The following is a 47160-nucleotide window of genomic DNA, read 5'->3' as shown; positions in this document are numbered from 1 at the left end:
GTTTATCGAAGGAGCAAATTAAACATTTTTCTATGATTGCATTTGCGAAATCACAGCGACTTGAAAGCTTAATTGATGAGTTATTTGAAATTACGCGAATGAACTATGGCGTGCTAAATTTAGATAAAAAAACAATTAATATAAGTGAATTGCTTATACAATTAGATGAGGAACTATATCCATTATTGGAGAAACATCATTTAGAAGCTAGGTTGAATGTTAATCCTCATTTATATATTTACGGTGACGGGAATTTGTTAGCTCGAGTATTTGAAAATCTTGTAACAAATGCGGTTAGATACGGAGATAATGGCCAATTTGTTGATATGAATGGATATATTGAAAATGGAGAGATTATCGTACAAATTATTAATTATGGAGATAGCATTCCAGAAGAAGATTTACCCTATCTTTTTGACATGCTTTATACAGGTGATAAAGCAAGAACAGGGCAACAAGGTGGTACAGGCCTTGGGTTATTTATTGCAAAAAATATTGTTGAACAGCATAATGGAACGATTTCAGCAGAAAGTAATGTAATTAGAACAATATTTGAAGTAAGATTGCCAAAAGAAGAGAGTTCAAGAATTTAATGAAAATTTAATGTTTACCCCACTTTTTATTTAACTAGTTTTTTCTATCCTATACGTATGTTAGGTCAAGGAGGAACTGGTAATGAAAAAGTGGGGCTTTTTATATTGTACATAGTATGTACGAGGCTTTATATGTCATTTTCAAAAACGTTCAAAAATTATTCAAGAAAAGGACGTACAGTTTCTAAAAGTAAAACACATGAAAAAGTGAGGATATTATGATATGAAGAAAGCAAAAAAACTAGTCATCGTTGGTGTGGTCACAATTGGTTTAGGAGTAGGGTCGTATATGACATTTGCAGGAGAATCTGAACCAGTTGAAACTTATAAAACATATGAAGTGACAGAAAAACAAATAGAGAATGAGCAAAAATTAGGCGGAGAGGTTATCCCAAATGGTATAGAAACAATTTCATTCGATCCAACAAAAGGTACGTATGAAATAGCTGTTAAAAAAGGTGATGAAATAAAAAAAGGGCAACTTCTTTTTAAATATAATGACCCAATTACTAAACAAGGTGTAACAGAAGCGGAAATGCAAAAGAAAATTGCGCAAAAAGAAGTAACATTGCATCAGAAACAAATGGATGCAGCGAAGCAGAAATTAAAAAAAGATAAAAACGCTGGTCTTCCTGAGGAAACGTTAAAAGCATCAGAAATCGAAGTACAACAATTAGAATCACAAATTGAAATGAAAAGGTTTGAAGTAGAAAAAGCTGATGAAATGATTAAAGCAGCAAAAGAGAAAGTAAACACACTTTCAGTAACGAGCCCGGTTGATGGTGTAATTGATGACATCGTCAAAAATAATGATGCTGGAATGAGTGGGATTACGCTTCGTCACGCTGGTCCATTTAAAGTAAAAGGTCAACTGTCTGAATATGAGCTTGCGAGTGTGAAAGTTGGACAAGAAGTAATAGTTTCATCAAAAACTGTATCTGGTAAGACGTGGTCAGGAAAAGTTACAGAAATCGGATCTACACCAGTAAAGAATATGGATGAAAACAAAAGAGTTTCTAGCTATCCATTCACTGTTACATTAAACGAGAGTGAAGGATTACAAAACGGTTTCCACGTAAACGTGACAAATAAAACAGGCGAAGCAACAGGTACAATCGTTCCGAAAAGCAGTATGGTGAAAAAAGGTGACAAAGATGTTGTATTCGTTGTCAAAGATGGAAAAGCGAAAGAACAAGTAGTTACGGTTGAATTTGAAACGGATCATGAAGCAAAAGTTTCTGGAGTGAAAAAAGGTGTACAAATTATCTCTGAACCTACGAAAAATGTAAAAGATGGTATGGAGGTTAACACAAAATGATTCATTTAAAAGGCATCACGAAATCTTTTCAAAACGGTACAGAGTCCGTCCAAATATTACATGGAATCGATGTAATACTGAATCAGGGGGAATTCACTTCCATTATGGGACCATCAGGTTCTGGTAAGTCAACCTTAATGAACATTATCGGTTGTTTAGATAAACCAACTGCAGGTACGTATGAGCTAGCTGGTCAAAACATTTCAACTATGTCTGAAACAGAACTTGCACACGTACGTAATAAAGAAATCGGCTTTGTATTCCAAAATTTCATGTTACTACCAAGGCTTACAGCCCTTCAAAATGTAGAATTACCTCTTATTTATGCAGGAGTTGATAAAAAAGAAAGACGCGAGCTTTCGTTAGCTGCTTTAACGAAAGTTGGGTTAGCTGAACGTGCTACGCATCTTCCAAGTGAGTTATCAGGTGGTCAAAAACAGCGTGTTGCTGTAGCGCGTGCAATTGTAAATAATCCGAAATTTATTTTAGCCGATGAACCAACTGGTGCACTTGATACGAAAACGAGTGAACAAATTATGGAGCTCTTTTACGAATTAAATAAACAAGGTTCAACGATTATTATGATTACTCACGATCGTGAAATCGGAGAAGCAGCAGCACGTCAAATTGTAATTCGTGACGGCAATATCGTACAAGATTGGAGAGAATAAATTTGAATACGAATGAAAATATACGCATGGCCATATCTTCTATTTTTGCGCATAAAATGCGATCTATATTAACAATGCTAGGCATTATTATTGGAATAAGTGCAATTATAACAATTATTTCAATGGGAGATGGACAGACTGCAAAGATGCAAAAGGAACTTGCAGAGAATCAGCATATGGATGAACTTAAAATAGAATATTTCAACCCTGATTCTCCGACAGAAAAAGCAAAAATTACACCACATATGGTAAAGCAATTGCAAGTGATACGAGGTGTAAAAGATGTGTATCCCAATGTGCATATGGACGTAAAAGTATATACAGGATCAAAAAATGTTTCCTTTAGTTTAAATGGGGGAACAGGAAACTTTATGCAGGACTCTAAAATGAAAATGGTGCATGGGCGAGAGTTAACACCGGATGAACTGAAAAAGCCAATTCCTGTTGTAATTGTAGCTGAAGATTTATTTAAAACACTATTTGAAACTTGGAAAGATGATTTGTATATAGATATAAAAGGAAAACCATATAAGGTTGTCGGGGTGTACAAATATGAAGACGGTTTTCAACGTCAATTTAAATTGTATGAAGGGTATACATCTATCGATAATGCAGCTTTAATTGCAGGGATTGAGGAATACGATACAGTGAAAATTAAGTTATCTTCCCCAAGTGAGCGAGAGGCTGTAGAAAAACAAGCTATATCTGTATTGAATGAATTGAAATCCCCAGAATTTGAGCATTCTTTTACAGTGGAGGATACGAAAGCATATGGTCAAAAAATAGAAGAGTCAACACGAACGATGAAAATAGTATTTGCTAGTATTGCTGGGATTTCCTTACTTGTAGGTGGTATTGGTGTGATGAATATTATGTTAGTATCCGTGACAGAGCGTACACGTGAAATAGGTATTCGAAAAGCACTCGGTGCAACGAGAGGAAAAATATTAACACAATTTCTCATCGAAGCATGTATTTTAACGTCATTAGGCGGGGCGATTGGTTTTGGATTAGGTATGTTTTTTGCTTGGATCGCATCATCAATAGGTGAATGGCCACTAGTTATTTCTGTAAGTCTTGGATTACTCTCAGTTGGAATATCGATGTCAATTGGTATTGTCTTTGGTATACTGCCAGCTAATAAAGCAGCTAAATTAGATCCGATTGAGTGTTTGCGATATGAATAAGTGAAAAGGGTAGTTTGTTAGTAAAGTGTTTTCAAAGAAGAGTAAATACTCCTGCGAGTATTCACTCTTTTTCCAACAAGTCATTGATGTAATGTCTTCTATTTCTGGAGGTTCAGATAAATGAATTTATTTGATATAGTTCAACGTAACATACGGCGTAATTTTAAAGAGTATATACTTTATTTTGTATCGTTAGCTTCCAGTATGCTTATCTATTTTATATTTGCATCACTTCGATATAGTACTCAAATAAAAAAAGAAATGGTTAATAATGTGATGATTAATAGTGTTCTTCAATCTTCAAAAGTGATTCTCATTATTTTTATAGCCATATTTATTATTTATTCTACTAATTTTTTTATAAGGAAACGTAAAAAAGAGGTAGGATTATATTCTTTACTAGGAATAACTAAAAAACAAATTGGTACGATGTTATTTTGTGAGACTATGATAATGGGAGGCGTTGCGTTAGTAGTTGGCATACTGATTGGTAGTGTGAGCTTTAAATTATTTTTAGAGTTGCTAATGAGTTTAATGAAATTACATGTACCTATTCATTTTGAGTTATCTATAAAAGCAATAATAGACACGTTCATCGTCTTTTTATCTATTTTATTATATACAGCATGGAAAAATTCTCGCATCATTTATAAATTTCCATTGATTGAAATGTTTCAAGCTAATCATCAAGGAGAACGTATGCCAAAAGGTTCTGTACTTAGGGCGTATATAGGTCTTATTTTAATGGGAGTAGGATATATATTAGCAGGCTTCTTCCGTGAAGTAGTAAATATAGTGCGGAATCCTATAGATCCAATGAACCCACTTATAAATCCTATAATGATTCCAGTTTTTATTTTGTTTGTAGTTGTTTTTGGGACATATTTTCTATTCACTTCTTATACAGTTATTGTTTTAAAGAAAATTAAAAGTAAAAGAGAAATATTTTATAGCGGAATAAATATAATAAACATTTCGCAATTACTGTACCGAGTAAAAGGAAACGCTAAGTTACTTGCAACAATTGCTATATTAAGCGCCACAGCTTTAACTGCAATTAGTACAGTCGCAGCAGGGTATTATGTAGGGCAATCTGAAACAAAGGGAGATTTTATGCAACTGTATGGAGTTGCGTTATTTATTGGAAGTTTTTTAGGGGTAATATTTGTTTTGGCGACAGGTTCAATTATATATTATAAACAATTATCTGAAGCGTATGCTAATCAGAGATATTATGAAACTCTTCGGAAAATAGGTGTTACGAAAAAAGAGGTAAGAAAGTCAATTTCGAAACAAGTTAGCTTTAGTTTTATTTCACCTCTAATAGTCGGACTTGTTCATAGCTTATTTGCGATACCGATAATAAACAACATGCCTATAAATAATATCATTATTCCTATATTAATTAGTAGTGGTGCATATTGTATAATTTACTTTGGGTATTATGTGTTAACTGTTTATTCCTATTTTAAAGTTGTGTATAAATGAAATGTGTAAAAGATAAAAACGGTTCACTAATAGTGAACCGTTTTTTTGTGAATTTATTATTAATCTATAGGGAAATCAAGCAGTGATAGATAGATTTTTTTAATCGAAGAGTTGGGATTTGCGTTTTCCTTTTATATACATGCTCCTGCTATTTCAAATTGCATAAAATGTTATGTGAAATAATGGAGGGGATACGATGTATAATTCGAATGATTATGATTGGTATAGGCAAAATGATAAGTTGATTCGTGATATTGAGAAAGCAATTAATGGAGAGTTTAGTGCTATAAATTGCTATGCGAAATTAGCCAACATGGCTCCAAATGCGGCGGAACGAAATCAAATTCTTGAAATTCGTAACGATGAAATAAAGCATTTCCATCATTTTGTACAAATCTATACAAATTTAACTGGTCAGCAGCCGAAACCACAAATTACAGAAGAATGTCCAAATACGTACTTACAAGGATTAGAATTCGCAATACAAGATGAACAGAAGACAGTAGATTTTTATTTGGAAATTTCAGATGAAACATCAGATGCACATCTAAAAGAGTTATTGCGCAGAATAGCTGCCGATGAACAAAATCATGCAGTGTGGTTTTTATATTATTTTGTGAAGACGAAGTGAGCATTAAGAATAAATGGCTGATGTGATGAATATATTAGAATTTATTTTAAAGCGCAGTGCAACAATTGAATGGAAAGCTTAAATATAAGCAGAAAAAAACCGTTTCATAAGTAGTGGGACGGTTTTTTCGCGGTGAAATACAAGTTGCATAGGTATCGACAAAATATAGTAGTTGAATTTGGTATATAATGTATGAAATGAAAACGAAAATAAATAAGCTAGGAGCAAATAAATGAAAAGAGGAATTACAGTAGATATTCCAAATGAATATGATAATTTACTTTGGAAAGTGTTAAAGCCAATTGATATTTCTTCATATGATTGGTGGGTAGGGAGTGAGGAGTCATACTTAATAGCACGTGGTGGATTGGATGAGGCATTATTTCCAGAAGAACCAAGTATAGTGGAAGGATCAGATTTGAAAATATTATTTAAAGACAATATATATTATGTTATTTTTGCAGATTTAAAAGCGTATTCAAAAGGAGAGGAAGTAGTAGATATTGAAACATATGAAGAATTTAAAGAGAGTAAGTGTGAATTAGTTTTACTAGTTGCGGATTGTACATACGTCACAATTTACGCTAAAGATCAAAAAGCGATTGAATTGATGTATGAAAACGCACGAAATCAAGGTTTTTATGTTGAATACGTGACAGACGAAAATGACGGTAGAACGCGTTTGTCAGTATAGTAGTAATTTGAAAGGAGAACGGCAATATGGAGCGAAACACAGTTAAAGAATATACAATTCGAACTGCTATTGAAGAGGAAAGCGATAGCATTATTGCTCTGTTAAAAGAAGTAGCAGAGTGGCTACAACATAAAGAAGTGGATCAGTGGCAGTATCTGTTAGGTGGAGAGGCTACGGCTGAAATACTAGAAGGGATAAGAGAGAAATATACATATGTGGTTATGAAAGAAGATGAAATAATCGGTACAGTTACAGTATCTCCTAAACAAAATGAATGGGACGAGCGTATTTTTGGTAAAGAGAATGTTTCCGATTCTTTATATATTCATAGATTTGCAGTGAAACGAAAATATAAGGGAAATGGAATCGGAGAGTGGATTTTACAATGGATAGACGAGAATGTGCACTGTGACAAAGAGTTTTTGAAGCTAGATTGTGTGGGACATAATCGTACGTTGAATGATTTTTATAAGAGAAATGGTTTTGAATATGTTGGGAGTACAGAAGGACTTAGTAAGTTTCAAAAGAGGAGGGGATAAGTGGATGAATCAAATTCCTACTGATTTAGTTAAAAGGTTGATAGGAGAACAGTTTCCTAAATTGGCACATTTAGAAGTGAGACCTGTAAAGTTTAGTGGGCATGATAATAGAACGTTTCACTTAGGGGATGAGATGAGTGTAAGGTTGCCAAGTGATGCGGCATATGCACCACAAGTAGAGAAAGAAAATAAGTGGTTACCGATATTAAGTAAGGAGCTTTCTTTACCGATTTCTACACCAGTTGCGAAAGGTAATCCGTCTGAATCGTATCCATGGCCTTGGTCTATTAATAAATGGATAGAGGGCGAAACAGTTACGAAACAAAATGTTCGTGACTTAAATGAATTTGCGGCGGACTTAGGTGCATTTTTAGTAGAATTGCAATCCATTGATGCGAGTAATGGACCGATAGCTGGAGCACATAATTTTTACCGAGGCGGGCTTATATCTGTATATGATGAAGAAGCGAGAGGTGCTATCGAGAATAATAAGGACGTTTTTGATGAAACTGTATTAAAGCACCTTTGGGATGTAGCACTTCAGTCAACGTGGAAGCGTAAACCAGTTTGGGTTCATGGAGATGTTGCACCAGGAAATTTACTCGTTAAGGACGGAAAGCTTTGCGCCGTAATTGATTTTGGGATTTTAGGAGTAGGAGATCCTTCTTGTGATGCAGCGATGGCATGGACATTTTTTGATAAGGGTAGTAGAACCGTATTTAAAGAAGTATTGCAAATAGATGAAGAAACGTGGAATAGAGCAAGAGGATGGGCACTTTGGAAAGCGTTAATTACATATGATGCGAATAAGATTAGCAATAAAATAGTGGCAGAAGAATCGTATCGTGTTATTCAAGTGATTGTGGACGATTATGAGAGGTAGTAGAAAAAGCCTATTTTTTTAATAGGCTTTTTCATATGAATAAATATTAGAAACTGAAAGAAGGAATGTAACGTTATTATACAGAATATTTAGATAATGGGAGGTGTCGAATTTTGAGTGAAATTGAATTAAAAAGGAATGTAATTAAGACAGGGAGTGAGAAGAGGATCATTCTTCGGTTTATACTCGCTAGTCTAGTTGGGGTGTTTATGTTTTTCGTACCAGTTACGATAAATGGTGCTTCGTCCATTATGATTGATCATATCGTATCCTGGATCAGGACTTCGGTTCCGAGCGTCGTACCTTATTACGCACTACTCGTTATGATAATGGGTGCAATTTATCCGTTTTATACAAAAAAATGGAATGCATCTATCGTAGACATTTGTTTTTCTATTTTAAAAGTAGTTGGTGTTGTCTTTGGTGTATTATATTGCTTGAAAGTAGGACCAGCTTGGTTCTTTGCACCAGATGTAGGGCCGTTTTTGTATGAAAAACTAGTAATATCGGTAAGTTTACTCGTGCCAATTGGTTCGGCTTTTTTAGCGTTGTTAGTCGGGTACGGATTACTAGAATTTATCGGTACGTTTTGTCGTCCAATTATGAGACCGTTATGGAAAACACCTGGACGATCAGCAATTGATGCGGTTGCGTCCTTTGTGGGGAGTTATTCGTTGGCTTTATTAATTACGAATCGCGTGTATAAAGAAGGGAAGTATACGACAAAAGAAGCAGCTATTATCGCTACAGGTTTTTCTACAGTATCCGCAACATTTATGATCATCATCGCAAAAACATTAGACATTATGCATTTATGGAATGTTTATTTTTGGAGTACTCTTGTTGTAACATTCATCGTAACTGCTATCACCGTAAGAATCCCGCCTCTTAGTAGAAAACCAGATACATATGTAACAGAAGAAGGGTTCCCAGAGCCCGTTTATAAAGAGAAAATGCTAGAACGCGCTTGGGAAGATGCGCTAGAAGTATCGAAATCTGCACCGAGTATTATGAAAAATATCGCAGTAAATTTAAAAGATGGATTTATTATGACGATGGGGATTTTACCATCTATTATGTCAGTCGGATTAATTGGTATCGTCTTAGCGAAATTCACGCCAATATTTGATTGGATCAGCTATATTTTCTATCCGTTTACATGGCTATTACAATTACCAGAAGCAGAACTAGCTGCTAAAGCGGCATCCGTTGGTATTGCGGAAATGTTTTTACCTTCTCTTTTAGTTGTAAGTGCACCACTTGTGACAAAGTTTGTCATTGCGGTTGTTTCGGTATCATCTATATTGTTCTTCTCAGCTTCCATTCCTTGTATTTTATCGACAGACATTCCGTTAAAAGTATCGGAACTTATTATTCTCTACGTACAAAGAACGATATTAACATTACTTATTATTACGCCGATTGCTTATTTGTTACTTTAAAGTTTTAAAAAGATAAATCTCTAACAAAAGAAGTCTTCTGTAAAAGGAAGGCTTCTTTTGTTTAAAATCGGGGTATTCCCACATCACTATCATGCTAAGAAAATCAAATATCCTAAAACGTGAAAATATACTATTTTCTGTTTTTGTGATGTTTTTATTTATTTTTTGAATATGACGTCATGCTTCTTAAGAAGATTCCTAGTCCTGCAAAAAAGAAACCTAAGCATAATAAGCTGCCTGGTGTTCCCCAAGTAATTTGATCTAGCATTTTTATCCCCTCCCGTTTATCATTATATAGCATTTATTGGGAATTGTCGAAATTTTCCTTTTTAAAGGTTAGTGATGAGCTTTCCCGCCTTATACGAGAAGAATATATTTGAAAAGGAATTGTTTTAAATACATTCTATTATTCTTATAAAACGTTTTATTTTCATATGATATAGTAACAACAAAGGGGGCTTTCAAATGGAAATAATTCACGAAAGAGCAAAGTTACGGATAATAGATAGTGATGATGTCGAAACTTTGTTTTCGATTGTAGAAGGAAATCGGGATATTTGGGCGTATTTAATTTCTAAAATGGATAGTGTTCAAGATATGCAGCAATACGTGCAAAAAGCGATACAGGGTTATGGGAAGGGTACTCAAATACCTTTCGGTGTAGTGGATCAACAGACGAATACGATTGTAGGAAGTACACGTTTATATAATATTTCAGTAGAAGATAAAACAGTAGAGTTAGGGCAGACTTGGTATCATCCAAGTGTGCAACGTACGAGTATAAATACAGAGTGTAAGTATATGCTTCTTCACTATGCTTTTGAAAAATTGCATATGCTGAGAGTACAAATTAAGACGGATGCAAGAAATGAAAAAGCACAACGAGCAATTGAACGTTTAGGAGCAGTTAAAGAAGGTGTGCTTAGAAATGAAAGAAAATTACCAAGTGGTCATGTGAGAGATGCAGTTGTGTATAGTATTATTGCAAGCGAATGGCCAATAGTGAAAGCTCGTTTATTGGAAAAATTAGAATTGTATAAAGAAAAGTTATAATTCGTGTTTTGAAAGGTATATTGTTCGTAATACATGAAAAATATACCTTTTTTCTTACAAAATGCTACTTTATTTTAATTACTTTTGTTTCATCGTTCCCTTCTGAGAAAAAATTCGTTACAATGTAGTTGTATGGTAATAAACTTATGAATTTAAAACATGTAATGAAAACCGCAAATAAAAATGAATTGATAATCCTCAATTTTAAATGAAAACCCTTTTATATATAAATAACAAGTAAAGTTCCTTCTTTTAAATAAACTCAAACAAAACGATTTGATATAAATGTTTTTTATAGAAGTATGGATGATGTACGGAGGCAATTACAAATGAAAGAAAATAAGAAAAGTAAGAAAAGACGAATCTTTCAAGTATTTTTACTAATGATTTGTTCTGCTATTTTATATGTAAGTTATGCAGCTTACGATATTTGGAGCTATCGTTTTAAAACAGATGATAGTATGAAAACGGATGCTGGTATCGTACTAGGAGCGGCTTCTTGGAATGGAAAACCATCCCCTGTATTTAAAGAAAGAATTAATCATGCGATTTCTTTATATAAGAACGGAAACATTAAAAAGATTATTTTTACGGGTGGTACAAAGTTCGAGGCAGAACTTGAGGAAGCGCGTACTGCAAGAGTATATGCAATGAAACAAGGTGTAAAAGAGGAAGATATTTTAATTGAAACAAAATCCCTTTTCACAGAAGAAAACTTAAAGAATGCGAAGGAAGTGGGAATAGAGAACGGAATACGCACATACACGATTGTAAGTGATCCACTTCATATGAAACGCGCAATGAGAATCGCAAAACATATTAATATTGAAGCGTATGCTTCACCAACGCCGACATCAGCATATAAAACGTTAGACACAGAAATACCATTCTTCTTTAAAGAATTATTCTCGTACATTGGATATGTAACCTCTTTGCCGTTAAAGGCATTGAAGGGAGACTAATATAAGAAAAGAGCCTATTTTAAATGGGAACTTTTCTTATTGGTCAAAAACATTGTATTTTTATCGGAATAGTGAAACAATAGAGAGGTAGCTTCATATAATCATAATGAAAAAGTGAGCGGTTGATGAATCGAACATAAAGGAGATTATAGTATGGCACTCTCATTTGTTGAAACAGAAGAACAATCTTTCATTATTGAACAAATAAATAAATTGATTCCGAAGTTCATGGAAAGAGAGCATCAACTAAGTGAATTAGGATCATTTCCGTATGAAAATATAAGTGATTTGAAAGATATCGGATATACGAAATTAACGTTACCGAAGGAATTTGGTGGTAGTGCGATTTCTTTATATGACTTTGTTTTATTTCAAGAGAAAATCGCGGAAGGCTGCGGAGCTACTGCGTTATCGATTGGCTGGCATATTGGCATTGTGAAAGAGCTAGCGGAAAATCACTCTTGGAATGATGAGATGTTCAAATGGTTTTGCGAAGAAGTACGTAACGGTGCACTCTTTAATCGGGCAGCAACAGAACCAAAAACAGGGAGTCCGACGCGTGGTGGTAAGCCAGAAACAATAGCGGTTCAACAAGGCGAGAAGTGGATTATAAATGGAAGAAAAACTTTTACAACGATGGCGCCAATACTTGATTATTTTATTATTTCAGCGAGTATTGAAGGTCGAGAAGAAGTTGGAGAGTTTGTCATTCCGAGAAATATGCTCGGTGTATCCATTGAAGAAACGTGGGATAGCGTTGCGATGCGAGGGACTGCTAGTCATGACCTTGTCTTACAAAATGTAGAGATAGAAAATCGCTTTTTTACAGATGTAAAGGGCGGGAAAGTGAAACAAAAGGGTATTGGCTGGTTGCTACATATACCAGCATGTTATTTAGGAATTGCACAATCAGCAAGAAATTATGCAGTTCAGTTTGCGGGATCATACAAGCCAAATAGTTTAAATCATTCTATTAGTTTATTGCCGAATGTTAGAAGATTAGTTGGAGAATTAGAACTTGAGCTTATGCAAGCTCGCGTCTTTTTATATCAAATTGCGAAAAAGTACGATGAGGCAGAGGATAAACTATCATTGCAAGCCGAACTAGCAGCAGTGAAATATGCTGTAACAAATGCGGCAATATCTATTGTAGATAAAGCAATGCGCATCGTAGGAGCAAAAAGTTTATCAGAAAAAAATCCGCTTCATCGTTACTATTTAAACGTCAGAGCAGGATTGCACAATCCGCCGATGGATGATGCAACACTATCTATGCTGGCGGATGCGGCGTTTCGGTCGTAGTAATTTTAAACTTGTATTTTATTGTTTATGAGTAATATAGTTGTTTTGAAAGCACGTGTTTGATTAGTAATCGAACACGTGCTTTTTATGTGTACGACATACCAAATTGAGATGTAGATTTTTAGTATAAATGGTTATCATGATTTTGTAAGTGTTCCTTGATGGAAAAACATTTGCCATTTTCCATCTATCAGTTTCCAAATGGAACTTCGCAAAGTATTCTGCATTCTAGTTTCATCTCTTACAAGATATGTCGCCAACACAGTATCCTTCGATAAAGGGTATATTTCAAAATTAGAAAGAGTCATTTCTCTCACACTAAGTCCGTCTCCACCAACAGAATCCTTCTTATACCAAACGTTTCCCGAACTTCCAAACTCAAAAAAGTCGTCTGCAAGTAATTTGTCCAGTTCTGCTGGATTTGTACGAGTTTTAGGTTCTAATAGTTTTTCCTCCAGTTCACATAAATGCTTTTTTAATTCAGAGTGCTTTTTCACGTGATCATCCCCATATATTAATTATCGTACAACAACTAAATTGCTCTTTTTAACTAACAGGAAGAATTTTGACTAGTTAGATAATTGGTTGCGTATTATTATAATGCCAGTTTGAAAGCTTTGTAAACATTTGTTATATTTAATCCCAAATTAAAGGTCTTTCCAAGTTTATCATTCGTAAATATTGTAAAAATTGACCAGCATGGACCGCATCATGATAGGCAATTCGTAATAGCATGTCGCCTAAATATCTTTGATAGCCAACATCGCTTCGATCAATAAGGGTTGAATCAAGCTCAGCTATGCTTATGGATTGAACATACTCTATGAAGTCAGTAAAGTACGATTGTGCCAATTCAATTTCTTTTTTTATACAAGTAATTGGCTCGTCATCATACGGGAAATGTATATCATTTATTGAGCCGTTGTTTTTTAAAATCATATGATAGTAAAAAGTTGAGCTCCATACATGACGAATCATTTCACCAAAGGACATAGCCTCATGATCAGGTTTCCAATTAAGAAAATTGTCAGGAAGAGAATTCCATAATTTTTCTGAGCGCCTTCTCGTTTCTTTCAAATTTAATATACTAAGATCAATTGCGTTCATAATACATTCTCCTTTACTATTAAACTTAAAATAATTGTATCAGTTTAATAGTTAGGGTATCATCGAAATATGAATGTATATCCGAATATCTCATATATAGCTAAACTAATTGCTGAACCTACAAGAGCAATTATCTTAGATTGTCTAATGAATAACCAGGCACTACCTGCTAGCGAATTGGCTTATATGGCGAAAGTTTCAAATCCAACGATTAGTTCTCATCTTTCTAAATTAGTAGAGGGGAATCTACTTACAGTTGAACAACATGGTAGACATCGTTACTATCGACTTGCTAATCAAGAGGTAGCAGAAGTTCTTGAAAAGTTAGGAACAATCGCACCAACAGTCCAAGTTCGTTCTTTAAAACAATCGAATCAACTAAAACAAGTTCGTTACGCTCGAACTTGCTATGATCATCTTGCAGGCAAACTCGGTGTAGAGATAACCGAAAAATTACTACATAAGGAATTTCTAATTTTAGAGGAAGGAGAATATATTGTAACGGAACAAGGTAAGCGGTGGTTTCTGAATTTTGGAATAAATATTGAAACGGCACATATAAAGAGGAGGGTATTTGCAAAACCTTGTCTTGATTGGAGTGAACGACGCTACCATATTTCTGGTTGGTTAGGATCTGCAATAGCAAAACTATTTTTTGAACAGGAATGGATTACAAAAACGGATAAGAGTCGGGCTGTCCATCTTACACAAAAAGGTATGAAGTTATTGAAAGATCAATTAGGCATTGACATGGAAAATAAAAAAGTCCATCAAAATGCAGTGCCTCCTATCGAGTAAACAGTATTAAATAACCTGAGTTCTATATTTATATAGACTCAGGTTATTTAATTTGTTTTAAAATTTTTGAGGGTATTTGCGCACGGCAACTTTAACCTCATTTGCTTTACGGAAAGAGGTTAAATGAAAACATAGTAGTTTGAGGCAGTTCTATTAAATTATTAATCATATTCATTGAAAATTAAGCGTAAGAATATAGTAAATGAAGGGAGATATAAAATGAATAAAGTGAAACTGAAAGTATTAAATGTAAGATATGTAGTGATATGTATTTTATTCACTATTATATGTATCCTCACTTCATTCTTCATTTCTAGTAATTCCAGCGTATTTAAATCATTTTATATGAATCAGTTATTAGGAACGAATTCTACTAAAGGTCTTATGTATATGATAGGAAGTGAAAATCGTTATTTTGCAGAAGAATTTCATAAAGAAAAAGGACGAGCGTCTTTGGAGTCTTTTTTACTGTCACTTTCTACAAATATTAATGTAAATGATCTGCGAAGTTTATTAACTCGAGAACTTCCTAATATGAATCAATTTTATTCAGAAATATTAATTGCTGGGGAAGGAACAGATTATACGAACATTCCTGAAGAATCCAGTATTCCTTTAGATAACATTAAAGATAAAGGTACTGCTATTAAACACCCAAAGAGTGGGAAAGAAAACAATTCTACTGGTGAAAATTCAAATACACAAAATAACGGTGAAAATAAAGTTTTTATTTATCATACACATAGTTGGGAAGCGTTTATTCCTCTCATTCCAGGTGCTACGATACCCGATGATGCTTCCAGTACAAATAATGAAGTGAATATTACGTTTGTTGGAAACTATTTAAAACAAAAGTTAGAAGAAAAAGGAATAGGTGTTTCACATGATACGACAAATATGAGGGATTTTCTGCGAAATAAAAATTTAAATTGGGCCCAATCTTACAAAGGATCCCGTCAAATATTACAAGATAAATTAGCACAAGATAAAAATATTATGTTTCCAATGGACCTTCATAGAGACGATGCACGAAAAAATATTACAACAAAAAATATTAACGGAAAGAATTATGCTCGGCTTTATTTTATTTTAGGACGAGAAAATCCTAACTATGAAAAAAATAAAAAAATAGTAACGGCAATAAATTCCTATTTAGATGAGAAGTATTACGGTTTAAGCCGAGGGATTTTTATTAAAGATCGTAAAAGCGGGAACGGAGTATATAATCAAGACCTTTCTCCCAATGCATTACTTATTGAAATGGGAGGGGTAGATAATACACCAGAAGAATTGTATGCGTCAGTTGACGCATTAGTAGAAGCATTTAGCCACTATTATAATGAAGTAACTAAGAAAAATAACTAAATGTATAGGGGAAACCTAGTATTTTTGTAAAATAAAAAGGAGTGACACCTAGTCAGAAGTTCTAGGGGTTACTCCTTTTTTAGTAGAATATAATATTAACAATGAAGGCAATCAATAAAAAAAATCTTTCTTTTCATTCTTCTTTTTACAGTTTTATAGGAGAATGCTATGTTTCTTATTTCAGCTACTGTATAATAAGAAAAAAGCACGAAAAGAGGTCATCTCATGCTAGAGGTTATTGCAACATGTTTAGAAGATGTGAAACGAATTGAACGAGCTGGCGGGAAGCGAATTGAATTAATTACATCTTATACAGAAGGCGGTTTAACGCCGAGTTATGCATTTATTAAAAAAGCGGTAGAAGCAGTACATATACCGATTCACGTTATGATTCGTCCGCATGCGAAGTCTTTTACATATACGGAAGAAGAAATTGAAATGATGAAGGAAGATATTATCATTGCGCAGAAGTTAGGTGCAGCTGGTGTTGTATTAGGTGTATTAAACGAACGAAATGAAGTGGATGAAGAGAAATTAGCGAATTTACTATCTGTTGTAGATGGAATAAATGTAACGTATCACCGAGCGATAGATGATATAGAGAATCCAGTAGAAGCGATGAAAACTTTAAAGAAGTTTCATAAAGTGACTCACGTTTTAACTTCAGGTGGACAAGGAAATATAGTAGAGAATATTCCGGTGCTTGCAGAAATGCAAAAGGTAAGCGGTGGTCAAATTCAGCTTGTAGTTGGAGCTGGTGTGACAAAAGAAAATATAAAGCAATTGCTAGATGAAACTGGAATTTCGCAAGCTCATGTCGGTACAGCGGTTAGAGAAGGGAAATCATGCTTTTCTGAAATTGATCCTAATTTAGTACAAGAATTAGTTCAAATCATACAATAAACAGTTAAGAAAGAGGAGAAACGATGAAGGAAAATACGAAGAAAGAATTATTCTCATGGGCTAAAACGATAGGATTTACTCTTGTATTAATTGCTATTATTCGCGGTGTTTTATTTACACCTTCATTAGTACAAGGTGAATCGATGATGCCTACTTTAGAAAATAACGAACGAGTTCTTGTGAATAAGATTGGTTATAGTATAAGTGGATTAGATCGCTTTGATATTATCGTCTTCCACGGAAAAGAAGGATACGATTTAGTAAAACGAGTGATTGGTTTACCAGGCGATACAGTGGAGTATAAAAACGATGTTTTATATGTAAACGGAACAGCGATGGAAGAACCATATTTAAAAGAGTTTAAAGAAAAAGCAGCAGGCCGTGTATTAACTCCAGACTTTACGTTAGAACAAATCACTGGAAAAACGAAAGTGCCAGAAGGCCAAGTGTTTGTTTTAGGAGATAATCGTGAAGTTTCGAAAGACGGTCGAATGTTCGGATTTATTTCAGAAGATGAAATTGTCGGAAAAGGCCAAGCTGTTTTCTGGCCGTTGAAGCAAGTAAGAGCATTATAAAGCAAGTATGGGAGAAATATTCTTCTGGTGGATTTAAATCACATTTTTTGTAAAACTGAATGTTCATTTAAGAAAGACAGAGGTCATTTTGATTATTATTTTTCAAAATGGCCTCTGTTTATTTGAAGATAGTATTGCAAGGAGGGAATTTAAATGATAACGAAAGAAGCAGAAGTTATTTTAAACAGGAAAGGAGCCAGGAAAGTAAACGAAATCCCTAAAGAGGTCTTACAATTACTACAGCAAGGGAAAGTAGAAAGTGTTAATCTAACAGAATGGTTAGCTATAAATCATATTGAACTACTTAAAAACGTCTTACCTTCAATAGGACTCAAGAATAGTTTGGAATGTATAGTAGCTGAATTAGAAAAACAGAACGTTGAAACAGGAATGAAAGTCATACGAATAACAGGAGCTTTATTGGATGAAATTATACTCAAAGAGAATGAAGGGAACAAGGAAGATGTACTGTTAAAATTATCTGATCATATTTCAGATAGTGTACGATGTTGGGCAGCATTTATGAATAAAAAATCAAATAACACATTAAAAGATACATTAACGTACATTCGACCTTTTGCGGCGGATCATCATTTTGGTGTTCGAGAAATCGCTTGGATGTCTATTAGAGAAGATCTTTCACAAAATATAGAAGAAAGTGTGGAATTGTTAGTAGAATGGGCAAAAAGTGAAGATGAGAATATTCGTAGATTCTCTGTAGAATCTATTCGTCCTCGAGGTGTATGGAGTAAACATATTGAAATATTAAAACAAGAACCTGAAAAAGCACTTCCCATTCTTAATTTACTTAAATCAGATCCATCAAAATATGTACAAGATTCGGTTGGAAACTGGTTAAATGATGCAAGTAAAACGAAACCGGATTGGGTAATGAACCTATGTGAAGAATGGGCAAAGGATACTGACATAAAATCAACGAGTAGAATTATTAAAAAAGCTAAAAGAACGATTTTGAAAAATAAGTAATATGTAACTAATAGACTTGTTAGTTGTACGAAGGAACAATCAATCATGTTAAAAAAATATTTCGAATAACTATGAGAAGAGCGTGTATTGATTAATACATGCTCTTTATATTTTCTTTTCTATCAGTGTTATGAATGAAAGGTGATCAAATTTTATTTCAAATCTACACTTCTGTACTTTTTTATTGTAATTTTTATTCTAATAGTTTTGTGGCAATATGTACTTTGGAAAGTGAACCGTCTCTATTTCTAAAAAAAATTTTATATTCACCGTCAGGAAGCCAATCAGTCCAGTGAATATCGAATTCACTTATCGCTTGTTCCCCAGGTTTTAAAGTTCCGTCAATCATCCAAGCACCTTTAGCGTTATACAAAGTATAACTAAAAGGAGAATCACCTGTATTTTGTACAAGAACGCTTAAATTATCTCCATTTAAATAGTTGGAAGTATAAGTGGTTAATCCGAAAAATGCAACGTCTTCGTTAGTTATGGTACGTTGTTCAATTTGAGAGTTTAGTTTCGTATCCTCGTTTGTCGCAAATGTCACATTATAATCTATACAAAAAGATAACATAATAGCAGGAATTACTAGCAACTTTTTCAAAAGAAACACTCCTTATATGTTGTTTTACATATATCATGATAATTGGAATATGTTGGATATGTAATAGTTTAATGTAAAAATTTACAAATGAATTGAATTATTGACGTTTTTTAAATTACTGAAAAATATATCGAGTCATACGCTTGAAAAAAATATTGATAGAATTGAAAGAATATTTTATAATTTTAAATTATATATTCGTTTCAAAAAACGGAATTTAAGTTCCAAAATTCGGAACAAAAGGGAGCTAAAATGAGTATAAATAAAACAGCAGTTAAGACAATGGATATTTTAGAGTTGTTTTATGAGCATGAAGAGCTAAGTTTAACAGAGATGGTTCAGCTTACGAGTATGCCGAAAACATCTGTTTATCGTTTAATTGGCTCGTTAGAAGAAATGGAGTTTTTACAAAAAAACGAGAAGGGGAAATATCGTCTCGGAGTCGTTTTTTTACGGTTCGGTCAACTTGTTTCACAAAGATTATCAGTAAGAAATATTGCGATTCCCTATATGAAAGAGCTTAGAAATAGTTTAGGGCAGGCAGTTAATTTAATTATTCAAGATGGTAATGATGCGATTTATGTGGAAAAGATGGAAGGTGCTCAGCCTGTACGCGTGTATACAGCCGTTGGAAGAAGAGCGCCACTTTATGCGGGTGCATGTCCGAGAATTTTACTATCGTATTTCTCTGAGGAAGAGCAACGGAAGTACATAGAGGAAACAGATTTAAAACAGTTTGCGGATGGAACAATTGTGGATAAGGAACAATTGCTAGAAGTGTTACAAATGGCGAAAAAGGAAGGGCACACAATTAGCTACTCTGAGTTAGAAAATCATACAGCGGCTATAGCAGCTCCTATTTTTGCAAGTGATGGAACGGTTGTAGCAGGTATTAGTATTTCGGGATTAGCAATTGAGTATAACGAAAGTAACATTGCATATTTTATTGCGAAGGTGAAAGAAACAGCACATCGAATTTCGAAAGAACTCGGCTTTTTGGCATAGAAAGAGGGAGTAGGATGAAATTTTCTGCGTTAGGGGATCAAGCAATTATTGTTACATTTGGTGAAGAAATTGGGATGGATGTATACGGAAAAGTACAACGACTATTTCAAGCACTACAGCAACATCCATTTGCAGGAATGATTGAATGCGTTCCGTCGTTTACTTCATTAGCTGTTTACTACAATTTATATGAAGTATGGAAGGGAAATGATAGAAAGATAAGACCGTATGATTACGTATGCCAATACATAACAAGAATGTTCGATACGTATAAGGAAGAGCTGAAACGAGATGTGAAACATATTTCTATACCAGTTTGCTACGGAGGAGAATATGGACCTGATTTAGAAGAGCTCGCACATTATCACGGTTTGCAAGTAGAAGATGTCATTCGAATACATAGTGAAACAACATATTTTGTGTATATGTTAGGTTTTACACCAGGGTTCCCGTATTTAGGAGGACTATCAAAAGAACTAGAAACACCTAGAAAAGAAATACCGCGGTTACAAATTGCTCCTGGTTCAGTAGGAATTGGCGGAAATCAAACAGGTATTTATCCGCTTGAAACACCAGGAGGATGGAATATTATCGGCCGAACACCAATCTCCTTATTTAATCCAGAAGAAGAAACACCAACATATATTCAAAGCGGTATGTATTTACGATTTATCCCAATAACGAAGGAAGAGTACGTATCACTTGAGGGGGCTAAAGAATGGATGTAGAAGTTTTACATGCAGGAATGTTTACAACAGTCCAAGATTTAGGGCGAGCTCATTATCAACAATACGGTGTACCAGTTGGCGGGGCCATGGATCAAAGTGCACTTCGGATGATCAATATGTTAGTCGGTAATGAAGAGAATGAAGCGGGACTCGAAATGACAATTATGGGGCCTAAATTGTTAATAAAGAAAACGACGTTACTTGCGATTGGTGGAGCAAATATGGAGCCGTTACTGAATGGGAAGCGTATTCCATTATGGCGTCCCATTTTAGCGGAAGAAGGTAGTATGCTTTGTTTTGGGAAAGTGAAAAGCGGTTGCAGAGCGTATGTGACTTTTGCAGGTGGTATACAGATTGATCGCATAATGGGAAGCAAAAGTACTTACATACGTGCTGCAATTGGTGGTATTGAAGGAAGAATGCTGAAAAAAGGAGATTATTTTCAAATTGGAACGCACACAGAAATGGCGAGTCGTTGCATTCAAAACTTACAAAACGATGAGCGAAACAAAACGAAATGGGCAATTAGCAAAAGCGTACTGCCAAAGTATAAGAAGTATCCTAAGCTGCGTGTCATAACTAACTTTGAATATGATCAATTTACAGAAGAAAGTATACAGGCATTTTTTACGAAAGAGTATAAAGTATCTAATTACGCTGACCGTATGGGTTATAGAGTTGAAGGAGAAGTTTTAAATAGAGTGGAAGAAAAAGAGATTTTATCGAGCCCCGTTACATTCGGAACGATTCAAGTGCCAAACGGTGGACAGCCGATTATATTAATGGCAGATAGGCAAACGACAGGTGGCTATCCGAGAATGGGAAATATCATTTCAGTAGATTTACCTCTTCTTGCTCAGCTAAAACCGGGGGACTATGTTTCATTTGAGAAAATTACGCTTGAAGAAGCGGAACAATTGTACATAGAACAAGAAGTAAATATGAGTCTATTAAAGAAATTCATCGCTTTACGAAGCTGACATTGGGAGGGAAAACATCGTGACGACAATCGATTTAAACTGTGATTTAGGAGAAAGTTTTGGAGCTTATAAAATGGGGAATGATGATGAAATTCTTCCGTTCGTTTCCTCTATAAACGTTGCTTGTGGTTTTCATGCGGGTGATCCGACTGTAATGAGGAAAACGGTCGAAAAGGCACTGCAGCATAACGTAGCAATAGGGGCACATCCTGGTTTTCCTGATTTAATTGGATTTGGAAGAAGAAATATGAACGTTTCACCAAATGAAGTATACGACTATGTATTGTATCAAATTGGTGCATTAGACGCTTTTGTGAAAGCAGCAGGCGGGAAAATGCATCATGTAAAACCGCACGGTGCCCTATATAATATGGCGGCGACAAATCCGGAAATTGCAGATGCAATCACGAAGGCAATTTATCATAGTAATCCCAATCTATTACTTTACGGATTAGCAAATAGCGAGGCGTTTATACAGGCTGCGGAAAAATATAATGTAACTCTCGTACAAGAAGCTTTTGCAGATCGTACGTATAAGCAAGATGGAACGTTAACGAGCCGGACAGAAGAAAATGCGCTCATAAAAAATGAAGACGAAGCGATAAAGCAAGTGCTTCAAATGGTGAAAGAGGGGTATGTAAACGCGGTGAGCGGAGAGAAAGTAGCGGTTCACGCACAAACAATTTGTTTACATGGTGATGGAGAGAAAGCAGTGCAATTTGCGGAGAGAATATACAGAACATTCGAACTTAATGGCATTTCTATTTGTGCACCGAAGTAAAAATATGAGGGGAAGTGTTGGAATTGGTGAAATTAATCGGGATATTACTTGTTGCGGTAGGCTTTTTATTTAGATTAAATACACTTTTAGTAGTTATGGTTGCAGGTATTGTTACTGGTATGGTTTCAGGATTAAGCTTTTATGATGTCATTAGCATGTTCGGTAAATTTTTCATAGAAAATAGATATATGTCTATGCCAATTATATTAACTTTACCGGTAATCGGAATTTTAGAGCGTTACGGTTTAAAAGAAAGAGCAGAAGCACTTATAACGAAATCAAAAGGTGCAACAACTGGAAGAGTATTAATGTCATATTTTACGATAAGAGAATCATCAGCAGCACTGGGACTGAACATTGGTGGTCATGCACAAACAGTAAGACCGCTCGTTGCACCGATGGCCGAAGGGGCTGCGCAAGGGAAATATGGTAAGCTTCCTGAAAAGTTAAGAGAAAAAATTAAAGCAAATGCAGCAGCGGCGGAAAATACAGCATGGTTTTTCGGAGAAGATATATTTATCGCGACTGGTGCGATTTTATTAATGAAAGGATTCTTCGATTCGGTAGGTATGCATGTCGGTGTGTGGGATATGGCGCTTTGGGGTATTCCAACTGCAATATCAGCGCTTATCGTAAGCTGGATCAGATTTAGAAGATTTGATAAATATATAGCAAAAACGATGACATCAAAAGAAAAAGAAGAGAAGGAGGCAATATAACATGAACATCATTACAATGGATACAATTTATTACGTATTAGGTATAATCGTTGCCTTTATCGCTGTTCGTATTGCCTTTGATCGTCAACATCCAAACCGATGGGGTTCTAGCTTGTTTTGGGCGCTATTTGCCATTACGTTTTTATTCGGAAATGTAATTCCTTCGTTTTACGTTGGTTGTATTGTGCTCGCTATGGTCGTGTTAGCTTCATTAAACAAAGTAACAAAATCAGAGGAGAAAGAAGTACCAGTACAAGAACGTGTGAAACATGCGGAGAAATTAAAAAATAAAATTTTTATGCCTGCACTATTAATTCCTATTTTCACAATTATCGGTACGTTAACGTTAGGGAAAATTAAATGGGAAAATGTTTCTCTTGTTGATCCAGATAAAGTAACACTAGTTGCATTAGCGTTAGGAGCATTACTTGCATTCGTTGCGGCGATGCGTATTACGAAATCGAAAATAACAACGCCTGTTCAAGAAGGAAGCAGACTATTGCAAGCTGTCGGTTGGGCTGTCATTTTACCACAAATGTTAGCAGCACTTGGCGGTATTTTCGCTAAGTCTGGCGTTGGACAAGTCGTTTCTGATCTAGTTGGACAAGTATTACCGACAGAGTATCCGTTCGTTGCTGTTATGGCGTATTGTTTAGGAATGATGCTTTTCACAGTCGTAATGGGAAATGCTTTCGCAGCGTTTGCCGTTATTACTGGCGGAATTGGTTTACCTTTAATTGTACAAATGCACGGAGGAAATCCGGCAATTATGGCAGCACTTGGAATGTTTGCTGGATATTGCGGAACATTGCTTACTCCAATGGCAGCAAACTTTAATATCGTTCCGGCAATGCTTTTAGAGCTAAAAGATAAAAATGCAGTTATTAAAGCACAAGTACCAATTGCTCTTTCCATCTTTATCATAAATATGTTTATCATGTATGGTCTTGTATATCGTTTCTAATTAGGAGGGAAAACTATGAAAACAGTATTACTAACAGGGTTCGACCCGTTCGGCGGAGAAAGCATCAATCCAGCTTGGGAAGTCGCAAAAAGTTTGCACGAAAAAACAGTCGGAGAATACAAGATTATTAGTAAACAAGTACCAACTGTATTTCATAAATCAATACAAGTTTTAAAAGAATATATAGAAGAACTAAAACCGGAAATAATTATATGTATCGGACAAGCTGGGGGCAGACCAGATATTACGATAGAGCGTGTCGCGATTAACGTTGATGATGCAAGAATTGCTGACAATGAAGGGAATCAGCCGGTAGATGTACCGGTTGTAGAAGAAGGACCAGCTGCTTATTGGTCTACACTTCCGATGAAAGCAATTGTAAAAAGACTGCAAGAAGAAGGCATACCAGCTTCCGTTTCACAAACAGCAGGTACATTCGTTTGTAATCACTTATTCTACGGTCTCATGCATGAACTAGTGAAACGTGATAAGGAAATAAAAGGCGGATTTATTCATATTCCGTTCTTACCAGAGCAAGCGAGTAACTATCCAGGTCAACCGAGTATGTCACTTTCTACTATTGGTAAAGGGATAGAACTGGCGGTTGAGGTAACGACGACAGTTGAAGTGGATATTGTGGAAATTGGGGGTACGACGCATTAAATAAATCGAATCGTACAACACCTCCTGTAAACAACTGGTATAATAAGTATAGGAAAATACATAGAGGTGATTTTTGTGCAACAATTTAAAGAAGTGCGTTCAATTTTAGAAAAAGCGAAGAAAATTACAGTGTTAACAGGCGCTGGTGCAAGTACGGAAAGTGGTATCCCAGATTTCCGTTCAGCAAATGGATTGTATGCTGATGCGAATGTGGAGATGTATTTATCAAGAGGATATTATAATAGAAGTCCGAAAGAATTTTGGAAGCATTATAAAGAAATCTTTCAAATTAATACGTTTCATCAATATAAACCAAATCGTGGCCATCGCTTTTTAGCTAAATTAGAAGAACAAGGGAAAGACATTACGATTTTAACGCAAAATATTGACGGTTTACATCAATTAGGCGGTAGTAAGCATGTCATTGATTTACATGGAACACTTCAAACAGCACATTGTCCGAAGTGTAAAGCGGGATATGATTTGCAGTATATGATTGATCATGAAGTGCCTCGCTGCGGGAAGTGTAATTTCATTTTAAATCCAGACGTTGTTTTATACGGAGATACATTGCCGCAATATCAAAATGCGATAACACGTTTATATGAAACAGATGTACTTATCGTTATGGGAACGTCATTAAAAGTACAACCCGTCGCTTCATTCCCGCAAATCGCAAAGAGGGAAATAGGGGCAACGACAATCTTAGTAAATGAAGAGTTAACAGGGCAAGAATATAACTTTGATTTTGTTTTTCAAAATAAGATTGGAGAGTTTGTTGAAGGGGTATCTTCAATGAAATAAGTTATCGGAAAAACTGAGGTATCCACCTCAGTTTTTTATTTGAGTAATCACAGTTTAAAGCACGTCGATAATGTAGTAACCACATCTCTATAATTTATAAAAAAGTGTTTCGTAGGTAAAATGGCAGAGTAAGAAGTAATATTATCTTTAGTGAATACACAGTCGTCATAAAGTAAGTTAATATGTAGTTGTTGTAAAGGTTCTATTTCGTTTTGTTTTAAGTATAAGACTAAGTCATTATAAAGTTGCGTACTATACTCACTTACAGACCATTCTAATGAAAGCTGACCTGCTATGCTAGTCCACCATACTTTAAAACTACATACTAATTCTTTAAAAGAGTCCTCATTACATAAATGATTATCAAAAAGCTTCTCATAAAACATATGATTTTCATCATAAAAAATTTGTGAATCATATTTGTCATTAGCAACTTGTTTGCGAAGTGTATGCCATAATTCTTTGAAATTCACTTCAAAGTTAGTAGAGAAATTGAATTGTCTTGCTATGTAAGGAAAACGTAAATTTCCTTTTTTCTCTTTTTGGTTGAGATAAATATTTTGAATGTAAATCATAAAGTTTAAACAATGAGACGCATTAGTATGAATTGTGAATGAATCTGTCATTTCATTTTCTCCTTAGTAATGTCTTTTATTGATTTATTTCTTAAGTATACAACCTTTCTTTTAGAATAACATTCATGTTATTCCTTAATAAGGGAATGGTAATAAATAGGTTGTAAAATCAAAAAACTGAAAATTAAATCTTTTATTTCTTTAGTAATTAATATAAAATTCTATATATATCATATAAATAAATTTGATACATAATGGTTCTATGTAGAAATGTTAATAGAATGAAGCGAGGGAGCGAAATGAGACAGAAAAAGGAGCAGAAGAAACAATCGAAAAAGAAAAAGACTCATATTCCATTTCGATTAAATGTACTATTTTTTATCGTCTTTCTTTTATTTTCAGCTATTATAATTCAATTAGGTAAAGTACAAATCATTGATGGAGAAACGTATAGAAATGAAGTGAACAAAAAGGAAGATGTAACGGTAAGCACTCCTGTTCCTAGAGGGAAAATGTTTGATCGACAAGGTCAAGTGATTGTAAATAACAAACCGCTACGAACCGTTACATATACGAAAATGAAAGGGGTAGATTCGAAAGAAGTTTTACAAGTAGCAAGACAGTTAGCCCAGTTAATTGAAATGTCGCCAGAGGATATAGACAAGTTAACAGAAACAGATAAAAAAGATTTTTGGATGCAGTTAAATGAAAAGCAAGCAGCGGCAAAAGTGACAAAAGAAGATGAGAATACATTTAGGAAGCAAGAGATAGAAGGGAAAGAATTAGATAAAAAAGTTGAAGAGTTACGTAGGGAAAGAATTACACAAGAAGAATTAAGCGAACTTTCAAAAGAAGACCTAGAAGTACTAGCTATTAAAAGCAAAATGAATGCGGGATATAAAATGACGCCGCAAATCGTTAAAAAAGATGTAAGTCAAAATGAATATGCAGTCGTAAGTGAAAGATTGGCAAGCTTGCCTGGAGTAGATACGACAGTGGACTGGGAACGTGAATACCCAAATGATAAAATACTTCGTTCTATTCTTGGTAGCGTTTCTACTGAAAATGAAGGATTGCCAAGAGAACAATTAGATTATTACTTAGTACGTGATTATAACCGAAATGACCGTATTGGTAAGAGTTACATCGAAAAGCAATACGAAGACGCATTACATGGAACGAAAGAGCAGTCTAGAAGCATTACAGATAAAGCAGGAAATATAATCCGGACAGAAAAAGTGACCGAAGGAAAAAGTGGAAATAATTTAATGTTAACAGTAGATATGGAGTTACAGAAAAAAGTAGAGGAAAGTCTTGAAAAGAATTTACGAGCATTTCATTCTGCAGAGCCGATGATGGATCGTGCATTCGTTGTAATGATGAACCCGAAAAACGGTCAAATTTTATCGATGGCAGGAAAGAAAATTGTAAATAAAGATGGCGGGATGCAAATAGAAGATTATGCTTTAGGAACGATGACAAGTTCTTATGAGTTAGGGTCAACTGTGAAAGGGGCTACATTATTAGCCGGTTATCAAACTGACACAATTAAGCCGTATACACATTTCTTTGATGCACCAATGTATTTTAAAGGAAGTTCTAAGCCAAAGAAATCGTGGAAAGACTTTGGTGATATTGATGATTTAAGAGCTTTACAAGTTTCATCAAACGTATATATGTTTAATACAGCATTAAAGATGGCAGGTATAAATTATGTGCCAAACAATCCATTAGACATTAAACAAGAGACATTTAATAAAATGCGCTACTACTTTAGACAATTTGGCTTAGGTGTACCGACTGGTATTGACTTGCCGAATGAATCGATTGGTCAAATGGGTAGAACGGATACCATACCTGGTTTTTTACTTGATTATGCGATTGGACAATACGATACATATACGCCGCTTCAACTTGCTCAATATATTTCAACCATTGCAAACGGTGGTTACCGAATGAAACCGCAAATTGTGCAAGAGGTGAGAGAGCAACCACATAGACCAGAGGATGTTGGAAAAGTTATTCGGTCTATTGAACCAGTTATTTTAAATCGAGTGGATATGAGCACTTCATACATTAATCATGTAAAAGAAGGATTTAGAAGAGTTTTTCAAGAAACTGACGGGACAGGTACTGCAACGTTTAAAGGATTACCGTATAAACCAGCTGGAAAAACAGGAACAGCTGAAACTGTATATGGTGGAGAAAGTGATATTGGAAGAGATGAAAACTATAACCGGAAAAAATGTTATAATTTAACTCTTGCCGGTTATGCACCATATGATGCTGATCCGGAAGTAGCTTTTTCAGTTGTTGTACCTTGGGTGAATGATGACAAATCAGGAATTAATTCCGCGATTGGTAAAGAGATTTTGGATGCGTATTTTGAATTGAAAGCGAAAAGAGCGGGTGAAAATCCAGTCCCAGTAGAACAACCGAACAAGGCCCAGTAAAAATAATATCACTGCATGGAAACACATTGTGCAGTGATATATTTTTTGAGTTAAAAAGCGTTTAAATAAGGTGGGAATGGATATGAAAGAGGAGATTAAAAGAGGATGGGGAAAATACATACTGTTTGTGTTTGTTTTGATAGTAGCCTATCATTCTTTTACTTTATGTAAAGTGGAAGGGAAATCGATGCAACCGACTTTATATGAAGAAGACTACGTATTTGTAAATAAAGCAGCAGTACATTTTTCTAATTTAGAGCACGGAGAAATTGTTATTATAAAGGAAGAGGATGGGTCGAAATATTATGTAAAACGAGTAATAGGACTTCCTGGTGACGTAATTAACATAACGAATGGATCAGTGTATGTAAATGATAAAAAACAAGAAGAACCGTATACAAATAAAGATTTATTCAATAATACGCAAGTATTTTATAACTTTCAAAAGACAAAAATCCCGCCAAATAAATTATTTGTAATGGGAGATAATCGTGAACTTAGTAGAGATAGTCGAAACGGTTTAGGATATATTGAAGAAGATAATATAATAGGCAAAGTGGAATTTGTATATTATCCTTTTTCAAAAATGAAGATTATAGAATAAGTGGGGTTATACAAAACCCCACTTATTAAAGTTTCACTTTATCTTCTTTAAAAAACCTTTTGGATTAAATGATATGAAAAACTTATGTTTAGATTCATCAATTATGAAGTTGTTGTTTTTAGCTAAAAACTCTTCTACAGCTTCCATTGGGCCGGGGCCCCAATCGGGAGAAACAGGATTTCCATTAATAGATGTATCCTCTACAATAATATAACTACCAGTAGTAACGATAGATTTATAAAGTAAAAGTTCTTTTGATACATGCTCTTTACTATGATCAGAATCTAAAATAACTAAAATCACATCATCAGGTTTGCGCATATTTAATATAGTTTGAACGGCATGTACAGAAACAGAAGAAGCTGTTACATACGTAATTCGGTCATGGGATGGACGATTTGGTTGAGGGAATATATCAATAGTAACAACGTGACCCTTTCCAATTAAATCTAATATAGAAGCTAAATACAATGCGCTACCACCATAACAAGTGCCACATTCAATAATTAAATCGGGTTTTAATTCGTAAATAATTTCTTGATACAAAAAAAGATCAGAGGGAAGTTTGAAAATGGGGACCCCGAGCCAATGTGTATCATGTAACCAAACGCGACTATCGTAAAATTGTTTTAAAAACTCGCTACTTATGTTATCGATTTTGAACACTCCTTTCTGAAATGAAAGTTGTACAATATAATATGTGAAATATAATTATAAGGAGAATGTTTTTTAATGAAAATGAGCAAAATACCTCATTAAAAACCAATTGTTTATATAATAAAAAACTTAATTTAGTAAGTTCTAATCAAAATGCAATTTAAATATGTAGATGAGGGGAAAAGGAACGTATGTATAAGTACACAATTTGTTTCATTAGAAAGGGAAATAAAATACTCTTATTGAATAGAAATAAAAAGCCAAATATGGGAATGTGGAATGGTGTTGGTGGAAAAATTGAAGATAATGAAACGCCATATGAAGGAATAATTAGAGAAACGCTTGAGGAAACAGGAATAGAGCTTCCAAGTGTAGCATATAAGGGGAATGTTATTTTTAAAGATAAAGACGCGTCTTGGCATAATGAGGGAATGTATGTGTTCCTTGCTGATTTGCCAGATGGAGTACATATGAATACACCATTAAGTACGGCGGAAGGATTATTAGAATGGAAAGAAATTGATTGGATATTAAATCGTGATAATAGAGGTGTAGTTAGCAATTTACAAAAATACTTACCGATAATATTAAAAGAAGAAAATAAGTTGGAACATATATTCACATATGATAACCGGAATATTATTAATTACACAACTGCATGTTTAACGGAAGATGAAGTGAACAAACGGTATGAAAAACAACTTGTTTCTCAATAGAAAAGTATAAAAATAATCACTCTTATAATCTAGTAGAGATTATTTTAATAGAGCAATCAGCATTTTTATGTTGATTGCTCTCATTTTATATGCGAGGTGATGAAATATTCCAGAAATACATTTCATTAGGCATAACTGTTATATGTACGATGCTCCTTTTTATAGCTTGTTCTAAAAGTGAGAAAGAACTTAAAAATATTCCAAAAGCGGATTATCTTGTTTCGTATTCAAATGCAATGAAAGATGGTGGTTACATATATGCGTATGATAAGAAAGGAAATGAGATTAGTAAGATAGATGTAGATGGTCAAAGTATGATGAGTAACGCAAAGGATGAAAAGGGGTATTACTTTTCTCATATTGAAAGAGTAAATAAAATGATGTGAAGGAGATAACTTAAATTATGGCATTCAAAAGTGAGGAAGAACTAAATGAAGCTATCGAAGAAGCTAAAGCAAGTCTAGCGATAGAGGGTAGGATTATTACAAAAGAAATGGAAAAGATTATTAAAGCGAAGGTAACAGGAAAGATAACGTATGAGCAATTTATCACATTAGCTGATGCGATTGCGAGACGTGAACGTACTTAACAATCTAGAAGCCACCACAAAATTTTAAAAAATAAACGGGGAAAAAGAGATGGTAGATCCATCTCTCAGGCTGTAGACAAAATATTTTTGGAGAGTTTAGATGCTAAAAAGTATTTTGTCCTTTGCTTTATGGCGAATTTATCCAACGATATATATACGTAGTATGTTCTATGCTACAATTTACTATAAGTGAGGAAGGAAGGTGTCTTATGAAAATATCCGTTTATGTTGCAAGTGCATTTAGTAAGGATCATAAAGGTGGAAATAGAGCAGGAGTGGTATTTATGGAGAATACATTGACCACTACTCAAAAAATGGCAATAGCTAAACAACTGGGCTACGCGGAAACCGCATTTATATCAGAATCTAAAGTTGCTGATTATAAAATTGAGTATTTTACACCAAAAGAGGAAGTTGATTTATGTGGTCATGCGACAATTGGCTCTTTCGTGATACTAATGCATGTAAATAAACTTTTCAGGAATCGCTATACGATTGAAACGAACAGCGGTGTTCTTACTATTGCCATAAAAGATGACATCATATTTATGGAGCAAAACGAACCAATATTTTATGATGTTGTATCTCCAAACGAGTTCATTGACTGTTTTGATATTAAGGCTATAGACAATACATACCCAATTCAAATTGTCTCCACGGGATTAAAAGATATTTTAATTCCTATAAAAAGCGAAACACAATTACATACACTGCAACCTAATTTTGAAAAAATTAAAGAAATCAGCAAGTATTATAATGTTGTCGGGATGCATCTATATACTTTTAATGACAATCGAATAATATGCAGAAACTTTGCTCCACTATATGACATCAATGAAGAAGCAGCGACGGGAACTTCAAACGGTGCATTAGCTTGCTATCTATATGAACAGCACTACTTACAAAAAGAAGTTTATGTATTTGAACAAGGTTATTCTTTGCAATCGCCTTCCGAAATATTAGTTAAATTAGCAATCAACAGCAACAATAAAATAGAAAAGGTTTATGTTGGCGGCAAAGGCTATTACTGCGAAACTAAGTTTTTAAATATATCAAATATTGAGTGAAAATAAAAAAAGAGATGGTAGATCCATCTCTTTTTCATTTTCATATACTCTATGATTAGTTGCGAATCGCTTTAATGATAAAGCGATGTTGCTTCACATCAAAATAGCCTTTTTGCAACATAATCTCATGTATGCGATATAATTCCTCATAATACCTTTCGACAGTAAAATCAGGAATTTGCCACGGAATCGCTTTTAAATAATATACGATAGCGCCAATATCATAAAAGCGTTGAAAGGGGAACTCTTCTTTTTCTTCTAAAATAGTAAATCCATTTTCCTTTAGCTCATTACATGCAGTTTCGAGTGACCAACTTGCAAATTCGCTATTTAGTGGTGTGCCAAACTGCTTATTAAGTTCTGCGCAATCAAGACCACCAGCTTGTTGGGTAAGAAATATTCCATTAGGAGAAAGGATTCGGTTTACCTCAGAAGCAGCATAGGATTCATGTTGGTTCACAATTAAATCAAATTGAGCATCTTGAAGTGGTAGGGCATCATCATCCTTTACTTCTACAACAATAACCCCTAAAGGCTCTAATTTCTTTCGGGCAATTGGCACGTTTGGGGCGTAGCCCTCAGTAGCATAAATAGTTGGCGGGAACGGTTGTAACATAGATAAAAGCTCTCCACCGCCAGTGCCCATATCTAGCATTGATTTTGCGTGTTGTATAAGCTGGAAAGCAGTGCTACCGTACGACCACGATAAAGGCTCACTATTCATTCGACCCGTTTCTGAAATGAAAGAAAAATCCCAGCCGCTAAAATTTGTATTTGCACTGTCTAATAAAGTTAAAAATAATGGATCACGTTTCATAATTGTACCCTCCTACTTTGTAAATGAATGATATGATGAGAAAAGTAAAAAGGAGGACCTCTTATAAAAGTGAAACGGATTTACGTTTCGTGTTCGAATAGATGCATATAAATTCGCTCCTTGCGAGAATGATTATTTATATATTCGGGATTTTTGAGTGGAATTCCTTTGAAATATAAAGAGAAGGTAGATATTTAATGAAAAATTGGATTGAGTTTACAGATAAAGAGTACGATCGAATTTGGGATAAAGTATATAGTGATTATGAGTTTTCACCAAGTGTTTCAATATTTCCATCGTTTAAAGTACCGGGACCGTTTATCACATATGACATCTCTCATTATTTTGGAGAGTTGGTAGATTTAAATGTATATGATGAACTTGAGGAAAAAGCATTAAAAGTTTTCAAAGAGAATACAGCATCGAATGAATATATGATGGCACTGGATTGGCAACATGAGTGTTATTGGGTGAATCCACACTTAGAGTTTGAAAGAAATGAATTTTATGAGTGGAGTATACCAATATTTCCGAATGGTGATTACTATTTCTTTATTCAGAAAGACTTTAAGTGGGGGTATTTAGGCCATCCTTGGGAGAAAAGTATAACGATATTTGGAAAAGAAATAATAGAGAGCTTTAAACAAAATAAACCGGAAATGTTTCAAAATATTTTAAGGCAGGGATAATGTTTTAAAGAGAAGAAATGCTTATACTTCATTCTTGAAGCATAAGCGTTTTTGTTTAGGCCGTTTTCATTTAAAAATACTTAAAAACAAAAATCTTTTGGTAAAGTACCATTTTTTATCACCGTTCTTAACCCATGTTTTATAATCCAAGGGTTAACAAGATGCTGTTTATCACGTAATTGCTGTAACCATTGAAAAACGAGTTCTTTATCTTCTTTCGTAATATCGTTAATATGATTGGCTACTGATTTTTGGACATATTTAGAAGGATCATTCATTAATGGTTCAAGAAGCTGTAAATTGTTCTTAAAGTCACCTTTCAGAGCTCCTGTTTTTTTTGCCCAAGGAAGTCTTGGTCTTGTACCTTCTGAAACCAATCTTCTAATGTGGCTGTTTTCGTCATGAATCCACTGTTCTAATATGTTTAGTGTATCTTCATGGTATGTCTCAAGAAAAGGCCGAATAGCATATTCAGCAGTATTCCTTTTTGTTATTTCATACATGGCGTTAAATGAGGATTCAAAATCGTTAAGCCCATATTTTTCAACGTATTTTGCAATAGGCATGTACATATATCCGTTTGTAAATGTACCTACTTCTGTAGTATTTTCTGGTCCCAATGTTTTCAGTAAAATATGAATTGCTTCATTAAAATCTTTTTGTAATGCATGATGTAATTCATCTGCTATTACTTCAATACGCTGCTGTAACTCTAAAGTTTCAACTTTACATGTTACGGAAGATACGAAGTTTCTTTTAGGGAAAGTAGGATCGTGCTTACAAATAGAATCGGCCATATTTTTTGCTGATTCTTCGTTAAATAAAAATTTTAACGGAACATATTTACCCATTTTTTCACCTCATTGGTCAGCTGAAAACAATTTTTATTTTTTAATCGACAACCCATAAACCAAAGTCTCACTCGGAGTCGTAATACTAAAACCAGTCGTCTTATAATCAAGTTTCACCGTATCACCAGTGTAGTCTTTCGTAAATGAATCCATTTGTACGATAAAATCAGCATCTTCATATACAACGTCATCTACATTATATGTATCCCAAATTAAATCCACATCAACGAAAATACTACAAGAGTTTGTCATTGTTCCTCTAATGCGAATGATTTTTTTGTCTTTACGTTCTAATCTATGTATAGCTGCTTTTGCTTCATCAGTAATGCGAATGTTCATCGTATCCCAACCTTTATTTATATTTCCTTTATTATTGCAAAAACAGGAGCAATAGGGAAGGGAGAAGCATCGGAATAAAAAAAGAGCAAACAAATTTGTTTGCTCTTTTCACTTTATTTCAATTCACATTTATCAAGCGGAATCACTTTTGTTTTCTTCGTAAATTTATATCCTAACCATAGTACTAAGAAGAGTGGTAATCCGATATAAGAAACGAGTACGCCGTTCCAATCAATTGATTCACCCATAAATGCCCCGTAGTTTTGACCTAAAATTACGATGACACAAAGTGCAAATGCGAAGATTGGACCGAACGGGAACCATTTTGCTCTATATGGTAAGTCTTTTAAATCTTTACCTTGAGCAATATATGCTTTGCGGAAACGATAATGACTAATTGCGATTCCGACCCATGCGATAAAGCCAGACATTCCAGATGCGTTTAATAACCAAATGTATACAACGCCGTCACCGAATAAAGAAGCAATGAAAGCGATACTACCGACAATTGACGTTGCGATTAATGCGTTAACAGGTACACCGCGGCTGTCTAATTTCCCTAAGAATTTTGGTGCTTTACCTTGGCGAGCTAAGTCCCAAAGCATACGAGTTGATGCATACATACCAGAGTTACCAGCAGATAGTACTGCCGTTAAAATAACAGCGTTCATAACAGAAGCAGCAAAAGCAACGCCAGCTTTTTCAAAAATAAGTGTAAATGGACTTACTGTAACATCACTTGCGGCAAGGCTTTCAGTTGTATAAGGAATTAATAAACCGATAACGAGAATCGCAAGGATATAGAATAAAAGAATACGCCAAAAGATAGAACGAATTGCTTTTGGAATGTTGCGCTCTGGATCAGCAGTTTCACCAGCAGCAACTCCTAATAATTCAGTTCCTTGGAAGGAGAACCCAGCAGCCATAAATACACCGATAATTGCCATAATGCCGCCATTAAATGGTGCATCTGCAACAGTGAAGTTTTTAAAGCCAACAGATTCGCCGCCCATAATTCCGAAAATCATCATGAAGCCGACAATTAAAAAGATAATAATAGTAACTACTTTAATAAGTGCGAACCAATATTCAGATTCACCAAACCCTTTAACAGATAAATAGTTTAAAAGGAAAATAATAGCTAAACATAATCCACTCCAAATAAGAGAAGGGGTATCTGGGAACCAAAATTTCATAATTAATGTTACAGCAGCGAGTTCAGCAGCAATTGTAATGGCCCAGTTATACCAATAGTTCCATCCAAGTGCAAAGCCAAGGGACGGATCAACAAATTTTGTTGCATAAGTACTAAAAGATCCAGTAACAGGCATGTAAGCTGCGAGTTCAGCTAAGCTTGTCATTAAAAAGTAAACCATAATCCCAATTGCGGCGTATGCAATTAATGCGCCGCCAGGTCCAGCTGAATGGATGACACCACCGCTGGCAAGAAATAGTCCGGTACCGATTGTACCACCGAGAGAAATCATCGTAAGGTGACGAGATTTTAATCCGCGTTTTAATTCACCTTGTCCTTGTGTACTTTGCGTTTTAGAGGTAGCTTGATTCGTTGCGCTATTCATGTTCAACACTCCTTTTCTTGTAAGATAGGAAGGAACGGGGGAGAAAAATACAAAAAACCGCCAAAGGAATTTGGCGGAACGTTTCACAAATAACCACCCCATCATACCCTTCCGTTAAGATAGCACCCCACGTTTACACGGTAATTTTGTAAACGTGACAGTTCTGTTCCTTTCGGAGACAGACCCAGCTCATAATTCCAGAGAAGAAATATAAACTTCGGCAACTTTTCCTTTCAAACGGAGTCGGTGACATTCTCTGTGTCTCGTCCGTTTTACTCATAAAAGTCGCAACCTCTACCTCATCGGATTGATGAGGATTTGATATATTGCTAAGATTTTTAATATATGGCAATTGTAATGACTTTCTGAATATATTGCAAGATATTTTGTTAGGAAAAGTCAAAAAATATCGGTTATTGTATAGGAAACGCTTGCAAAACTCCACTCGAACCTACTATTATGTAACAATAAGCAAAGAAAAAATTGTTATACAAATGTTTCGCAAAAAATATTGAAAAACCCTCTAAAATTAAAAGAAAATTCAGAAAATATAATTCGACATAAGTATCAAAAGAGGATTATTCCTTAAATTCGTTTCAAAGAATAAGTATAAATCTGATAAATAGAATGAATATTCTTTTTATTTCTAGTAAAATTGAAGTATTGTTTAATTGAAAAGGGGAAATCAACATGAAATTAGAAACAGAAAGGCTCTATATAGTACCGTGTACAGAAGAGAGGATGCACGTTGCGAGCAAGCAAGGATATGATAGTGGTCCACATATTGTAGGACATGTAGAAACTGTAAAAAAAGATAAGGAAGTATTACCTTGGGGGGCGTGGTATGTCATTCGAAAAGAAGATGACATCGTTCTAGGTGATATAGGGTTTAAAGGGAAACCAAATGAGGAACATATAGTAGAAATTGGTTACGGATTTATTGAGAAATATTGGAATAAAGGGTATGCGACAGAAGCTGTAAGAGAGCTAATAAATTGGGCTTTTCAAACAGAAGAGGTAGAAACGATTATTGCAGAGACACTTCTTGAAAATATTAGCTCGATTCGTGTATTAGAGAAACTACATATGAAGAGAATTGGCACTACAGAAACGATGATTAATTGGAAAATAGAACAATAAAAAATACCGCTCGAAGTATATCGGGCGGTATTTTTATCGTTATGGTAGCATTTGTTTTTGATCATTCGGATATCCAGCTGTCGATGCGTTAGAACGCTTGGAATGATTGCGAACAGCAATGAAAATAGAAATAATAACGACAAGACCAACTGCCACGTAAGAAAGTGAAATAATAGTTGGATCAACTTTAAATGTAGTAAGCAGTGTACGAATGTTTGTAAAGATAATAAGGCCGCCAACTAATACGCCAAGTAAATGAGAAGGAACGATGCGCACTAGCCATGCAGCGATCGGTGCCGCAACGATACCACCGAGCATAAGAGAAAATACCCAAACCCAGCTTACTTGTTCCCAGCCAAGAGAAATGAAAAAGCCGATTGTTGCAGCGAGTGAGACAGGAAACTCACTCGTGTCTACAGATCCGATAACTTTTCTAGCTTCATTTCCTCTTGCCAAAAGCACAGGTGTCGTAATCGGACCCCAGCCACCACCACCAGTTGAATCAACGAATCCAGCAAATAAGCCAAGCGGAACAAGCTGTTTAGCAGACATACGCTTATTTGAAGTAACAATTTGTTTTTGAATGAGGAATCGTAATAAAATATAAACCCCTAAAGTAAATAAAAATACGGAAATGTACGGTTTAATTACATCGCCAGGTAAATTACTTAAAAAACATGCTCCAATAAATGCGCCAATTGCTCCTGGCAATGTAAGCCTGGAAACGGTATATTTATCAACGTTTCCAAATTTGAGGTGAGATGCACCAGAAGCGGCGGTTGTAACGACCTCAGCTAAATGAACAGATGCGGAAGCTACAGCCGGTGCGATACCAAACATTAATAATAGTGAGGTAGATGTTACCCCGTACGCCATTCCAAGCGCCCCATCAATCAATTGAGCGAAAAATCCAATAATAGCAAAGACAATTAATTTCTGCATAAATAATCCCCCTGTAATAATAAATGAAAAAGACACTTTTCCCGTATGAGAAAAGTGCCTTTGGTTTTTCCAATCAGCAATAATTAAATTTGTTTCATTATAATACATATTAATCGTATAAATCAACTGGGTTTTAAAGTTTTTTGAATTGAATGAAAGAAAAATAAAATATACAATAAAAGGATGGAGAGAAAGGGGAGAAAGACATGTTACGATTTGATCATCTCGTACACGCAGTACATGGTACACCGGAGGAAGCGGCGAAACAAATGCAGAAGCGTGGATTTCATACTGCACTAGGCGGAGAGCATACGACCTGGGGTACTTGGAATAGTTTATGTTATTTTGATTTATCCTATATAGAATTTTTAGCAATTCAGCATGAAGAAAAAGCGAAGAAAGCAGACAATCCATTAGTACAAGAAACAGTAGTGAAATTACAAGACGGAGAAGGAATGCTACAAATCGCAATTCGAGCAGATGCCATTGAAGACCTAGCAGTTAAGTTTAGTAAGCAAGGTTTACATACGATAGGACCATTTGAAGGGAAACGTATGAGAAAAGATGGCCGCCTTTTAGAATGGAAAATGTTATTTGTAAAGCAAGAGGAAAACGGACCGAAATTACCATTCTTTATACAATGGAATGAAACGGATGAAGAAAGAAGAAACGATTTACGTAACATAGGGACGATCACTGAACATAAAAACAAAGTACAACAAATTGAAACGATTCATTACGCAGTGAAAAATGTTCGAGAAACAGTACGGAAATGGAAAGAAGTAATGGGGCTAACTGCAAACCAGGTCGTTAAAAATGAAGAATGGAATGCAGAGTGTCAAAGCGTATCATTTGGTGATGTTCATGTGCAGTTTTGTGAACCAAAAGGAGAAGGGTTAGTACTAGAACGTTTGAATCATCATGGCGAATATCCATTTGCAGTGGAGTGTAATGGGGAAAATAAACGAGAGCATGAAGTGTTAGGTAGTTTGTACATATATTGATAGAGGTGAACATAGTGGAAGAAATACTTAGAGAGATAGAGAGAAAACTAGAATGGCCTCGTATTACAAAGTGTACAGCTATTTCAAAAGGTTTTTCACATGAAGAGAAATATAAAATAGAATTAGAAAATAGAGTGACATATTTTGTAAAAATATGTGATGCTGTTCATTTTGAACGTAAACAAGAAGAATATACGTATATGAAACAATTAGAGTTATTACATATTCCTACGCCTAAGTTAATTCATTTTATAAAGCTGGAGGATTTAAATAAATGTATTCAAGTATTTGAATGGATCCAAGGTGTAAATGGTGAAGAAGGTCTAGGGAAACTATCGGTGGAAGAACAGTATTATGCAGGAAGAAAAGCAGGAGAAGTATTAAAGAGAATCCACTCAATTGAAAGAGAAAGTGCAAGTAATAAATGGGAAACGGTTCGATGGAATAAATACGAAAGATACGTAGAAGCGTTAGCAAACTATGAAATAGACTTCCTTGATTTGAAGCCAGTATTAAGTTTTGTAGGGGAGCATAAACAATTATTGAAAAATCGCCCAATCACATTTTTACACGATGACTTCCATCCAGCAAATAGTATGATTCATAATAAGGAGTTTATCGTTATCGATTTTGGTGGATATGATTTTGGCGATCCAATACATGATTTTTATAACGTAGCGATCTTTACTACAAGAATAAGTAAACCATTTGCGGTTGGACAAGTTCACGGTTATTGCGGGGGAGAACCGTCACTTCATTTTTGGCAACTGTATTCATTATATGCAGCAATGACATTCCCAGCTGATATCGTATGGACAAACCGAAGCACGCCACATTTAGTAGATGATATGAAGGAAAGATTAAACGGAATTTTAGAAAATCATAACAATTTTTCATCCTATATTCCAAAATGGTATCAATCACAACATGAGGATATAATAAACAATAAGTAATGGAGGGATTTATATGGATAAAATAGCGGTAATTTCAGATATTCACGGTAATATTCCAGCTTTAGAATCTGTGCTGCAAGATATTAAATTAAGAGGAATTGAGCGCATCATTTGTCTTGGAGATTTAGTCGGAAAAGGCCCTCATTCTAGCGAAGTGATTAAAATCATTCGTAAAGAATGTGATGGAGTTGTAATGGGAAACTGGGATGATTTCATTACAAAACCGACTGAATTTGAAGCCTTAAAATGGCATCAAAAACAATTATCAGAAGAACAAAATGACTATTTAAGAAGCTTACCATTTTCAATCGAATTTTTTATGAGCGGCAAACTGATTCGTATGTTCCACGCTTCACCGAGAAGTTTATATGAAAGAATTCAACCACATGCCTCAAGAGAAGAGCGTATTAGTATGTTCGAAAATAGTGAGCTCACAGAGAATATAGAAGGGGAAAGAAAACCCGATGTCGTTTGCTACGGTGACGTTCACCAAGCGTTCGTTCAAAATTTCAGAGGGAAAACGTTATGTAATGCTGGTAGTGTAGGTAATCCTCTTGAAATTACACAAGCTTCCTATTTAATATTTGAAGGAGCTTATAATGAAAAAGAAGCAGCGAGCTTTTCTATTCAACTCGTACGTGTACCATATGATATTGAACTAGCCATCAGACTAGCAGAAGAACTCGATATGCCAGAAATTGAAGAATACAAACAAGAATTACGGACTGCTTTATATCGAGGGTTTAAGGGAAAGTAAGCCAATCATAATATATCAACGATTTTTTCGATATATCGACTTACCGACAAATAATGGCATGAATTGTCACCTGTAATCATGTTATGTAAACTAATTGTAGGAGGAAATATCATGAACCGAATACAACGCATGAAAGAAATTGCAGATCATATTTTAAAATTAAATTTAACACATCCAACAAGAGTTGGAGTAAGTGGTATTACAGCTGCAGGAAAAACAACATTTGCAAACGAACTAGCATAATCCGAAAGAGTGTGCGGATATTGTATTTCGAAATAGTAATTTTGATGATCCGGTAATTGTATTTAAAGGAATCTAAAATCGTGAAAGGGGCTGCTTTGGATGGATAAGAAAGATAATCTGAACGATTGGCCTGTATGGGCGAATGAGTCAGTAGAGATAGTTAATGCAAATCCTGATTGGCAAGATAAAGGCCAATGTGAAGAGCAGCAATTATATGAACTGCTTGCTCCTCTAGGTATAAGCAAAGTAATACATATAGGAAGTACATCCATACCTGGTTTACCTGCAAAACCTATCATTGATCTAATGGCTGAAATAGACTCATTTGAAAGAGTACTAGATATTTCAGCTACATTGGCCATATATAATTGGCATTATGTAAGCCCAGAATTAGATGAAAGACCTTGGAGAAGATTCTTTGTGAAAGTTAAGAATAATAGGCGTGTAGCACACCTGCATTTAATGGTTAAAGGAATTGAGCGATGGGACCATCAACTTTTATTTCGTAACCGCTTACGAGAAAATCCACAATTAGTTTATGATTATTCAAATCTGAAACAAGATTTAGCTAAAAGATATAACCAAGATAGAGAAGCATACACAAAAGCTAAAACAGAGTTTATTAAACAAGTTCTAAAATGATGCAACCTTTTATTGTAACTACGTTTGAATATAAAAGAAAAAACATACTGTATTTTATAACTTAAACTGACATGAAATGCATGTAAACAAAGTGAGAGACTGCGATGTTCTAATGTATTTCCTTTTATTTATCAGGATAAATTTTATATAATTGAATCAAGTTCATATAAGGATAGGCAATTACAGGGGATAAGGCGAAAATATGTTAATAAAGTAAAAAGGGGACAGGAAATATAATGAATGAAGTACTAGAACTAAAAGAAGAACTACTACAAATTAAAAATAATAATTATGCTGTACCAGAAGACGTAGATGCATATCCATATGCGCAGTGGATGTTAGATTATATCGGTTCACCTGATGCTGAATTACGTGATGATTTAATTTATAGTACGCTTCACACATGGATTACAAATGATGAATTTAGACAAAAAGAGTTACGAGGATTAATGTTACAAGCAATTAGTCCTGATTATTTATTTTATAAAATTGGTGAAAAGGGCACAGACTCTGTATTTAAACGTGCATTCTCCGTACTAATTCCACCACTTATTTTATCTGTTCATGAAAGAGAACCACTTTTATCTGAAGAACAACTGTACAGTGTGGCAGAACAAGTGTTGGAATATGTATATTTAGAAGAAGATGTAAGAGGTTACGTAGAAGGAAAAGGTTGGGCACATTCTACAGCACACGCTGCTGATGCACTTGATGCTTTAGCACGTACTATACAAAATCGTGAGTTTTCATATGCGATTCTTGCAGCTGTTCGTCAGAAGGTTCGATTAAGTGATTACGTGTATGTGCACTTTGAAGATGAGAGATTAGTAAAGCCGATTATGTCTTTACGTAACCAAAATCTTTTAACTGAAGAAGAGTGGAGCAACTGGTTACATAGTATAGCAACTGTTGAAGACATTCGACATCCGCAGCATGCTATTTTAGTACAAAATATTAGAACTTTTCTAAGAAGTTTTTATTTCAGAGTTTTAGAGGCAGAAGGTAGTACAGCCTTTACAGATGATATATTGGAGACTTTGAAGGGTTTGCGTAGGTATTAAAAGTGATTCATCCTTAGAAACAATGAATAGATATTAATTTTGAAAAATTTATTAGAAATTTATTTTTATATTGTACCCTTTCAATATAGGTTGAAAGGGGTGTCAAATGAAAAAATTATTAAAGCGAGTGAAAATAATATTTTTAATGAGTGTTAGTATGATTTTCTTTGGAACAGGCGTTGTATTTATATATCATAACTATCAATTAAAAATGGAATCGAAATTAATGAAGAATGAAGGCGAACTTGTTAATTTCGATAATAAAAAAGTGAATGTTTATAATGGAGGGAGCGGGGAGGATACGTTTGTATTTATGGCCGGATCTGGAATTGCCGCTCCTGTTTATGAATTGAAAGGCTTATATAGTAAATTTTCGAAGGAAAACAAGATTTCTGTAATTGAGAGAGCGGGTTATGGATACAGTGATGTTTTTCAAGATGATAGAGATATTGATACGATATTAGAACAAACGAGAGAAGCGCTTATTCGAAGTGGAAATAAACCACCTTACATTTTAGTACCACACTCTCTATCGGGTATAGAGGCTATTTATTGGGCACAAAAATATCCAAGTGAAGTAAAAGGGATTATTGCGTTAGATATTGGTTTACCTAAACAGTATGTGACTAATAAAATAGGTATGGTTGATTCATTAAAAATAAAAGGGATGAATATTTTAACGAAAATTGGTTTTCAGAGATTAGCTCCCTCTATTACTTATAATCCCGAAGTCATTCGTCAATCCTTTTTAAACGAACAGGAAAAAGATATTTATAAAGCGCTTACGTATAAGAGGGCTTTTAATGATGATATGAAGCAAGAACTTTTACAAAGCTACAATAACGGTAAAAAATCAAATTCTTTATCAATCCCAAAAGAAACACCTATGTTATTTATAGATGCGATTGCTAGGCAATATAAAGATTCGAAGTATACAAAGCAAAAAAACGAAGACTATAAGGAGTTTGCTAGCAAGTTATTAATAGCTGATGTAAAAATAATTGAAGGTACACATAGTATTTATTTATATGCTTCTGATGAAATATACAAAATTGCTATGGATTTTCTTAAGAATAAAGTAGTGAAGAACTAAACAATTGTAACTTTAGCAATGAAAGGCTTACATAATGAAAGTATATAACGTATTAATTGTTGAAGACGATTTGATTATAGGAGATTTATTACAAAAAATTTTACAGCGTGAGAAGTATAATGTGTGTTGGGAGAAAGAGGGAAGGAAAGTTCTTGATATAATTCATGAAATAGATTTAGTCGTAATGGATGTTATGTTACCAGGCGAAGATGGTTATCAAATTACAAAGAAAATAAAAAATCTAGGATTAAATATTCCAATTATATTTCTATCAGCAAGGAATGATATGGATAGTAAACTAAAAGGTTTGACCATTGGAGAAGAATACATGATAAAACCTTTTGACCCTAGAGAGTTGTTGTTAAGGATTCAGAAAATGTTAGATAATCAATATGGTACGTTCACGCAAATTAACCATTTATTTATAGATGCAGAATATAAAAGAGTTTTTAATAATGATTTGCGTAATGAAGTTGCTTTTACAGCAATTGAACGTAAAATATTCTTCTATTTATACGAAAATAGAGATAGAGTTTTATCTAAAGAACACTTCTATGATTACCTATGGCAACTCGAAGATAGAAATCAAAATATCATGAACGTACATATAAAGAAAATTAGAACCAAAATTGATGATAAAACAGGTGATATTATTCAGAACATATATGGAGAAGGGTATAGATTAAATACCTATATGAAGAAATGAACTTAAAGAAAAAATATCAGTTACTATTATTCTCTGCTATTATTAGCGTACCACTGTTATTGTTATCAATTAGTATCTTAGTATCAGTTATTTATAATGTTGTCTTTAAAACTAAAAATCAGAACATTCCTTTTCACGAATCCTATGCATACCCTACGATGTTAATCATATTTTTATTATCACTATTAATATTAGCTTTTGTATTTTCAAAATCGATTAACACAGTATTAAATAAAATTAATGTATTAAATCAAACGATTCGAGATTTAGCTAGTGATAAAAAAATCCCTAATATAATAAATGTTAAAAGCGATGATGAAATGGGAGAGCTGATTAAATCAGTGAACTTGCTTATAGAAAGAACAACTTATCGAGAATTAGAACTACAACAACAGGAACAAATAAAAAAGGAACTATTAAATAAATTACGGCATGATATTAATACACCCTTAACAGCGGTCAGATTACAATTATATTATTTAGAAGGTGAGTACAAGGATCAAGCACCAGTACTTGAATCAATGTATGAGCAGATACAATATATAAGTGATTTAACTAACGAATTTAATATTCAATCTACAGAGACCTTAGAGAATACTTATATTGTGAATGATGAAGTGAATATACATGATTTAATAGAAAATATGATTAAAAAATGGAGCTATTTGTATAGCATTCATAAAATTGAATTAGTATATAATCCACAAGATAAAGAGTTGATATGGAATAGTAATGAGTTATGGATTCAAAGGTTATTTGATAATATTTTTCAAAATGTCCTTAAACATTCAAAAGCTAAAAAACTCAAAATTAATATAGATGAAAATATTGTTTCCTTTAGAGATAATGGGATTGGGTTTGATATAAATAGTAAAGGTACAGGACTTGGTTTGAAAAATATTGAAGATATATCAAAGATGTTCGACATAAAATACACTTTACAATCAAATAGTAAGGGTACTATGTTTTCGTTTGAAAATACAAAAGTTTAGAGCAAATTACATAAAACCAACAACTCCCAACCATACTAAAAAATGTGTTGGAGGTGAATGTTATGGACAATAAAGACTTTGAAAAAGTTTATAATGATTACTTACATCAAGGAGAAGAGCAAGCTCAATTTGAAGTAGACAATGAAGTCAATTCAGGAGCAGAAGAAATTGTTGCCGTTCGTAAAAATGATGATGGTGATTTAATTGCGTTTAAAACAAGTAGCGGGAGAGAGTTAGATTATATGACTGCTCTTAGTGAAGCGAAATTAGGGAAGTTAGCTCATGTAGATGTATTTCATAAGTATGGTAGAGATATTATACGTAGTGAACCGGATGGAATAAAAGAAAATAACTTAGATAATTTACCTTCATTTTAAAAGGGTAAACCTCAAGAAGAGAATGTTCATTTGGATATTCTCTTCTTTGTTTTGCGAAGTTTTCCTAGCAAATAGACAATTCATTTTTAAAGTGCGATCATACTTTTAAAGAGCGCTCTAAATTTCTCTTTATCTTCTGCTGTAAATGGTTTCGGTCCCTTTGTACGCTTACCACTTTTTCGAACCATTGCACTTAAATATCGTGTTTGTAACAATTGTTCAATGTTATCATTCGTATACTTATAGCCTTTATGGTGTAGAACGATACAACCTTTTGCTAAAGCGAGCGAAGCAAGACCGTAATCTTGTGTTACGATTAAATCTTCTTTTTTTGCTAACTGCATAATTCGGTAATCTGCAGCATCTGCTCCAGAATCAACATAAATTGTTTCCACACCTTTAGGCTGCTGAGCATTAGAATAATGAGAAAAGCTAGTAACTAGAGTTACAGGAATTTCTGCACTCGTAGCTTCAAAAATAATTACATCTTTTACAGGACAAGCATCTGCATCAACGTAAATTTTCATTTTTACCACTCCTATAAAGTGAAACTTTAATCAGTGGGGG

At 34.4% G+C, this 47160-nt stretch carries 54 protein-coding genes, 1 pseudogene and 1 riboswitch; of the genes and pseudogenes, 44 read left to right on the top strand and 11 right to left on the bottom strand.

Annotation, left to right across the window (positions count from 1 at the left end; translation table 11 throughout):
• The 13 genes from GFJ36_RS29670 to GFJ36_RS16095 form a co-directional block, all read left to right on the top strand.
• The coding region (locus GFJ36_RS29670) for a sensor histidine kinase (RefSeq protein WP_242015998.1) at positions 1 to 593 on the top strand (593 nt) is incomplete at its 5' end.
• 223 nt (positions 594 to 816) lie between these two features.
• A complete protein-coding gene (locus GFJ36_RS16150; protein WP_097890322.1) occupies positions 817 to 1911 on the top strand; it encodes an efflux RND transporter periplasmic adaptor subunit in 1095 nt (364 codons plus the stop codon).
• Positions 1908 to 2582, top strand: coding sequence for an ABC transporter ATP-binding protein (locus tag GFJ36_RS16145; protein ID WP_097890320.1), 675 nt, complete (start codon positions 1908 to 1910; stop codon positions 2580 to 2582). The genes GFJ36_RS16150 and GFJ36_RS16145 overlap by 4 nt, the downstream gene beginning before the upstream one ends.
• A gap of 2 nt (positions 2583 to 2584) precedes the next feature.
• Positions 2585 to 3769, top strand: a complete 1185-nt coding sequence (locus GFJ36_RS16140) for an ABC transporter permease (RefSeq protein WP_087984547.1) — start codon at positions 2585 to 2587, stop codon at positions 3767 to 3769.
• A 120-nt stretch (positions 3770 to 3889) separates the two neighbouring features.
• Positions 3890 to 5257: an FtsX-like permease family protein gene (locus tag GFJ36_RS16135; protein WP_087984548.1), complete on the top strand. Its 1368-nt coding sequence runs from the start codon at positions 3890 to 3892 to the stop codon at positions 5255 to 5257.
• Positions 5258 to 5453: 196 nt separating this feature from the next.
• Positions 5454 to 5888 carry a ferritin-like domain-containing protein gene (locus tag GFJ36_RS16130; RefSeq protein ID WP_087984549.1) on the top strand — a complete coding sequence of 145 codons (435 nt, stop codon included), beginning with the start codon at positions 5454 to 5456 and terminating at the stop codon, positions 5886 to 5888.
• Between the two features lie 232 nt (positions 5889 to 6120).
• Positions 6121 to 6582, top strand: a complete 462-nt coding sequence (locus GFJ36_RS16125) for a DUF2691 family protein (protein WP_097890318.1) — start codon at positions 6121 to 6123, stop codon at positions 6580 to 6582.
• 26 nt (positions 6583 to 6608) lie between these two features.
• Positions 6609 to 7121 (top strand): GNAT family N-acetyltransferase, encoded by a 513-nt coding sequence (locus GFJ36_RS16120; RefSeq protein ID WP_097890316.1) that lies wholly within the window; start codon positions 6609 to 6611, stop codon positions 7119 to 7121.
• A 4-nt stretch (positions 7122 to 7125) separates the two neighbouring features.
• Positions 7126 to 8004 (top strand): aminoglycoside phosphotransferase family protein, encoded by an 879-nt coding sequence (locus GFJ36_RS16115; protein ID WP_097890314.1) that lies wholly within the window; start codon positions 7126 to 7128, stop codon positions 8002 to 8004.
• 113 nt (positions 8005 to 8117) lie between these two features.
• Positions 8118 to 9446 carry a YjiH family protein gene (locus tag GFJ36_RS16110; protein ID WP_087984553.1) on the top strand — a complete coding sequence of 443 codons (1329 nt, stop codon included), beginning with the start codon at positions 8118 to 8120 and terminating at the stop codon, positions 9444 to 9446.
• Positions 9447 to 9911: 465 nt separating this feature from the next.
• Positions 9912 to 10499 carry a GNAT family N-acetyltransferase gene (locus GFJ36_RS16105; RefSeq protein WP_097890312.1) on the top strand — a complete coding sequence of 196 codons (588 nt, stop codon included), beginning with the start codon at positions 9912 to 9914 and terminating at the stop codon, positions 10497 to 10499.
• Positions 10500 to 10828: 329 nt separating this feature from the next.
• Complete coding sequence (locus GFJ36_RS16100) at positions 10829 to 11461, top strand: YdcF family protein (protein ID WP_060487279.1); 633 nt, start codon at positions 10829 to 10831, stop codon at positions 11459 to 11461.
• A gap of 153 nt (positions 11462 to 11614) precedes the next feature.
• Positions 11615 to 12763, top strand: coding sequence for an acyl-CoA dehydrogenase family protein (locus GFJ36_RS16095; RefSeq protein ID WP_087984555.1), 1149 nt, complete (start codon positions 11615 to 11617; stop codon positions 12761 to 12763).
• A gap of 137 nt (positions 12764 to 12900) precedes the next feature.
• Here the strand turns inward: GFJ36_RS16095 and GFJ36_RS16090 are convergent, their stop codons facing one another.
• Together GFJ36_RS16090 and GFJ36_RS16085 are read right to left on the bottom strand one after the other, a co-directional pair.
• Positions 12901 to 13260, bottom strand: a complete 360-nt coding sequence (locus GFJ36_RS16090) for a nuclear transport factor 2 family protein (protein ID WP_000716630.1) — start codon at positions 13258 to 13260, stop codon at positions 12901 to 12903.
• 139 nt (positions 13261 to 13399) lie between these two features.
• Positions 13400 to 13870 (bottom strand): DinB family protein, encoded by a 471-nt coding sequence (locus tag GFJ36_RS16085; protein ID WP_098082547.1) that lies wholly within the window; start codon positions 13868 to 13870, stop codon positions 13400 to 13402.
• A 69-nt stretch (positions 13871 to 13939) separates the two neighbouring features.
• Here GFJ36_RS16085 and GFJ36_RS16080 point away from each other — a divergent pair, with 69 nt between their 5' ends.
• The 5 genes from GFJ36_RS16080 (at position 13940) to GFJ36_RS16060 (ending at position 18498) form a co-directional block, all read left to right on the top strand.
• A complete protein-coding gene (locus GFJ36_RS16080; RefSeq protein WP_097890308.1) occupies positions 13940 to 14668 on the top strand; it encodes an ArsR/SmtB family transcription factor in 729 nt (242 codons plus the stop codon).
• A 219-nt stretch (positions 14669 to 14887) separates the two neighbouring features.
• Positions 14888 to 16033 carry a stage II sporulation protein P gene (locus GFJ36_RS16075; protein ID WP_097890306.1) on the top strand — a complete coding sequence of 382 codons (1146 nt, stop codon included), beginning with the start codon at positions 14888 to 14890 and terminating at the stop codon, positions 16031 to 16033.
• A gap of 225 nt (positions 16034 to 16258) precedes the next feature.
• Positions 16259 to 16936, top strand: a complete 678-nt coding sequence (locus GFJ36_RS16070; protein ID WP_060487274.1) for a copper homeostasis protein CutC — start codon at positions 16259 to 16261, stop codon at positions 16934 to 16936.
• Positions 16937 to 16959: 23 nt separating this feature from the next.
• Complete coding sequence (lepB, locus tag GFJ36_RS16065; RefSeq protein WP_088063882.1) at positions 16960 to 17511, top strand: signal peptidase I; 552 nt, start codon at positions 16960 to 16962, stop codon at positions 17509 to 17511.
• Between the two features lie 153 nt (positions 17512 to 17664).
• Positions 17665 to 18498, top strand: coding sequence for a DNA alkylation repair protein (locus tag GFJ36_RS16060; protein ID WP_087984559.1), 834 nt, complete (start codon positions 17665 to 17667; stop codon positions 18496 to 18498).
• 193 nt (positions 18499 to 18691) lie between these two features.
• On the opposite strand, the gene GFJ36_RS16055 is transcribed toward GFJ36_RS16060, so the two are convergent.
• Entirely contained in the window at positions 18692 to 19102 is a 411-nt protein-coding gene (locus tag GFJ36_RS16055; RefSeq protein WP_087984560.1) for a hypothetical protein, read from the bottom strand.
• 252 nt (positions 19103 to 19354) lie between these two features.
• Here GFJ36_RS16055 and GFJ36_RS16050 point away from each other — a divergent pair, with 252 nt between their 5' ends.
• From GFJ36_RS16050 to GFJ36_RS16015, 8 genes are all read left to right on the top strand, one after another.
• The gene (locus GFJ36_RS16050) at positions 19355 to 20107 is read left to right on the top strand and encodes an IclR family transcriptional regulator (RefSeq protein ID WP_087984561.1); all 753 of its coding nucleotides are present in this window, start codon (positions 19355 to 19357) and stop codon (positions 20105 to 20107) included.
• A gap of 14 nt (positions 20108 to 20121) precedes the next feature.
• Entirely contained in the window at positions 20122 to 20835 is a 714-nt protein-coding gene (gene pxpB, locus GFJ36_RS16045; protein WP_088122510.1) for a 5-oxoprolinase subunit PxpB, read from the top strand.
• Positions 20826 to 21815, top strand: coding sequence for a 5-oxoprolinase subunit C family protein (locus GFJ36_RS16040; protein WP_097890304.1), 990 nt, complete (start codon positions 20826 to 20828; stop codon positions 21813 to 21815). The genes pxpB and GFJ36_RS16040 overlap by 10 nt, the downstream gene beginning before the upstream one ends.
• 19 nt (positions 21816 to 21834) lie before the next feature.
• Positions 21835 to 22596, top strand: coding sequence for a 5-oxoprolinase subunit PxpA (pxpA, locus tag GFJ36_RS16035; RefSeq protein WP_097890302.1), 762 nt, complete (start codon positions 21835 to 21837; stop codon positions 22594 to 22596).
• A gap of 23 nt (positions 22597 to 22619) precedes the next feature.
• Positions 22620 to 23315, top strand: a complete 696-nt coding sequence (locus GFJ36_RS16030) for a DUF969 domain-containing protein (protein ID WP_000239804.1) — start codon at positions 22620 to 22622, stop codon at positions 23313 to 23315.
• Between the two features lies 1 nt (position 23316).
• Positions 23317 to 24279: a DUF979 domain-containing protein gene (locus GFJ36_RS16025; RefSeq protein WP_087984565.1), complete on the top strand. Its 963-nt coding sequence runs from the start codon at positions 23317 to 23319 to the stop codon at positions 24277 to 24279.
• Positions 24280 to 24294: 15 nt separating this feature from the next.
• On the top strand, positions 24295 to 24942 hold the full coding sequence (gene pcp, locus GFJ36_RS16020) for a pyroglutamyl-peptidase I (protein ID WP_097890300.1): 648 nt from the start codon (positions 24295 to 24297) through the stop codon (positions 24940 to 24942).
• A gap of 75 nt (positions 24943 to 25017) precedes the next feature.
• On the top strand, positions 25018 to 25746 hold the full coding sequence (locus GFJ36_RS16015; RefSeq protein ID WP_141542740.1) for an NAD-dependent protein deacylase: 729 nt from the start codon (positions 25018 to 25020) through the stop codon (positions 25744 to 25746).
• Positions 25747 to 25793: 47 nt separating this feature from the next.
• On the opposite strand, the gene GFJ36_RS16010 is transcribed toward GFJ36_RS16015, so the two are convergent.
• Positions 25794 to 26372: a hypothetical protein gene (locus tag GFJ36_RS16010; protein ID WP_097890296.1), complete on the bottom strand. Its 579-nt coding sequence runs from the start codon at positions 26370 to 26372 to the stop codon at positions 25794 to 25796.
• A gap of 248 nt (positions 26373 to 26620) precedes the next feature.
• On the opposite strand from GFJ36_RS16010, the gene GFJ36_RS16005 reads away from it, so the two are divergent.
• Together GFJ36_RS16005 and lepB (GFJ36_RS16000) are read left to right on the top strand one after the other, a co-directional pair.
• Positions 26621 to 28774: a peptidoglycan D,D-transpeptidase FtsI family protein gene (locus GFJ36_RS16005; RefSeq protein WP_097890294.1), complete on the top strand. Its 2154-nt coding sequence runs from the start codon at positions 26621 to 26623 to the stop codon at positions 28772 to 28774.
• A gap of 82 nt (positions 28775 to 28856) precedes the next feature.
• Positions 28857 to 29378 (top strand): signal peptidase I, encoded by a 522-nt coding sequence (gene lepB, locus GFJ36_RS16000; RefSeq protein WP_097890292.1) that lies wholly within the window; start codon positions 28857 to 28859, stop codon positions 29376 to 29378.
• A 33-nt stretch (positions 29379 to 29411) separates the two neighbouring features.
• Here lepB (GFJ36_RS16000) and GFJ36_RS15995 read toward each other — a convergent pair whose 3' ends face one another.
• Positions 29412 to 30044: a cephalosporin hydroxylase family protein gene (locus GFJ36_RS15995; protein ID WP_097890289.1), complete on the bottom strand. Its 633-nt coding sequence runs from the start codon at positions 30042 to 30044 to the stop codon at positions 29412 to 29414.
• A gap of 182 nt (positions 30045 to 30226) precedes the next feature.
• Between GFJ36_RS15995 and GFJ36_RS15990 the strand changes: the two genes are divergently transcribed.
• The 4 genes and pseudogenes from GFJ36_RS15990 (at position 30227) to GFJ36_RS15975 (ending at position 32407) form a co-directional block, all read left to right on the top strand.
• Complete coding sequence (locus GFJ36_RS15990; RefSeq protein WP_097890287.1) at positions 30227 to 30751, top strand: NUDIX hydrolase; 525 nt, start codon at positions 30227 to 30229, stop codon at positions 30749 to 30751.
• Between the two features lie 104 nt (positions 30752 to 30855).
• Positions 30856 to 31107 (top strand): annotated as a pseudogene (locus GFJ36_RS15985) (hypothetical protein); the annotation flags it as partial.
• Positions 31108 to 31154: 47 nt separating this feature from the next.
• Complete coding sequence (locus tag GFJ36_RS15980; RefSeq protein ID WP_097890285.1) at positions 31155 to 31340, top strand: hypothetical protein; 186 nt, start codon at positions 31155 to 31157, stop codon at positions 31338 to 31340.
• A 209-nt stretch (positions 31341 to 31549) separates the two neighbouring features.
• Complete coding sequence (locus GFJ36_RS15975; protein WP_137035977.1) at positions 31550 to 32407, top strand: PhzF family phenazine biosynthesis protein; 858 nt, start codon at positions 31550 to 31552, stop codon at positions 32405 to 32407.
• A gap of 55 nt (positions 32408 to 32462) precedes the next feature.
• Here GFJ36_RS15975 and GFJ36_RS15970 read toward each other — a convergent pair whose 3' ends face one another.
• On the bottom strand, positions 32463 to 33224 hold the full coding sequence (locus GFJ36_RS15970; RefSeq protein ID WP_097890281.1) for a class I SAM-dependent methyltransferase: 762 nt from the start codon (positions 33222 to 33224) through the stop codon (positions 32463 to 32465).
• 197 nt (positions 33225 to 33421) lie between these two features.
• On the opposite strand from GFJ36_RS15970, the gene GFJ36_RS15965 reads away from it, so the two are divergent.
• Positions 33422 to 33913, top strand: coding sequence for a DUF2716 domain-containing protein (locus tag GFJ36_RS15965; protein WP_097890279.1), 492 nt, complete (start codon positions 33422 to 33424; stop codon positions 33911 to 33913).
• Between the two features lie 80 nt (positions 33914 to 33993).
• Here GFJ36_RS15965 and GFJ36_RS15960 read toward each other — a convergent pair whose 3' ends face one another.
• The 3 genes from GFJ36_RS15960 to GFJ36_RS15950 all read right to left on the bottom strand — a co-directional run bounded on the left by GFJ36_RS15960 (position 33994) and on the right by GFJ36_RS15950 (position 36683).
• A complete protein-coding gene (locus GFJ36_RS15960) occupies positions 33994 to 34764 on the bottom strand; it encodes a DNA alkylation repair protein (protein WP_098147944.1) in 771 nt (256 codons plus the stop codon).
• A gap of 33 nt (positions 34765 to 34797) precedes the next feature.
• Positions 34798 to 35103 carry an iron-sulfur cluster biosynthesis family protein gene (locus tag GFJ36_RS15955; RefSeq protein WP_137036311.1) on the bottom strand — a complete coding sequence of 102 codons (306 nt, stop codon included), beginning with the start codon at positions 35101 to 35103 and terminating at the stop codon, positions 34798 to 34800.
• Between the two features lie 113 nt (positions 35104 to 35216).
• On the bottom strand, positions 35217 to 36683 hold the full coding sequence (locus tag GFJ36_RS15950; protein WP_097890273.1) for an amino acid permease: 1467 nt from the start codon (positions 36681 to 36683) through the stop codon (positions 35217 to 35219).
• Between the two features lie 112 nt (positions 36684 to 36795).
• A riboswitch (Lysine riboswitch) is annotated at positions 36796 to 36988 on the bottom strand.
• Positions 36989 to 37373: 385 nt separating this feature from the next.
• Here GFJ36_RS15950 and GFJ36_RS15945 point away from each other — a divergent pair.
• Positions 37374 to 37823, top strand: a complete 450-nt coding sequence (locus GFJ36_RS15945; RefSeq protein WP_048547765.1) for a GNAT family N-acetyltransferase — start codon at positions 37374 to 37376, stop codon at positions 37821 to 37823.
• Positions 37824 to 37862: 39 nt separating this feature from the next.
• On the opposite strand, the gene GFJ36_RS15940 is transcribed toward GFJ36_RS15945, so the two are convergent.
• A complete protein-coding gene (locus tag GFJ36_RS15940; RefSeq protein WP_137036310.1) occupies positions 37863 to 38873 on the bottom strand; it encodes a sulfite exporter TauE/SafE family protein in 1011 nt (336 codons plus the stop codon).
• A 98-nt stretch (positions 38874 to 38971) separates the two neighbouring features.
• On the opposite strand from GFJ36_RS15940, the gene GFJ36_RS15935 reads away from it, so the two are divergent.
• From GFJ36_RS15935 to GFJ36_RS15895, 10 genes are all read left to right on the top strand, one after another.
• Entirely contained in the window at positions 38972 to 39769 is a 798-nt protein-coding gene (locus GFJ36_RS15935; RefSeq protein WP_097890271.1) for a VOC family protein, read from the top strand.
• Between the two features lie 14 nt (positions 39770 to 39783).
• The gene (locus GFJ36_RS15930) at positions 39784 to 40722 is read left to right on the top strand and encodes an aminoglycoside phosphotransferase family protein (protein WP_097890269.1); all 939 of its coding nucleotides are present in this window, start codon (positions 39784 to 39786) and stop codon (positions 40720 to 40722) included.
• Positions 40723 to 40735: 13 nt separating this feature from the next.
• The gene (locus GFJ36_RS15925) at positions 40736 to 41479 is read left to right on the top strand and encodes a metallophosphoesterase family protein (RefSeq protein WP_097890267.1); all 744 of its coding nucleotides are present in this window, start codon (positions 40736 to 40738) and stop codon (positions 41477 to 41479) included.
• 111 nt (positions 41480 to 41590) lie between these two features.
• Complete coding sequence (locus GFJ36_RS29995; protein ID WP_255288434.1) at positions 41591 to 41722, top strand: hypothetical protein; 132 nt, start codon at positions 41591 to 41593, stop codon at positions 41720 to 41722.
• A 99-nt stretch (positions 41723 to 41821) separates the two neighbouring features.
• The gene (locus tag GFJ36_RS15920; protein WP_097890265.1) at positions 41822 to 42364 is read left to right on the top strand and encodes a GrpB family protein; all 543 of its coding nucleotides are present in this window, start codon (positions 41822 to 41824) and stop codon (positions 42362 to 42364) included.
• A gap of 236 nt (positions 42365 to 42600) precedes the next feature.
• A complete protein-coding gene (locus GFJ36_RS15915) occupies positions 42601 to 43425 on the top strand; it encodes a DUF2785 domain-containing protein (protein ID WP_097890263.1) in 825 nt (274 codons plus the stop codon).
• A 106-nt stretch (positions 43426 to 43531) separates the two neighbouring features.
• The gene (locus GFJ36_RS15910) at positions 43532 to 44518 is read left to right on the top strand and encodes an alpha/beta fold hydrolase (RefSeq protein ID WP_097890262.1); all 987 of its coding nucleotides are present in this window, start codon (positions 43532 to 43534) and stop codon (positions 44516 to 44518) included.
• A 34-nt stretch (positions 44519 to 44552) separates the two neighbouring features.
• The gene (locus GFJ36_RS15905; RefSeq protein WP_097890261.1) at positions 44553 to 45224 is read left to right on the top strand and encodes a response regulator transcription factor; all 672 of its coding nucleotides are present in this window, start codon (positions 44553 to 44555) and stop codon (positions 45222 to 45224) included.
• Entirely contained in the window at positions 45221 to 46216 is a 996-nt protein-coding gene (locus tag GFJ36_RS15900) for a sensor histidine kinase (protein ID WP_048526233.1), read from the top strand. The genes GFJ36_RS15905 and GFJ36_RS15900 overlap by 4 nt, the downstream gene beginning before the upstream one ends.
• 62 nt (positions 46217 to 46278) lie before the next feature.
• A complete protein-coding gene (locus GFJ36_RS15895) occupies positions 46279 to 46593 on the top strand; it encodes a DUF3892 domain-containing protein (protein ID WP_071759066.1) in 315 nt (104 codons plus the stop codon).
• An 86-nt stretch (positions 46594 to 46679) separates the two neighbouring features.
• Here the strand turns inward: GFJ36_RS15895 and GFJ36_RS15890 are convergent, their stop codons facing one another.
• Entirely contained in the window at positions 46680 to 47120 is a 441-nt protein-coding gene (locus tag GFJ36_RS15890; protein ID WP_016077523.1) for a YaiI/YqxD family protein, read from the bottom strand.
• Positions 47121 to 47160: the final 40 nt, after the last annotated feature.

The organism is Bacillus sp. EE-W1 (assembly GCF_009760835.1).
Lineage (GTDB): Bacteria > Bacillota > Bacilli > Bacillales > Bacillaceae_G > Bacillus_A > Bacillus_A wiedmannii.
The sequence above is the reverse complement of the archived record's forward strand: the minus strand, read 5'-3'. Positions and strand labels throughout refer to the sequence as shown.

What these genes read in the sequence shown, in the direction of transcription:
- GFJ36_RS16150 (WP_097890322.1), top strand. Translation starts at nt 817, where the DNA reads ATGAAGAAAGCAAAAAAACTAGTCATCGTTGGTGTGGTCACAATTGGT.
- GFJ36_RS16145 (WP_097890320.1), top strand. Translation starts at nt 1,908, where the DNA reads ATGATTCATTTAAAAGGCATCACGAAATCTTTTCAAAACGGTACAGAG.
- GFJ36_RS16135 (WP_087984548.1), top strand. Translation starts at nt 3,890, where the DNA reads ATGAATTTATTTGATATAGTTCAACGTAACATACGGCGTAATTTTAAA.
- GFJ36_RS16130 (WP_087984549.1), top strand. Translation starts at nt 5,454, where the DNA reads ATGTATAATTCGAATGATTATGATTGGTATAGGCAAAATGATAAGTTG.
- GFJ36_RS16125 (WP_097890318.1), top strand. Translation starts at nt 6,121, where the DNA reads ATGAAAAGAGGAATTACAGTAGATATTCCAAATGAATATGATAATTTA.
- GFJ36_RS16120 (WP_097890316.1), top strand. Translation starts at nt 6,609, where the DNA reads ATGGAGCGAAACACAGTTAAAGAATATACAATTCGAACTGCTATTGAA.
- GFJ36_RS16115 (WP_097890314.1), top strand. Translation starts at nt 7,126, where the DNA reads ATGAATCAAATTCCTACTGATTTAGTTAAAAGGTTGATAGGAGAACAG.
- GFJ36_RS16105 (WP_097890312.1), top strand. Translation starts at nt 9,912, where the DNA reads ATGGAAATAATTCACGAAAGAGCAAAGTTACGGATAATAGATAGTGAT.
- GFJ36_RS16100 (WP_060487279.1), top strand. Translation starts at nt 10,829, where the DNA reads ATGAAAGAAAATAAGAAAAGTAAGAAAAGACGAATCTTTCAAGTATTT.
- GFJ36_RS16095 (WP_087984555.1), top strand. Translation starts at nt 11,615, where the DNA reads ATGGCACTCTCATTTGTTGAAACAGAAGAACAATCTTTCATTATTGAA.
- GFJ36_RS16085 (WP_098082547.1), bottom strand. Translation starts at nt 13,870, where the DNA reads ATGAACGCAATTGATCTTAGTATATTAAATTTGAAAGAAACGAGAAGG.
- GFJ36_RS16080 (WP_097890308.1), top strand. Translation starts at nt 13,940, where the DNA reads ATGAATGTATATCCGAATATCTCATATATAGCTAAACTAATTGCTGAA.
- GFJ36_RS16075 (WP_097890306.1), top strand. Translation starts at nt 14,888, where the DNA reads ATGAATAAAGTGAAACTGAAAGTATTAAATGTAAGATATGTAGTGATA.
- GFJ36_RS16070 (WP_060487274.1), top strand. Translation starts at nt 16,259, where the DNA reads ATGCTAGAGGTTATTGCAACATGTTTAGAAGATGTGAAACGAATTGAA.
- lepB (WP_088063882.1), top strand. Translation starts at nt 16,960, where the DNA reads ATGAAGGAAAATACGAAGAAAGAATTATTCTCATGGGCTAAAACGATA.
- GFJ36_RS16060 (WP_087984559.1), top strand. Translation starts at nt 17,665, where the DNA reads ATGATAACGAAAGAAGCAGAAGTTATTTTAAACAGGAAAGGAGCCAGG.
- GFJ36_RS16050 (WP_087984561.1), top strand. Translation starts at nt 19,355, where the DNA reads ATGAGTATAAATAAAACAGCAGTTAAGACAATGGATATTTTAGAGTTG.
- pxpB (WP_088122510.1), top strand. Translation starts at nt 20,122, where the DNA reads ATGAAATTTTCTGCGTTAGGGGATCAAGCAATTATTGTTACATTTGGT.
- GFJ36_RS16040 (WP_097890304.1), top strand. Translation starts at nt 20,826, where the DNA reads ATGGATGTAGAAGTTTTACATGCAGGAATGTTTACAACAGTCCAAGAT.
- GFJ36_RS16025 (WP_087984565.1), top strand. Translation starts at nt 23,317, where the DNA reads ATGAACATCATTACAATGGATACAATTTATTACGTATTAGGTATAATC.
- pcp (WP_097890300.1), top strand. Translation starts at nt 24,295, where the DNA reads ATGAAAACAGTATTACTAACAGGGTTCGACCCGTTCGGCGGAGAAAGC.
- GFJ36_RS16010 (WP_097890296.1), bottom strand. Translation starts at nt 26,372, where the DNA reads ATGACAGATTCATTCACAATTCATACTAATGCGTCTCATTGTTTAAAC.
- GFJ36_RS16005 (WP_097890294.1), top strand. Translation starts at nt 26,621, where the DNA reads ATGAGACAGAAAAAGGAGCAGAAGAAACAATCGAAAAAGAAAAAGACT.
- lepB (WP_097890292.1), top strand. Translation starts at nt 28,857, where the DNA reads ATGAAAGAGGAGATTAAAAGAGGATGGGGAAAATACATACTGTTTGTG.
- GFJ36_RS15990 (WP_097890287.1), top strand. Translation starts at nt 30,227, where the DNA reads ATGTATAAGTACACAATTTGTTTCATTAGAAAGGGAAATAAAATACTC.
- GFJ36_RS15980 (WP_097890285.1), top strand. Translation starts at nt 31,155, where the DNA reads ATGGCATTCAAAAGTGAGGAAGAACTAAATGAAGCTATCGAAGAAGCT.
- GFJ36_RS15975 (WP_137035977.1), top strand. Translation starts at nt 31,550, where the DNA reads ATGAAAATATCCGTTTATGTTGCAAGTGCATTTAGTAAGGATCATAAA.
- GFJ36_RS15970 (WP_097890281.1), bottom strand. Translation starts at nt 33,224, where the DNA reads ATGAAACGTGATCCATTATTTTTAACTTTATTAGACAGTGCAAATACA.
- GFJ36_RS15965 (WP_097890279.1), top strand. Translation starts at nt 33,422, where the DNA reads ATGAAAAATTGGATTGAGTTTACAGATAAAGAGTACGATCGAATTTGG.
- GFJ36_RS15960 (WP_098147944.1), bottom strand. Translation starts at nt 34,764, where the DNA reads ATGGGTAAATATGTTCCGTTAAAATTTTTATTTAACGAAGAATCAGCA.
- GFJ36_RS15955 (WP_137036311.1), bottom strand. Translation starts at nt 35,103, where the DNA reads ATGAACATTCGCATTACTGATGAAGCAAAAGCAGCTATACATAGATTA.
- GFJ36_RS15950 (WP_097890273.1), bottom strand. Translation starts at nt 36,683, where the DNA reads ATGAATAGCGCAACGAATCAAGCTACCTCTAAAACGCAAAGTACACAA.
- GFJ36_RS15945 (WP_048547765.1), top strand. Translation starts at nt 37,374, where the DNA reads ATGAAATTAGAAACAGAAAGGCTCTATATAGTACCGTGTACAGAAGAG.
- GFJ36_RS15940 (WP_137036310.1), bottom strand. Translation starts at nt 38,873, where the DNA reads ATGTATTATAATGAAACAAATTTAATTATTGCTGATTGGAAAAACCAA.
- GFJ36_RS15935 (WP_097890271.1), top strand. Translation starts at nt 38,972, where the DNA reads ATGTTACGATTTGATCATCTCGTACACGCAGTACATGGTACACCGGAG.
- GFJ36_RS15925 (WP_097890267.1), top strand. Translation starts at nt 40,736, where the DNA reads ATGGATAAAATAGCGGTAATTTCAGATATTCACGGTAATATTCCAGCT.
- GFJ36_RS29995 (WP_255288434.1), top strand. Translation starts at nt 41,591, where the DNA reads ATGAACCGAATACAACGCATGAAAGAAATTGCAGATCATATTTTAAAA.
- GFJ36_RS15920 (WP_097890265.1), top strand. Translation starts at nt 41,822, where the DNA reads ATGGATAAGAAAGATAATCTGAACGATTGGCCTGTATGGGCGAATGAG.
- GFJ36_RS15915 (WP_097890263.1), top strand. Translation starts at nt 42,601, where the DNA reads ATGAATGAAGTACTAGAACTAAAAGAAGAACTACTACAAATTAAAAAT.
- GFJ36_RS15910 (WP_097890262.1), top strand. Translation starts at nt 43,532, where the DNA reads ATGAAAAAATTATTAAAGCGAGTGAAAATAATATTTTTAATGAGTGTT.
- GFJ36_RS15905 (WP_097890261.1), top strand. Translation starts at nt 44,553, where the DNA reads ATGAAAGTATATAACGTATTAATTGTTGAAGACGATTTGATTATAGGA.
- GFJ36_RS15900 (WP_048526233.1), top strand. Translation starts at nt 45,221, where the DNA reads ATGAACTTAAAGAAAAAATATCAGTTACTATTATTCTCTGCTATTATT.
- GFJ36_RS15895 (WP_071759066.1), top strand. Translation starts at nt 46,279, where the DNA reads ATGGACAATAAAGACTTTGAAAAAGTTTATAATGATTACTTACATCAA.
- GFJ36_RS15890 (WP_016077523.1), bottom strand. Translation starts at nt 47,120, where the DNA reads ATGAAAATTTACGTTGATGCAGATGCTTGTCCTGTAAAAGATGTAATT.